Below are 56,003 nucleotides of genomic sequence, written 5' to 3'. Positions count from 1 at the left end.
CTCAGGAAAATTCTGGACCGTGCGGGGATCGGCGGTGCGAAACTTTCTGCCGCTTTGCCGGAGGATGTATGGGACCCAATTGCGGAACGGAACCGCCAAGCCCTTCTTATGGCGGGCGCCTGGGGCGTGCCGACCTTCCGCGTAGGCAATGAAACTCTGTGGGGGCAGGACCGTCTCTGGGCCGTTGTCGACGCTTTAAAGCAGCAGTGAAACGCTTCATCGCAGCAATCTTTCGCTTAGATTGACTGGCGGTAAAAGCTGCTTATTGTCATTTATTTGGCCGCCAGTGGGCAAGGGAGGCGTGTTTTCGGGTGTGGGACCCGGTGTGAGGTTAACCAAGGGGACGAGTTACAGTGAAGATGAATGATAAGATACGCGTTGGCTTTTCCGCGCTGTCGCTTTTGGCAGTGGCGGCCTGTGCAGACACGGGAAATGTGGAAAAGTCGGCGGCTGACCGCGCGGAACGCTTCAGTGCCAACCGCATTGAAGCAGATGTCCGCTTTCTGGCGGATGATACGCTCAAGGGCCGGGACACCGGCAGTGAAGGTTACCGGATTGCTTCCAACTATGTGGCGGCCGAATATGCCCAGCTTGGGTTGACGCCTGCGGGCGAGAATGGCAGCTATTTCCAGGAAGTGCCTTTCAAGACAGCCAAGTTGGATTTGGATACGGCAGCCGTGACCGTCACTGTGAACGGTGAAGAAAAAGCGCTGGCAGCCGGCGATGACTTCTACATGAGCGGGGACGTGAATGTGCCCTCCGGCGACGTTTCCGGCGATATCGTTTTTGTGGGCTACGGCATCCACGCGCCTGACCTGGGTCATGACGACCTTGAGGGTGTCGACCTTGACGGCAAGATCGCACTGGTGATCGGCGGCGCACCGACCAGTTTCAACAGCGAAATTCGGGCGCACCACGGTTCAAGCACTACAAAGAAGAAAGAGCTGGCCAGCCGAGGCGTTGTTGGCACGCTGATCGTCAGCACCCTGTCTGGCGAAAAGCGTCGTCCGTTTGAACGGCTGAAGAAATATCTTGGTACCGAAAACTTTGATTGGGTAGCGCCGGAAGGCTCCGGCGATAACGCACCACGCATTACCGCGTCGGCGGCCATCAGCCACGATGTGGCGCGCACGCTGTTTGAAGGCGCTGGCGTATCGTTCGATGATGTGATGGTGCAGGCGGAAGAGGGCGCGCCAGAAGCTGTCGCTCTCAAGACATCGGCGTCCATCAAGCGCGACAGCATCCTGTCCGACACCTTCTATAGCCCCAATGTTTTGGGTGTGCTTGAGGGTTCAGACCCCGTGCTCAAAAACCAATATGTCGTGATGTCCGCGCATCTGGATCATATCGGTGTGTCCGAGCACGCAAAGGGTGATGACAAGATCAACAATGGTGCGCTCGATAACGCTTCCGGCGTTGCCGTGATGATGGAAGTAGCGCGGGCCTATGTGCGCTCTGGCGAGCGTCCCCGCCGGTCGATCCTGTTCGCGGCTGTGGCAGCGGAAGAAAAGGGCCTCTTGGGCGCTGAATATTTCGCTAAATTCCCAACTGTGGCCAAGGGGCAGATGGTTGCCAACGTCAATGTGGATATGCCGATCCTTCTGTATGACTTTGCAGACGTGATTGCCTTCGGCGCGGACCGTTCCAGCCTTGGCCCTGTTACCGCTGAGGCAGCTGGCAGCATCGGTGTATCGCTGACGCCGGACCCCATGCCGGAAGAGGGCATCTTTACCCGGTCTGACCACTACCGGTTCGTGCAGCAGGGTATCCCTTCTGTATTCCTGGTAACCGGCTGGGGTCCTTCCGTGGACGGCAAGGATGGCGGTGCCATCTTCCGCGAGTTCCTGGGTAAAACCTATCACCGTCCGCATGATTCGCTGGATCAGGCCATTGATTTTCAGGCTGGTGCCAAGTTCGCTTATGTGAACTGGTTGATCCTGAATGAAGTGGCCAACGCAGACGAGCGTCCGCGCTGGAACGCCGGCGACTTCTTTGGTCGCACGTTCGGTGGCCTGGGCGCCGATGCGTCAGAGGCGCGTTAACCGCCTGACATCATTTGCTGAAAACAGAAAGCGCGGGGTCTTCCCGCGCTTTTTCTTTAGGGTTTATAGGGCGCCATGCCCTGGTTCGCCAAGGCGTCGGCGCGCTCGTTCCCCGGATCGCCCGCGTGGCCCTTTACCCAGATCCAATCGATCTCATGGGGCTTGATGGCCTCGTCCAGCGCCTGCCAGAGGTCAGCGTTCTTTACCGGCTTCTTGGCGGCATTTTTCCAGCCTTTGTTCTTCCAGGCATGAATCCATTTGGTGATGCCGTCACGGACATAGGTGCTGTCCGTGTGCAGATGCACAATGCAGGGGCGTTTCAGAAGGCGCAGGGCCTCGATTGCAGCCGTCAGCTCCATCCGGTTGTTGGTGGTCTCCATTTCGCCGCCGGTGATTTCCTTTTCGTGCTCACCATAGAGGAGGAGGGCGCCCCAGCCACCCGGGCCAGGGTTGCCGGAACAGGCACCGTCAGTATAAATCTCAACAACGTTTTTCTTAGACGACATATTGAGCCGCATCCCCGATCTGCTGGTGGAACTTCAGGCGCTTCAGGTAATCAAGCGGGTTCTTTGGATTGACCACTGCGCCTTCAACCGGGTTCAGCCAGTCATAGAGGCGTGTCAGCAGAAAACGGAGTGCCGCACCCCGGCACAACAGGGGCAAGGCCTGGATTTCGCCGGGTGTCAGTGGCCTGTGTGCGTCATACATTTCGATCAACCGCTTGGCGTGGCCGGGCAGGAACTGGTGGTTCTCGTCAAAGCACCAGCTGTTGATGCAGACCGCGATATCGTAGGCCAGCATGTCGGTGCAGCCGAAATAGAAGTCGATCACACCGGTGATGGTGTCGCCCGTGAACAGCACATTGTCCGGGAACAGGTCAGCGTGGATGGTGCCGCTGGGCAGGCCAGTCGGCCAGGCAGCTTCCAGGGCCGCGAGCTCTGCCCTGATTTCAGCGGCCAGGCCTTCCTTGACTTCGTCTGCGCGGGCGTCGGTCTTGGTTGCCAGTTCCTTCCAACCCGCAAGCGACAGGTCATTGGGACGGCTCTCATCAAAGCTTTGCCCGACCTTGTGCATGTCAGCCAGCATGGCGCCCAACGCGGCGCACTGGTTTTCCGACGGGTGGTGGACACTCACGCCCGACAGGAAACTGATCAGGCAGGCCGGGCGGCCCGCCAGTGTCTGCAGCGCTTTGCCTGACTTGTCATGGATCGGCAGGGGAGACGGGATGCCGCCGCCGGCCAGATGTTCCATCATATTCAGGAAGTAGGGCAGGTCTTCAGGATTCGCGCGTTTCTCATATAGCGTCAGGATAAAGCGGCTCTTGGTGGTCTCCAGCAGATAGTTGGAGTTTTCCACGCCTTCTGCGATGCCCTTGAAGCTGGTGGCTTCGCCCACATCATAGGTGGCCAGGAACGCATTCAGGGTCTGGTCGTCAACCTTGGTGTAAACCGCCATCAGGCCACGTCCTTCAGGATAGGCGGTACCTTGAAGACCACGTTTTCTTCTGCGGTGGTCACAAGCTCCAGCTTGGCGTCATAGTGGGCTTTCAGGGCTTCTATGACTTCCTCAACCAGCACTTCAGGCGCGCTGGCGCCAGCGGAAATGCCTACGGCGGTTGCGCCATCCAGCCAGTCCCAGTCCAGTTCAACCGCGCGGCGCACCAGCTTGGCCGGGCAGCCTGCTTTTTCGCTGACTTCCACAAGCCGCATGCTGTTGGAGCTGTTGTAGGCACCGATCACAATCATGCGGTCTGCCTGCTTGGCTACTTCCTTTACCGCAATCTGGCGGTTGGTGGTGGCGTAGCAGATGTCTTCCTTGTTGGGCTGGTCCAGTTCGGGGAAGCGCGCCAGAAGGGCGGCCACAATGTCGGATGTATCGTCAACCGACAGGGTTGTCTGTGTCACGAATGCCAGCTTTTCGGGATTTTGTGGCTCAAACTTTGCCACATCCTCAACGGTTTCAATCAATGTCACCGTGCCGTCCGGCACCTGGCCCATGGTGCCGATCACTTCCGGGTGGCCGGCGTGACCGATCATCAGGATTTCCCGGCCGTGCATCATGTGGCGCTCCACTTGCCGGTGCACTTTCGACACCAGCGGGCAGGTGGCGTCCACATACACCATGTTGCGGCGCTCGGCTTCGGCGGGCACGGCTTTCGGTACACCGTGGGCGGAAAAGACAACCGGCATGTCTGTCGGCACCTCATCAAGCTCGTCCACAAAGACAGCACCTTTGGCCTCAAGCCCTTCAACCACATAGCGGTTGTGCACGATTTCGTGCCGCACATAGACGGGCGCGCCGAACTTCTTGATCGCCAGTTCGACAATCTTGATTGCGCGGTCGACCCCGGCGCAGAAACCGCGCGGGTTGGCCAGAAGAATTCGCAGGCTGTTATCTGCCGCCATTCGGCTGCCTCCATGGGAAAGAAATTGCAGCCCTTAGCTACCGCTCAACGCCCCCAAGCGTCAAGCAAGACGTGCTTCGTTCGGTCATAAGCTATGGTGCATGTGTCACGCCACAGTTTGGACAAGCTTGGCTGATAGCCGAAGCCCAAGGGTTATTTATGCAGGCAGGGCCATAAGGTGGGTTGCTCTTTAGCAGTCTTCTTTTTATGATCGCGGCCAATTTCCGGCTTTCCGCAGAAGCCCAACGGGGCGCGCGGGGCCGATACCTGATTTTGAAAGGCGATTTATGTCCGTTCGTAGTGTGATTTTGTTCGGTCTTGTGTTCCTGCTTGCTGCCTGCGGCAACCGCAACCCGCTTGAGGTGACGGTCTCCCGCTGCCCGGCTGTGGCCGTTGTGGGCGACGCCGGCACCCTGACCCGCTTTGAAGGGCAGAGCCGCAATGTGGAGGATGTCGCCTTCACCGCCTCCATCATGGACGTAAAGCTGACGTGCGAAGAAGCTGAAGACGTTACCTCGCAAGTAACCTTCAGTGTGGCAGCCAACAAGGGCGAAGCCTTCAAGGGCGGCAGCGTGACAATCCCTTACTTTGTGGTGGTGATGAAAGACAACAGCCAGATTATCACCAAGAAAATCTATGATGTGACCCTGAATTTTGACCGCGATGGCCGTGCGGTGTCGCGAGAGGTTCTGGAGCAGCACATCCCGACGATCGCGCAGGCGCGGCGCTATAACTATGAAGTGCTGCTGGGTTTCCAGCTGACAGCCCAGGACGCGGTGTTCAATATGGAACGCTAAGCGCGGTCCAAAAATCTTCCAATAAAAACGGCGGCCCATTTGGAGCCGCCGTTTTTGATTCTGGGGTGACGCCGGGGCCTAGAAGGTTGCCCGGAAGGCCACGCCGATATTGCGGCCCGGCAGCGGCACATTATCCTTCAGGAAGCTTGTATGTTGGCGCGCCTCGACATTGCCGATGTTGGTGGCTTTGAGCGCCAGCGACAGGTTCTTGTTGTCGAACGGCCGCACGGTCAGATAGGCGTTCCACAGCAGGTAGTTTTCTGTCGGCAGCTCAAACTCGGTCACCCGGTTCTGGCTGGCGGCATATTCAAGCTCTGTCCGTACATCGACAGAAAACGAGGAGGCTTCAATGCCGACGAGCGCCGACAGGGGCGGGATGCGTGGCAGGTTATTGCTGCCATCCACGTCTGTCAGCTTGGCCCGGACATAATCCAGTTGGCCGTCCAGATGCACGTCAAATTCGCCCAGAGGGCCGCTGTTGAAGCTGCCCGCGTGGAATTCGGCCTTGGCTTCAAAACCGTAGAAACGCGCGTCGCTTGCGGTGAAGGCGAACACGGGCAGGCCGTCTTCCTCTTCACCCGTTGCGGCCTCGAAGATGAAGTCGTCATAGTTTGTCAGGAAGCCGTTCACCGCCAGGGTGAAAGGGCCTTCGGAGTAGCTGAACGTGGCCTCTATCCCAAGCGCAGTTTCAAGCCCCAGATTCTGGTCCCCCAGCTCAAAAGCGCCGGTGGCCAGGTGTGGGCCGTTCGAGAACAGTTCTTCGGCTGATGGCGCGCGTTCAGTGCGGAAGACGGACAAGCCCACAAAGGCGGCGTCGGAGAGATCATAACCCAGTCCTGCGGATAGGCTGAAGCCATCGAAGCTCTCGCTCGCGCCAAGCGCGTCGGCAGAATATTTCGTGTGCTCATACCGGCCACCTACTTCCAGCGTGTAGTGGCCCATGTCGAATTCCTTGACGCTATAGAGGCCAAACTGGTTCGTGATGGTTGGTGGCACAAAGGCTTCGTCGCCGATGGCGGAGAAATCGCGGCGCCTGAGTTGGATACCGGTAGCGCCACTCCAGGCATCGCCGCCTTTTTCAATCAGGTCCAGGCGGCCTTCCCAGCCTTTGTTGGCAAAGACGGTGCCGATTTCCTCACCTTCAAGTTCCGTGTGCTTATAGTCAGCATAGCCAAAGCGTAGCTTGGCTTTCTTGAACCAGGCAAAGTCGCGTTCCAGTTCACCATTGATGTCATAGCGAATCTGGTTCAGGTCGATGGTCACGGCTTCCTCGCCATGCTCTTCGCCCTCATGATCCTCTTCTTCTTCATGGCCTTCTTCATTGTGGTCTTCTTCGCCGTGCTCATGCCCGCCCGGCACGCCGTACTGGCTATCCACCTTCTTGATGTTCACGCCGATAAAGCCGTCCCGGAACAGAAGCGACAGGCCGCCGGAACCGCCGGATGTCTCAGTGGCGGAGTTTTCGGCGATACCAAATGCTTCGCCCTCACGCTCCTCATCATGCTCATCCTCATGATCTTCATCGTCATGGCCTTCCTCGGCTTCCTCTGCGTCATGCAGGGCTTCGGATTCGGCAAAGCCCGGGATTTTATAGTCGTCCGTGTTTCTGAACATGAAGTCGCCGTGGGCTACCAGTGTACTGTCGCCAAGCTTGCCAACAGTGGCGTTGAAGGCAGCTGTGACCTCGTCCCCGTCATTTACGGTGCTGTGGCCGTAGCGTACGGCCCCTTTGAAGCCGCCTGCGGGCAGTTCGTTGGGAATACGGCCATCGAATACGTTGATCACGCCGCCTGCGGCGCTGTTGCCGTACATCAGCATGGCAGTGCCGCGCAGAATTTCAATCCGTTCCGCAAGCGCCGGTTCAACAGACACGGCGTGATCGGGGCTGGTGGATGACGCGTCGATGGAGCCCAGGCTGGAATCCAGGACCCTGATGCGGTCACCGCCCAGGCCGCGGATGATCGGGCGGCTGGCGCCCGGGCCAAAGAAGGTGCTGGAAATGCCTGGCTGACGCTTCAGGGTTTCACCGAGGGAGCCGTCCAGCTGGCGCAGGATTTCTTCCTGCCGGAGTACGGTGGCGCCGACGATGGTTTCGCCCAGTTTGCGGCCTTCATAGGCGCCGGAGACAACAATTTCCTCTAGCTGTTCATCAAGTGGGGGAGCCTTTGTGGCTGCCACGGGCATGGCCCAGCCGCCGACAAGGGCACTGGTGGTAAGGAGAATAGTAAATCGTTTTTGCTTCATAACTTCAGACACGTCGATCATCCCTGTATCAATCAGTTTATGCGCGGCAAATGAGCCAACGCGTATTTTATTGGATTGTATTAGAGTTGCGGTGCAGGGCCGCAGGATCAGGCGTGTGCAGGGGGCGCGCGGATGGTGCCAAAACGGGCGGCGCGACTTTGCGGGGCAGCCGGCAGGGCGGTCGGTTCAAGCCATTCAGCACGGTCATTGAGAACAACGGCAGGCGCTGCCGCCACATCCATATCGGATGATTTCTTGACGATGGAGGCGACAATACAGGGGTGGCCGTCGTGTACGTGGTCTGCGTCCCCATAGGCGGCGCTGTGGGCGGCCGCGAAGAACTGGGCAGAGACAAAGACAAGCGCAAGCAGCGCCACAAGGCGTGCTTTCATGCTTCTTCCTGCCGTTTTTGCCTTCGCAAATTCCACTGGAATCGTTTCCCTGACCGTCAATTCTGTCAGAAGCTTATCTATGCTATACTATAGCATTCTTCAAGCACCTTTGCGATGAACGGCAAACTGTAGCCGATGAAGCGAAGCGGGGATGCCGGGGAAGCGCACAGAAAAGCACTCGCTTGCACAATTGCGTGATTGACTCTTTCGCTGCTGTCCGGCATACCGTCGCCAACACGTTACGCTGTATGCCCCAATCCGATTTGAACTGGGTATATCGCAGCAACCGTGCGGGAGAGACCAGTTTCCTCTGATGGGTTTGAGGACTGGCGCCGAAGGAGCAACCGCCCCGGAAACTCTCAGGCAAAAGGACCGCACGGCCCATGTGACGCTCTGGAAAGTAGCAATCGCGCGAGCGTTGCTCACCGACGGGGTAAGCCGGCCAGTATTTCGCCGGTCAAATCTCTCAGGTTCCGTGACAGAGGGGGCGCAATTGCCGGATTTTTCCGGTACCATGCGCACGCGGAGGCCAGAGACTTATGACTGACGAGACCCTTCTAAAGACCCCCCTTTATGACATGCATGTGGCCGCTGGCGGCAAGATGGTTCCGTTCGCGGGCTATGCCATGCCTGTTCAGTATCCGCTCGGCATCATGAAAGAGCATGAGTTCTGCCGCGCGAAGGCGGGTCTGTTTGACGTCTCGCACATGGGCCAGTGTTACATTCATTCCAAAGACGGCAGCGACCCTGCCGCCGCGATCGAGAAGATCATGCCGGGTGCGCTTCAGGTGCTGAAGCCGGGCAAGATGCGTTACACGCTGCTACTGAACGATGAAGGCGGCATCGAGGATGACCTGATGGTCACCCGTACGCATGAACCAGAGGGCACGCTGTATGTGGTTGTGAATGCGGCGTGCAAAGACAAAGACTATGACATTTTGGAAGAAAAGCTCGGCGACCTGATCACGGTTGAGCCCCTCGAGGACCGCGCGCTGATCGCGCTGCAGGGCCCGAAGGCGGAAGAGGTTCTGGCGTCGCTCGCACCTGAGGCTGCCGAGCTCGGCTTCATGGAAGCAACCGCCATCACGCTTGAGGGCGTTGTGTGCTGGGTATCTCGTTCTGGCTACACCGGCGAGGATGGTTACGAGATTTCAGTACCCGAAAGTGAAGCCGAGGCGCTGTGCAAGCGTCTGCTGGCCAGCGACGATGTTGAATGGATCGGCCTTGGCGCACGCGACAGCCTGCGCCTTGAGGTTGGCCTGTGCCTCTCGGGCCATGATTTTGACGCGGGCGTAACGCCTGTGGCCGCGAACGTGACCTTCGCCATCGGCAAGAAGCGCCGCGAGGCAGGCGATTTCGTGGGCGCTGACCGTATCCTCAAGGAACTGGCGGACGGTGCCTCAAGCTCTCGCGTGGGCATTCTGCCTGCGGGCCGCGCGCCGGCACGCGAAGGCACCATCATCGCCGACATGGAAGGCAATGAGATTGGCAAGATCACCTCTGGCGGCTTCGGCCCCACCTTTGGTGGCCCTGTTGCCATGGGCTATGTCCCGAAAGCATATACGGAAGTGGGCACAGATGTGCAGCTTCTGATCCGCGGCAAGGCCCATCCGGCCAAGGTCGCTAGCACCCCATTTGTTGAGCAGCGCTACAAGCGCAAGCAAGTATCTTAAGCCTGGATTTGGAGGATAGGCGCATGTTGAAATTTACTGAAGAGCATGAGTGGCTGGAAGTTGAAGGCGAAATCGCAACCGTTGGTATTACCGACTATGCGCAGAACGCCCTTGGCGATGTTGTGTTTGTAGAGCTGCCAGAAGTTGGCGCAGCTTACGAAAAAGGCGACGAAGTTGCGGTTGTTGAATCCGTGAAGGCGGCGTCTGAAGTATATGCACCGCTGGCGGGTGAAATAGTTGAAGTCAACGAAGCCCTCGAAGGCGAGCCTGGCCTGGTGAACAGCGCAGCGCTCGACGCTGGCTGGTTCTTCAAGATCAAGATCGCCGACGCTGGTGAACTTGACGACATGATGGACGAAACGGCCTACGCCGAGTTCATCGAAGGCCTCGACTAAGATTATCTGAGCGCTGGCCGTTGGCCGGCGCTTTTTGTTTGTGAAATGGGAGTTCGGCGCATGCGCTACTTGCCGCTAACCGCCACCGACCGGCAGGCAATGCTGGATAAAATCGGTGTTCGGCATATTGATGAACTGTTCAAGGATATCCCGAATGATGTCCTGAACCCGGAAATTGATCTGCCTCGCCACAAAAGCGAGATGGAAGTGGAGCGCTACCTGTCGCGCATGGCCGCCCAAAACACGGCTGCGGGCAGCGTGCCGTTCTTTGTTGGCGCAGGCGCCTACAAGCACCATGTGCCAGCAACTGTCGATCACATGATCCAGCGCGGTGAATTCCTGACGGCCTACACGCCGTACCAGCCGGAAATCGCGCAGGGTACGCTGCAGTATATCTTCGAATTCCAGACGCAAGTCGCCCAGCTGACGGGCATGGATGTGGCCAACGCCTCCATGTATGACGGCTCTACCGGTTGTTCGGAAGCCGTTATGATGGCGCGCCGCGTGACGCGGAAAAAGAAAGCCATTCTGGCTGGTAGCCTGCATGCACACTATGCCAGCGTGGTTGAGACCACTACCCAGTTTACCGACGACGTGATCGAGCGCCTGGCGCCAAACCCGGCTGACCCTGAGGCCGAACTGCAGGCCGCGATTGACGCCATTGACGCTGACACCAGCTGTGTGGTGTTCCAGAACCCGGGCGTGTTCGGCAGCGTGCTGGACCTGCGCCCTCTGGCAGAAAAAGCGCACGAGAACAAAGCGCTTCTGATTGTGGTTGTCACTGAAGTGATGTCGCTGGGCCTGATCGAAAGCCCGGGCGAAATGGGCGCGGATATCGTGGTTGGCGAAGGCCAATCCATCGGTAACGGCCTCAACTTCGGCGGCCCTTACCTTGGCCTGTTTGCCACCAACCAGAAGTTTGTGCGCCAGATGCCGGGCCGCCTGTGCGGTGAAACGGTGGACGCTGACGGCAAGCGTGGTTTCGTGTTGACGCTTTCAACGCGGGAGCAGCATATCCGTCGCGAAAAAGCCACCTCGAACATCTGCACCAACTCGGGCCTGTGTGCGCTGGCCTTCACGGTTCACATGACGCTCCTGGGCGAAAAGGGCCTGCGCGGTGTAGCTCTGGCGAACCACAAAGCTGCGGTTGACCTGCGCGATGCCCTGAAGGGCGTTGACGGTGTGGAAGTATTGAACACCACCTTCTTCAACGAATTCTCTGTGAAGCTATCGAAAGACGCCGCTGGCGTTGTTGATGCGCTGGCTGACAAAGGCATCCTCGCTGGCGTGCCGGCGTCGCGCCTCTATCCGGGTGCAGGCCTTGATAATGTGCTCATCCTCGCGGCCACGGAAACCGTAAGTGCAGACGATATCGACGCCCTCGTGGCTGGTCTGAAGGAGGTCCTCTAATGTCCATGAATAATCAAGGGCGGCCGACCTCTGCGGGAGCCGCGACTGAAAACACAGATTTCGAAAGCTTCTCCGGCCACAAGGGCCTGCGCCTTGCCGAGCCGCTGATTTTCGAGCTGGGTTCAACAGAAACCACTGGCGTTGACGTGCCTGAAGTGGGCGAGTTCGAGATGGCTATCGGCGGTCTTGAGCGTACGTCGGAAATCGGCTGCCCAGGCCTGCCCGAGCCCGACGCTGTGCGTCACTATACCCGCCTGTCGCGCCGCAACTACGGCATCGACATGGGTGTATTCCCGCTTGGGTCCTGCACCATGAAGCACAACCCGCGTCTGAATGAAAAGATGGCGCGCCTGCCTGGCTTCGGCGACATCCACCCGCTGCAGCCGAAATCCACCGTCAAAGGTGCGATGCAGTTGATGGACGAACTGAGCCATTGGCTGTGTACGCTCACGGGCATGCCCGCGGTGGCGCTGAGCCCAAAGGCTGGCGCCCACGGTGAGCTTTGCGGCGTGATGGCCATCCGGTCAGCGCTTGAGGCCCGCGGTGATGCCCGTGAGGTGATCCTGTGCCCTGAAAGCGCGCACGGCACCAACCCGGCAACCGCCGCTTTCTGTGGTTACAAGGTGAAGGCGATCCCGGCCAAGGATAACGGCCGGGTTGATCTTGAAGCCCTCAAGGAAGCGCTGGATGACACCGTCGCGGCCGTGATGCTGACCAACCCGAACACCTGCGGACTGTTCGAGAATGAAATCCGCGATATTGCGGACGCCATTCACGCAGCCGGTGCCTTCTTCTACTGTGACGGCGCCAACTTCAACGCCATCATGGGCAAGGCCCGTCCGGGTGATCTGGGCGTGGATGCCATGCACTTCAACCTGCACAAGACCTTCTCCACGCCGCACGGCGGTGGCGGCCCGGGTTCCGGTCCGGTTGTCTTCTCTGACGCGCTGAAGGCTCACGTGCCTGTGCCGTTCGTTGTGAAGACCGATGATGGCTTCGATCTGGTTGAGGATGCGGACGACAAGTCCATGGGCCGTCTGGTTGCTTACCACGGTCAGATGGGCATGTATGTGCGGGCGCTTTCCTACATGCTCAGCCACGGTTCTGACGGTATCCGTCAGGCGGCGGAAGATGCGGTCCTGAACGCCAACTATGTGCTTGCGTCACTGAAGGACGTGATGACTGCGTCGTTTGAGGGCCCATGCATGCACGAAGCGCTGTTTGATGATCGTTTCCTGAAGGACACAGGCGTGACCACGCTAGATTTCGCCAAGGCGATGATCGACGAGGGCTATCACCCGATGACCATGTATTTCCCGCTGGTGGTGCACGGTGCCATGCTGATCGAGCCGACCGAAAGTGAAAGCAAGTTCAACATGGATCAATTCATCGCCTCCATGCGTGGGCTCGCAGGCGAAGCCAAAGGCGGCAACGTGGACCGCTTCAGTGGCGCGCCTTACCATGCACCCTGGGGCCGGCTGGATGAAACGCAGGCGGCGCGCAAGCCAGTGCTGCGTTACAGCCCTGAAGAATAAGCTTAATTTCAGCTTTTAAAGGCAATACTGCCCGCCGGGGATTGATCCCTCCGGCGGGCAGTTTTCTTTGACGTTTGGTCGAATGGTGATAACTTCGACGGCAGTCGGGGACAGGAGGTTCTGTGAGTAAACGCATTCTGGTTATTGATGATACGGCTACGACCCAGCAGACGTTGGCGCAGCATTTGCCGGCCAGTGACTATATGATTTCAGGGGTATCGGGCGGCGACCAGGCTGTTGAGCTCCTGAAGACAGAGCGTTTCGATATTATCGTTACTGTCATCGACGTCCCGGGCATCAAGGACTATGGCATCCTGCGGATTATCTCGGACCTAGATTGGGACCCGGGCGTGATCCTGTTGAACAATCTGGATGCGCGTGCCAACCAGGAAGCGCGCGAACAGGCCATGGCCTACAGCGTCAATGTGCTGGGCACGCTCTCAAAACCCATCAATGCCGGTCTTTTGACCGCGGCTCTTGAAGACATTGCCAACACCCGCGCAGGCGTGGCCATGGGCACGGAAACCGTGCTTGAAGAAGCCGAGTTCACCCGAGGCCTCATGACCGACGGACTAGCGCCCGCGTTTCAGCCCAAGCTGGACCTTAAGGCCAAAGCCGTGATGGGCGCTGAGGTGTTCGCCCGCTGGAAAACCCCATCAGGCAGTTTCCTGGGGGCAGGGGCCGTTGTGAAGGCGGCGATCGAGTATGGCCATATGGACGTGCTCACCTACCGCATGATTGAGCTTGCGATGCAGCAGCAGGGACGTTGGCGTAAACAGGGCCAGGAAGTGACCCTATCGATCAACGTGACGTCAGAGAACCTGCGCAAGCCGGATTTTGCCGAAGTGGTCGCGGGGCTTGCTGACCAGTTCGATATTCGCCCTGATATGGTGCGGCTTGAGGTAACAGAGTCTGATTTGGATATTGACGCCAAGGTGCCGCTGCAGGTGCTGGCCCAGCTGCACAAGGATGGGTTTGGCCTGGCACTGGATGATTTCGGTGCCGGTTTTGCGCCGCTTCTGAAGCTGAAGGAAATCCCATTCGACGAGTTGGTGATCGACCGACAGTTCCTGAGCCGCGCTGTCGAGGACGACAAGGCGCGCATCATTCTTGAGAGCGCGATTGATCTTGCTCACAAGCTGGAGCTCAAATGTACCTGTGAAGGCGTGGAAACCGAGGAACATCTCAAGATCGTTACCGACCTGGGCGCGGAGTACGCCCAGGGATATTTGTTCGGCAAGCCTATGTCGGCCGGTGAATTCCTGATCTGGATCGAAGACTTCAAGGACGGCGTGATGAAAGTCCCCGGCATCAGCTAAGGGTTCGACCCCATTGTATGCGGCGCTATAGCAGGGCCGATACAGCGGCTTTCAAGTCTTTTGCCAGCCCTTCATGGGTGAGGCGCTGGCTGTCCCCATCGAAATTATCGAAGAAGCTGGGAACTGAAAGCGATGCCTTGACGTCTGCTGCAAAGTAGGGGGCGGAGCCCACGGCAGCATTCAGGACGGATCCGGCACCGCCAGGGCCAGGCGAGGTGGCAAGATACACAGCCGGCTTGCCCTGATATACTTTCTGTTCAATGCGGGAGGCCCAGTCAAAAGCGTTCTTGTAGGCCGCAGTGAAGGACCCGTTATGCTCTGCAAAGGATATGAGCAGGGCATCCGCACCTGTGATTTTGTCATAGAACGCCTGGGCCACTGCCGGGATACCCAGTTCGGTTTCCCTGTCGATGCTGAAGAGCGGGGCTTCATAGTCGTTCAGGTCAATGACCTCGACTTGGATATCAGGAGAAAGGCTGCGCAGCACATCTGCGGCATGCGTGACCAATTGCTTGTTGATTGACTGTCGGCTGTTCGAGGCTGCAAAAGCGAGGAGTTTCATGGTGATCTCTTTCTTGTCCAAATATGTTTCGTTGGACAAGAGATAGTTTGTTGCTTCCTTGTTGATTAGTGGGAATTTTCGATACATATTGTTCCATAATTGGAACAATATGGCGGCCTCATAATGAATTTGAATGACATGTTGTTGTTTGCAAAAGTCGCGGAAGTGGGTGGCATCTCTGCTGCAGCGACAGCTCTGGGGCTGCCGAAATCCAGCGTCAGTCGCCGGATCGCCGCACTGGAAGATGCCCTCGGTGCAGCGCTGCTGGAGCGAACCACAAGGGTTGTTAAGCTGACGGAGTTTGGCAGAATTTTCCTGCAGCACTGTATCCGTATCTCGGAAGAAGCCGAGAGCGCACAGGCTGCAGCTCATGAAATCATGTCGACACCACGGGGCGTCTTGCGGGTCAGCGCATCCACTGCAATCGGCCAATATCTTGTCGCCCCACACATTGGGGACTTCATGGCCAGTTACCCCGAAATCGATGTGCAGCTTGTGTTGAATAACCGTCGTGTAGACCTTATCGCGGAAGGGTATGACCTTGCCATCAGGGTAGGGCGCCTCGAGGACAGCAGCCTGATCAGCCGGCGTCTGGGCGGTGCACGGGCAATTATTTGCGCGGCACCATCCTATATCGAAAAGCGCGGACAGCCGAAAAGGCCGGAGGATCTTTCCTCGCATACAACGCTTGCGATGAGCGATAGCAACAATGTCACGAAATGGCTGCTCGAAAATACTGCGGGAGACGGTCGCGCCGTCGATCTTGCTCCGCGGCACTGTGTCAATGATTTTACAGTGCTGCGGACAATGGCTGAAGGGGGGAGCGGTATCATTATCGCGCCGGAATATGTTGTCAGGCAGGCGATTGCGGCCAACAAGCTGCGTCAGGTCCTGCCAGATTGGCGAAGCACCCTGATTGACTATTACCTCATTTACCCCAGTCGTCGGGGGCTTACGCGCAAAGCGGAAGCCTGGATCGACTTCTTCGCCGACCGCTTCAGGAAGACATTGGTCAAAGACAAACAATAATATTGCATATGCAATAAATATAATGTAAATGCATCTCTAGGAGAAGAGAGATGCAGCCACACGACAATTTACCGCTGAGCGACTATATCGAGTATCCGGAAGCGGAGATGCGCACCCGCGCGCAGGACTTCTATAACGAGATCAAGCGCCGCCATACGGTGCGGGAATTCTCTGACCGGCCCGTGCCGCGTGAGATCATCGATACCTGCCTGCGCGCAGCGGGGACCGCCCCTTCCGGGGCTAACCACCAGCCTTGGCATTTTGCCGTGATCGGCAGCCCTGAGGTGAAGGCACAGGTGCGCGAGAAAGCTGAGCAGGAAGAGCGCGCTTTCTATAATGAAGGCCGCGCGAGCGACGAATGGCTTGATGCCCTGTCGGCGCTGGGGACAGATGCCCATAAGCCATATCTGGAAAGCGCACCCTGGCTGATTGCTATTTTCGCGCAGCGCCGGGGCGGTGTGGAAGCGGGCATGAGCCGGAAGAATTATTATGTGCCGGAATCGGTGGGTATCGCCACGGGGTTCCTGATTGGCGCGCTGCATCATGTGGGTTTGGCGACACTGACGCATACACCGAAACCGATGAATTTTCTGAACGAGATTTGCGACCGTCCGGCGGACGAGCGCCCCTATATTTTGCTGGTGACGGGTTATCCGGCAGAGGGTGCGACCATCCCCGTGCACGCAACCATCAAAAAGCCGCTTGAGGATATCGTCTCATATCTCTGAGTTGTTTGGCGTCCGTACCTTCACCCTAAGGAAGGTGTGGTGACCAGAGTGAGCGGCTTTAACCTGGCAGGGCAGGGCGTCAGTCCTCCCTGCCTTTTTTATACCAGCGGATCAGTTCGCGTTGGTCGGCTGGCAGATCATTTCCAGCTTCAAGCTGCTTGATAGCCTGGGCAGCCAATAGCTGCTCCGTCTGGTTTTCAATGCGGGCGAGCATGTCAAAAAGCGCTTCTTTTTCAGAGGTGCTGATGGCTGCATCGATGGCGCGGGCCCGCATGTCGATAGCATTCGCGATGGCCTTATAGACCTCAATGCCTTTTTCCGTCAGGACGAAATTCTTGGTGCGCTTGTTGGTAGCATCGGGTTCGACGTCAATAAGGCCGCGGCTTCTGAGTACCTTTGAGGCCCGGCTGACAGTGTAGCTGTCCATCCGGCTTTGGTAAGCGATGTCTGCGCCGTTAATGGGCATGTAGGAGCCGATGTTGATCAGCACCCGCATCTCACGCGCTTCCAGGTCGGAAATTTCACGAATGTGCATGTCGCGGGTCAAGGCCAGCAGGTTGCTGACTGTCGCGATGCGGAAGGGCATATGTCCCAGGAGGTCGAGCGGCAGATCGATCCTGTCGGTCAACCGAAAGACTCGCCTTCTTGCAGCAGAAACATTCTTGTTCTTCATGCGCGCCTTTCCCGTTGCCTGATAAGTGCATTCTGCAAGGACAATACTAAGTATTTGATTTGCCTTGTCAAACCAAAGCGGGGAGCGGCTGTTTCCCTAATGTTTTTCGCTATTGTTCTTGTTTTGTTCTCATGGTAGTATTCTTCTATGAACAAAGCACAACATACAGGCGGTGCATCAAATTCCCCGTGGCTTTCGCGCGGGCGTGGGGCCGTGTCTAATGCGACAGGTCGGTTCGAGGCGCTGAAGCGGGAGCCCGCGCAGGACGGTTGGCTGGGGGAAGAGCCCACCACGCCCTTGCGCACCAGCGTGACGGAAGAGAATGCCAAACATATCCTGACCAAGAACAAGTCGCCGGATATTCCGTTCGATCGCTCGATCAACGCGTATCGTGGCTGCGAGCACGGCTGTGTTTATTGCTTTGCGCGGCCAACTCATGCGTTTCTAGGCCTGTCGCCGGGGCTTGATTTTGAAAGCAAGCTGTTCGCCAAACCGAATGCGGCTGAGCTTCTGAAGCAGGAGATATCAAAGAAAGGGTATGTGGCGAAGCCGATTGCCATGGGCACCAACACAGACCCCTATCAGCCGATTGAGAAAGAGCGCCGCATCACGCGTGAGCTCCTTAAGGTGTTGATGGAGCATGACCACCCGGTGACGATTGTGACCAAATCCCGCCTTGTGGTGCGGGACCTGGATCTGCTGGCCCCGATGGCGGAAAAGGGCCTGGTGAAAGTGGCGCTGTCGGTCACGACGCTTGACCGTAAGCTCGCACGCACCATGGAACCGCGCGCGAGCACGCCGCAGCGACGGCTGGATGCCATCAGGCTCCTCTCGGACGCAGGCGTGCCCACAGGCGTGATGTTTGCGCCTGTTATCCCGGCGCTCAATGATCATGAGATGGAAGCTGTGCTATCTGCCGCCGCCCACGCCGGGGCAAAGGAGGCTGCCTATATCCTGCTCCGCCTGCCGCTTGAGCTGACAGACCTGTTTGAAGAGTGGCTCGACGAGCATTACCCCGATCGTAAAACGAGGGTGCTGAACCGGCTGAAGGAACTCAGGGGTGGTAAGCTGAACGATCCGCGTTTCAAGCACCGTATGATGGGCAGCGGCTTTGAGGCAGACCTGATGCGCCAGCGGTTCTCAAACCTGTGTCGCCGCCTGCGGCTGAACACCGAGAAGCTTGAACTGGCGACCGACCAGTTCAGAAAGCCAGTGCTCAAGGGCGGGCAATATAACCTGCTGGACGCCTTGCGCTGACCTGAGGCTATATTTGAAAGTGAAAAGCCCGGCTTCATGGCCGGGCTTTTGCATTTCTGCGTGCAGTGTTACGCGTCGAGGAAGGCTTAAGCCTCTTCCTCATCCAGCGAGAACAATTCGGCGTTGCCCCCCACGGCCGCTGTGTTGATGGTCAGCGTGTGCTCAGCGGCAAATCGAAGCAGATAGTGCGGGCCGCCTGCCTTGGGGCCTGTGCCAGACAGGCCTTCGCCGCCAAATGGCTGCACACCGACAACGGCGCCAACCATATTGCGGTTGACGTATGTGTTGCCAATGTTCGTCTTTTCAAACAGGTCCTTCCAGCGGCCTTCGAGGCGGGAGTGCACACCGAATGTGAGGCCATACCCCGTGTTGCCAATCTGCCTCAGGACCTCATCCATCTCTGCCGCTTTGAAGCGGATCACGTGCAAGATCGGGCCGAAGTTTTCGCGCTCAAGCTGATGCAGGCCGTCCAGTTCAAAAATATGCGGTGCCAGGAAAGTGCCATTTTCTGCCTCTGGTTCCATGTCGGCCTTGGCGACAAGCTTCGCTTCCTTTTCCATCTTGGCGCAGTGGTCCTGAAGGCCCTTGAGGGCTTCGGCATCGATGATCGGGCCGATGTCTGTTGTCAGCTTGGCAGGGTCGCCGATCACGCGTTCCTTCAGCGCGCCCTTGAGCATGTTGATCACCTTGTCTGCGACGCTGTCCTGCACGAACAGGACACGCAGCGCTGAACAGCGCTGGCCGGCAGAGCCGAATGCAGACTGGATCACGTCATCGCTGACTTGCTCAGGCAGGGCTGTGCTGTCGACGATCATAGCGTTCTGGCCACCGGTCTCGGCAATCAGGGGCGCGATAGCGCCGTCTCGGTCCGCAAGCGTACGGTTGATGATCTTCGCGGTCTCGGTGGAGCCTGTGAAGGCCACGCCGGATACGCGCTCGTCAGCTACCAGCGGTGCCGCAACCTTGACGCCGTCACCCAGCACCAGATGCAGTACATCGGCAGGAACACCAGCCTTATGGAACAGCTTCACGGCATGCCAGGCGACAAGCGGCGTTTGTTCAGCAGGCTTTGCGATCACTGCGTTACCGGCTGCAAGGGCGGCTGCAACCTGGCCCACAAAGATGGCCAGCGGGAAGTTCCACGGTGCAATACACAGGAAGGTGCCGCGACCCGACAGGTGCAGCTGGTTTTTCTCGCCCGTTGGCCCAGGCAGGTCGATTGGCGCGCCGAATTGTTCTTCGGCACGCGCTGCATAGTAGCGGCAAAAGTCAACGGCTTCGCGCACTTCCGCGATAACATCCGACAGCGTCTTGCCGGCTTCGCGAACCAGAAGGTCGGCGAATGTGTCCCGTTCGGCCTCAATGGCATCGCCCATGGCGCGCAGGATTTTGGCGCGTTCGGTGCCGCCCAGGCGGTCCCAGTCCTTCTGGGCTGCTTTCGCGCGAACCGCTGCTGCTTCCAGGTCTTCCTCGCGCGCCTCGCGTGCTGTGCCCACCACTTCAGCTGTGTTGGCTGGGTTGGTCACGTCCACAGGTTCGCCACCCACTTCCATGCCTGCAACAATACTGGCTGCTGCATATTTGTGGGAATTGCGTTCTTCAAGGGCAGCCATCAGGGGCTCATATTGGGTGCGGTCCATAAGATTGCATCCTTTGGAATTCTTGCGTTCTTCGCCATACATATCATCGGGCGTCGGGATCAGCGTGTGGCGAAGGGCCGGTGCGGCCTTGATCGCCTCAATCGGATCGCCGGCGACTTCTTCGACGGGCACTTTCGCGTCCATGAAACGGTTCACAAAACTTGAGTTGGCACCATTTTCAAGCAGGCGCCGCACAAGGTAGGGCAGCAGGTCTTCATGCAGCCCAACGGGCGCATACGTGCGCGTGCGAATGGTATGGCCTACCACCCGACTGGCTGCTTTATACAGAAGCGCGCCCATGCCGTGCAGTTTCTGGAACTCATAGCGCTTGCCTTCCGCCATCTTGGCAATGCAGGCAATGGTGTGTGCATTGTGGGTCGCGAACTGCGGATAGATGGCGTCCTGCGCCTCAAGCATGCGAGCAGCGGTATAAATATAGCAGATATCGGTCGACGGCTTGCGCGTGTATACGGGATAGTCATCAAGACCCAGTTCCTGGGCGTGCTTGATTTCCGTGTCCCAGTAAGCGCCTTTGACCAGACGGACAGCGAATTTGCGCTTGTGTTCGCGCGCCAGAAGGATCAGCCAGTCGATCACATGTGGCGCGCGCTTCTGGTAAGCCTGAACGGCAAGGCCAAGGCCTTCCCAGCCAGCGAGATCCGGGTCTGACGCCAGTTTCTCAAGGATGCGCAGGCTAATGTCCAGTCTGTCGGCCTCCTCGGCATCGATGGTCATCTGAATATCGTACGACTTGGCTCGCAGCGCCAGTTCCTTCACACGCGGGACCATCTCACTCATCACGCGGTCGTCGCTGGTCTCCTCATAGCGAGGGTGCAGGGCTGACAGCTTGATTGACACGCTGGAGCGATCGTGCGGGTCTGCGCCGTCTGCTTTTGTCGCAGTGCCGACGGCGTCGATTGAGTCCATATAGAGCTTGAAGTAGCGATCGGCGGCATCCATTGTGCGCGCGCCTTCACCAAGCATGTCGAAGCTCATCATCTTGTGCTCGGGCGGCTGCTTCGCCTGCCGGGACAAGCCTTCCTTGATATTCCGCCCAAAAACGAACTGCCGGCCCATGATTTTCATGGCCTGATTTACCGCAGTACGGATCACAGGTTCGCCTGTGCGCGACACCAAGCCCCGAAACCATTTTCCTGGGTTTTTGGTGATGGTCTTGTCCAGCTTGATCACGCCGCCGGTTAGCATCAATGCCCAGGTGGAGGCATTGACAAACAGACTATCGGATCGGCCTTTGTGCGATGCCCAGTCACCCAACATGATTTTTTCTGCGATCAGTTTGTCCTGGGTTTCCACATCTGGAACGCGCAAGAGGGCCTCGGCCATGCACATCAGGGCCACCCCTTCCTGGTTCGAGAGGCCAAACTCGGCCAGGAATGCGTCCAGGCTGCCTTGTTCTTCCTTCATGGCACGTGATTGGGCCACAATGGCGGCAGCTGTGGCAGTTGCGTCATGGCGCATCTGGTCATCCAGCGGGAAGTTTTCGATCAGTCCGCTGACGACCTCGGTTTCGTCGCGCAGGTAGGCTGCACGCAAAGACTGCATTGCGCTGTTCCGGTCTTGTGCCGGTGGGGGCGAAATTCGAAGCTTGGCCATACTTGGGTCCCTCTACCACACTTCGTTACATATAATATTTTGTATCCAATTTATTTGTTGGATTTGTCTCCCCCTTAACGCCAAAAAAATGCGCTGGGAAGCAGATTCGTCATCCTTTGGCACAAAGGCTTCAGAAAAGGGGGCTCCGAGCAGTTTTTGGCGCTCTTCGCAGCCTAATTACATCTCACGGTGGTTATTTTTAAGTTATGCGAGATATTGACGCCCGGCAATGATATGTAATACTGTATCATTATGTTGAGAGAATTAGGGACTCGAACAAAGGGGGAGAGTGATAATGTTCAAAAGTTATAAGGTGGCAGTTTTCGCGCTGTTTAGCGTGTGTGTGTCGGCTAGTGCTGCCGGTGATACAAAGGTGCCTGAGCCTTTTCGTGGTGAGGCACCAGAATCCGATCTGACAATCAATTATGATGATCTCACAGGCATATTTGAAACGACGGTGATGCGGGCTGGCCAGTCCGATCGCCGGGAGGCACCGAAAGCGCGTCCGGCGGCAGGCAGCCGCATTCAGCGCGGCAATACCAAGCCAACGAGGCTCGAAGGTAACCGCGTCGACTTTCATGTTTTCCTGGGCGACAATCTTGAAATGATGCGCCGACTGAGGGATGACATCGCGTCAGTCCCTAGTGTTCTGCCACTGAAGGATCTTAGCAGAAATGAACAGCTGGCCTATTGGTTAAACCTCTATAATGTTACGCTGATCACTCAGATCGGGAAGATCTTTCCCGAAACCAACCTGAGGAAATTTTATCCGGAATTGTGGGACGAGAAGGTCATCACGGTGACGGGCATCCCGCTGTCGCTCAATGACATCCAGCACAAGATAGTGATCCCGAAATTCAGGAATCCGCTGGTGATGTACGGCATGTTCCAGGGTATCGTTGGCAGCCCCAATATTCGGCGCAGAGCCTATGAAGGGCGCAATGTCTGGGAGATGCTTGAGCGCAACGCTCGGGAGTTTGTTAATTCGAACCGGGGCGCCCGCTACAAATGGGGGAAGCTAAGGGTTTCGGAGCTATATCAGGTTAATGCAGCGCTGTTTCCTGACTTCGAACGCGACCTTAAGCGGCACCTTTACCAATACGCCTATGCGAGCTTCCGGGACAGGGTTCGCGATGCCAAGGAAATCCGACCAGATATCGATGACTGGTATGTTGCCGACCTGTATGGAGGCAATCGTGCACTCTCAAGTGCGAACACAAATGGTGCAGCGATGCTGATGTCTATCAAGTCCGGTGGTGGCGGCGCTGGCGGTTCCGGTGGAGCTGATGGTGGCAGCATTGAATCTGCCTGGTTCATGAAAATGGATACCCTGAATATGAACCGCACCCGGTTCCCAATTCATGTGGTCGAGTATCTTCACAAGAAGGAAAAACGTGACCGCAAGTCCAGGGTGGGGAATGTTGAGGTGGAGGAATATGACCCGCCATCAGAAGCCGGTACGGACGACAATTAAGGTCGCTTTCCCGCGAACTATTCTGGACGCCTGCCTGTACGCGATGCCTAATCTATGGCTTTCGGTTGGCGGGCGTCTTTCGTTTAGCGCTGTCAAACCAATGGTTTGATGTTGCTTGCCTTTGGTGTCGCAAAAATAATCAAAAAGATTATGAGGAATGGTCGTAGTGGCTATGTCTTGGGTTCATAAGGTGTGCTCGGTCGAGCACGCAGTTGTTATGCCCGGGGACACAGTCGTGTCTTGGGCGCAGATTGTACCGAGTAAGCCTGCAGCGTTTGGGGCGTGTGCAGGCCATCTGTTTTTTCGGTGCGCCGACTTCTGCTATGATGTGGAAGGTTGCGCGATGCGGCAGTTCCCAGTTTTATGCGATCGACCGATTGGCACAGATCGCGCTAGCCGCAGGGAGAGAATAGGGGGATAAGCCTGCCATCGCACGAACTTGGTGGGCGTCCTCAAGCAATGATTAAAAACATGAGGAACCGAGTATGCGTTGCATGACATTTGCCAAGAAGACGGGCCTGGTTGCCTTGCTGGCAATCATGGTGGGGAGCACCACAAGTTTCGCCGCTGATGAGCGCGGTGTAATCGGCCAATTCCGCGGGGATGACCCGAAATCCGAGCTATCGATCAATTATGATGACTTGTCGGCGCTTCTTGAGCAGACAGTGCTTGATACAGGCATGTCCGACCGCAAGGAGGCTAGCAAAGCTCGCCCCACAGCGGGATCGCGCATTATCCGCGGCAGCACGGACACCACCCGGCTTGAAGGTAACAGGATCGATTTTCATTCGTTTCTGGGGGACAATCTGGATGTGGTGAAGGGCCTGCGCGATGACCTGGCCAAAGTGCCAAGCGTTTTGCCGCTTAATCAGCTGACCCGCAATGAGCAACTGGCTTATTGGCTGAACCTATACAACATCACGCTGATTTCTCAGATTTCGGAGATATTCCCGGAAACCAACCTGAAGAAGTTCTACCCCAGCCTTTGGGAAGAAAAGGTGCTGACGGTTGCCGGTACGCCATTGTCGCTTAACGACATCCACCATAAAATCCTGATTCCGAAGTATAAGAATCCCCTGATCATGTATGGCCTGTTCCAGGGCGTGATCGGCGGACCGAACATTCGGCCGGAAGCCTATACTGGCCGTGCTGTGTGGGACCAGCTGAAAGACAATGCGTTTGAATTTATCAACTCAAACCGCGGGGCCTTCGTACGGGAACGTATTCTGCGTGCGTCCTATTTCTATGAGGTCAATCAGGCTCTGTTCCCTGACTTTGACAAAGAAGTTCGTCGCCACTTGCTCCAACACGCCAAACCCCATTTCGCAGACAAGATCGCGAGTGGTTCGAGTGTAGTCGGCACTGGTCAAAGCAATTGGTATATCGCTGACCTTTATGGCGGAAACCGGTCGCAGGGTAGCGCCAATACCAATGGTGGTGCCCTTCTTCTTGCGTTCCGTACCGGCTCAGGCGCTGGTGCAGCGGGTGACTATGGCGGAGGCGCGGGCGGCGCAATTGAATCTGGTTGGATCCAGAGCCTGGATAGCAAGAACATGTATCGCGGTCGCTTCCCAATCCATGTGATTGAATATCTGAACAAGCAAGAAATCCGGAACAAGAAGACCCGTTCTGGCGATGTCACCATCGAAGAATATGACGGTGATCAGCGTATCCGGGGCGTTGACGAAGAAACGGAAACTGACGGCCAATAAGCCGTTTTCCGTGATTGAGAGAAGGGTTCGGACAGATACTGTCCGAACCCGTGACAACCGGCGATATGCGGACCCGTTGTCCTTCAAGAAGGTGGGAGGTCGCCGGACAATGACAGGAAACCGCCCATCAAATGTACTGAGCACTCATGAGAGAAACCACGAACAGATGAACCTCGCCCTTGAACCTGATAAGCCTGATTTTCTGATCCGGCCCGAGGGCGATAGGAGGTTAGAAAATCATGAAACTGCAAAGGCTAATAAGTGCCATAGCTGCAAGTGCTATGGCGATTACAATAACGGTTATATCGTCCGCTGCATGGGCTGGTGAAGAAAAGGTACCTGTCCCCTTCCGTGGCGGCAGCCCAGAATCGGATTTTTCCATCAGATATGATGACTGGGACGCGATGCTTGAGCAAACAGTCCTGGACACGGGCATGTCCGAACGGTTGCAGGCTCCTCGGGCGCGACCGATGGCGGGATCACGGATCATTCGTGGTGGTACAGGTATTTCCCGCCTAGAGGGCAACCGTATAGATTTTCATGCATTTCTTGGCGGTAACTTTGAATTGCTGAGGAATTTGAGGAATGACTTGGCGAATGTACCATCGCTGGTTCCTCTCAAGAGTTTCAATCGTGATGAGCAATTGGCCTTTTGGCTAAATCTCTATAACATTACCCTTGTAACTCAGATCGCAGAGATATTCCCGGAAACGAATCTGAAGAAATTCTACCCCGAGATATGGGATGACAAGGTGTTGACGGTTTCGGGTGTCCCGCTGTCGCTCAACGATATTCACCACAAAATCCTGATCCCCAAATATCGTGACCCACGCATCATGTATGGCCTGTTTCAAGGGGTAATTGGTGGGCCAAACCTGCGGAATGAAGCCTATGAAGGGTATCGCGTTTGGCGACAGCTTGAAGCGAATGCAAATGAGTTCGTGAATTCAAACCGTGGTGCTTTTGTGCGGGAGCGCATCCTAAGAACCTCATACTTTTATGAGGTAAATGCAGCACTGTTCTCGGACTTTGATCGTGATCTGCGCAGGCATATCCTCAAGTATGCAAGCCCGACCTTTGCCGACGAGATATTGGATGGTTCAACGGTAGTAGGTACGGGGCAGAGCAATTGGTATATTGCAGACTTGTTTACAGGTAATCGCGCTAAAGGATCAGCTAACACTAATGCAGGTGCGCTTTTGCTGGCCTTTCGTACAGGTGGCGGTATGGGCTCCAAGGGCAGCTCGGTTAGCCTCTCATCTGATGTGACGAACCATGCCACGAGTGACAATAGCGATCCAGGAGGGTATGCAGGTGGATCTGTTCAAACAGGTTGGACTAATGCTCTGGAAGAAAGAAGCATTTCGCTGACGCGCTTCCCTGATCACATGGTTCAATACCTTCGCAAAATTCACCAGAAGCGCTTGCGTGAGCTTCGGGAAGGCGAAGTTGAGATTGAGGAATATGATACTGAGGCAGAAAACGGATAAGAGGCTATGTGGACATAGGCTTCACACGGTCCAGATACTGATCCGCTAAAGGGGCGCCAAATGGCGCCCTTTTAATAGTTTGGAAGGCGGCTTGGCTAGGCCAGTTCTTTCAGCATTTCCTTGCTGTAAGGCGCGAGGGACGCGTCATCAGCGGCCTTGACCTTGTTGGCCCAGTCCGGGTTTGCGATCAATGCTCGGCCAACGGCCACTAGGTCAAATTCGCCTTGTTCCATGCGGTCCATCAGGTTCGATAGGCTTGCGGGTTTGGCGTCCATGAAGTCCTTCTGGCCTTCTTCCGCGAAGGCTGTGTCCAGGCCCACGCTGCCAACCGTGATGGTGGGCTTGCCAGTCAGTTTCTTGGTCCAGCCTGCAAGGTTCAGGTTGCTGCCTTCAAATTCAGGCTCCCAGAAACGGCGGGTTGAGCAGTGGAAGATGTCCACGCCGGCATCTGTAAGCGGCTCGAGGAACTGTTCCATTTCAAGTGGGCTGGTAGCCAGCTTCACAGAATAGTCCTGCTGCTTCCATTGCGACCACCTGAGGATCACAGGGAAATCAGCGCCGACTTCTGCCCGGATGGCCTTTACGATTTCTGCTGCGAAGCGTGTGCGCCCCACATGGTCGCCGCCCCATTTGTCTGTTCGCTCATTCAGGCCACCCCAGAAGAATTGGTCCAGCAGATAGCCATGCGCACCGTGGATTTCAACGCCGTCGAAACCGATGGCCTTGGAATCTGCTGCCGCTTTGGCGAAGGCCGCGATCACATCGGCGATATCACTTTCTGTCATCTCATGGCAGCGCTTCTTGCCGGGCATCACAAGGCCAGATGGACCATAGCCGGGCACCTCCGGGTCTGGCTCAATGCCCGGGCGACGAACCGAGCCCACATGCCACAGCTGGGGCATTATCTTGCCGCCCTCTTTGTGCACGGCATCCACCACTTTTTTCCAGCCTGCGAGCGCCTCATCCCCATAAATGAAGGGCACATTGGGGTATCCGTTTGCGGCTTTGTGGCCCACGCAGGTGCCTTCGGTGATAATAAGGCCAACACCGCCCGCTGCGCGCCTGCGGTAATATTCCACATTCAGGTCATTGGGTACGTTCTCAGGCGAAAAAGTCCGGGTCATCGGGGCCATGACGACACGGTTGTCGAGCGCCAGGTTCTTCGATTTGAACGGCTCGAACAGGGCTGTGGTGTTTTCACTCATACTTTGTCCTTCACATGGTGTGGGCTGATCTGGCTATTTGCCAGCCCCGTAACAGGTTCTGAACTGAGGTAGCGTGGCGTGACTTTATTTCAAGAATGTCGGCTTCATGCCTGTCATCACACTTCCGTTAGCCTGCTTTCGCAAAGGGCGTGGCTGGAGTATAGACGGGAGTGAAGCAAAACCGGGGAACTGATTATGAAACTGAAGTCTATCTTTGTCGCTTGCGCCGCTGTCGTTCTGGGAGCATTGCCCGCGTCGGCCGACGGCGAAAAAAGCCTTTACGACTTTACGGTAACGTCAATCGATTACACCGAGATGCCGCTTGATCAGTTCAAAGGCAAGGCAGTCTTGCTGGTCAATACAGCATCCTATTGTGGCTATACGCCTCAATACGAAGGCCTTCAGGCGCTGTGGGACGACTACCGCGACAAGGGTCTGGTTGTGGTTGGTGTGCCGGCGAATGACTTTGGCGACCAGGAACCAGGATCAGAAAAGAACATCAAGAATTTCTGCAAGGTGAATTTCCAGGTGGATTTCCCCATGACCAAGAAAATGGTCGTGGACGGCAAGGAAGGCACCGCTGAGGTTTATGAATGGCTGGCCGGCGTACTGGGTGAAGACAGCCGGCCCGAGTGGAATTTCCACAAATATCTGATTGACCCTGAAGGCCATCCGGTAGCCTATTTCCGCAGCAAAGTGACCCCAGAATCGGCGGAACTTCGGGCCGCGATCGACAAAGCGCTACAGTAGAAAAAAATCCTAGGGCTGGCGCTCCAGATATTGGAGAAGAGGTCCGCTCCCTTGAGTAGCCCAATGTTTGAAGGCTTTCTCTAGGTTGAAAGGCGAGGGATAGTCATCTTCGCCTTCTTCATAGCTGTCACCCCCATAATGCACAATGCAGGAGAAGCGATTTCTGAGCCAGCAAGCCATCAGGTAGAAGCTACCAATATCACCGCGTGGGTAGTTAGCTGAATAATAAATAGCGTCTAGATTTACAGTGAGCGCGGTTTTGACTTCGGAACCGTACCTGAACAGCGTCAGTATTCGGTCACGAATGCTGTCTGGAGTTCTTTCTATAGGGCGCCAAGGTATTTGACGTTCATCGTCGTCGGCGGGTTGCAGGAACATGTTCCGCCCAAACGCATTGCAAATGGCCTCTGATGCTTCGCAGATTTCCTCATCAGTAAGCGCTTCGTGCGCAAGCACATACATTTCGGCATAAACCCCCATACTTGCCTCCTTTAGCCGAGTAGTTCCGCGGCGATTTCCTTGAAGGGCCGTTCGTCCAGCAGTTGGGCTTCGGTGACAGGCACCTCACCTGCGATCAACTTCTTGGCATTCATGAATTCCGCAATGCGCCCAATACAGTCAGCGGCGATCATCTTGCCGTCCTTCAGGTAAAAGAAAGCGACAGACCGTTCTGCCGGATTCCCGCGTGTGATCAGCGTGTCATAGCCTTGGCTCAAGCCCGCGATCTGAAGCTTCAGGCCATATTGGTCAGACCAGAACCAGGGCAGGGCATCATAGGACACATCGTTCCCGAGCATATGCTCCACGGCCACTTTTGCCTGATCGACGGCGTTCTGGACCGATTCAAGCCGCATGTCGCGACCATAGAAGGAATGGTTGAACCAGGCCACATCGCCCACGGCATAAATGTCCGGGTCGCTGGTCTGGCAGTGGGCGTTGACCTGAATGCCCTGGGGCAGCACATCCAGATGCGCGCTAGCGGCGAGGTCCGTGTTCGGCACGAGGCCAATACCCACCACGACCATGTCGGCTTCATAGCGGTCGCCGTCTGCGGTGCGCACCGCACTGGCCCTATCTGTGCCCTCAATGGAGGTCACGAGCTTGTCGGTGTGAATCTCCACGCCTTCTTCTGCGTGCAACTGGGTATAGAAATCCGACACTTCCGGTGCCACCACACGACCGAGGATACGGTCTGTGGCCTCAAGCACCGTCACAGCTTTACTAGCCTTGCGCGCGACTGCGGCAATCTCGAGCCCGATATAGCCGCCGCCGATGATGACGATCCGCTTGGCGTGATCAAATTCACCGCGCATGGCGTCTGTGTCCGCCATGGTCCGCACATAATGGATGCCAGCAAGGTCCGCCCCTTTGCAGGTCAACCGACGCGCATGACCGCCGGTGGCGAGGATCAGCTTGTCGTAGGGCAGGGTGCTGCCGCATGCCAGCGATACGGTTTTGGTGTCCCGGTCAACGCTGTTGGCATGTACACCCAGCTTTAGGCTGATGTTGGCGCCCTCATAGGCCTGTTCCCTCAAAATCGGAAGTCGCTCTGCCCCAATATCGCCTGACAGGTACATTTTCGACAGCGGTGGGCGCTGGTATGGCACCACAGGTTCGTCGGTGACCAGCGTGGCGTCACCGTCGAACTTATGTTGCCTCAATGATGTGGCGACCTGGGCGGCCGCATGGCCGCCCCCGATAATCACAAGCTTCATGGGTTAAATCCTCTGAGGGGCAGGCTCTCCGGGCGCCTGAGCCAGTTATCTGCCGGATAGTCGGCCTCACCATCGATCACATGCAGCGTATAGGCGTGGCGCGACTTGTCCGACCGGTTTGCCGACGACATATGCGGGAACAGGCCACCGAAGACCAGTACCGTACCTTTGGGCGCAGGGAGCGGTACTTTTTTGTCTTCTTCGAACGGGAGTTCGTTGAGGATCTTGGTGTGGGTGCCATCACTATTTTTTTCTCGAAGAAAGGCCGACCTCAGCCCGCCTGTCTTGTGCCCGCCAGGGATGCCCCACAGGCAACCATTTTCTTCGGTCGCATCTTCAACCGCGACCCAGAGTCCGAGACAGGTCTCCGGTTCTGTGCGCAGGTAGGTGGCGTCCTGATGGCACACTACTTCCCCGCCGATATGAGGTTGCTTGAAAATATACATGGATTGTAAGGGTATTGGTTTTTTCTGCCCCAATCCCTCGCATATGGCCCTGAAGGCATTTTGACGCGCGAAGGCGTCATAAGTTGGATCCATGTCGTGCATGGCATGACCAATTTTGTTCAGAGCCAGTGGAAGAGGTTTCAGTAGGTTGCCCTCGCTATCGAAGGCTTCCTCCTCAAAAAAGAAATGGGTACCTGCAGCAGAGTCCAGGAAATATTGGTACAGGTCCAGCGTATGCGCCTGGGATGTGGATGAAAAGACAGCCCTGTGGCCACTTGGGTCAAACTCATTGATCATCTCACCCGTGCGTTCGCGCAGGCGGTCGCACATCTCGGCGCTCACCAGGCCGTCCAACACGAGGACACCGTCGCGATCAAAAGCGGTTTTCATTTCGGGGGTGATAGTTTCAAAATTGCGTGCATCAAAACGAGGCAGCATATTCATACTCCATCAAAGCCCGGCCCGCCGATTGGCACATGCCCTACGGAAGTTAATTTAGACCAAGCTTTCGCCCAAAGAAGCATAGGCTGACAGGGTCGTCAAGATGGTGGGGTGGGGTATCTGTTCTTGCGCGCGGGCGGGCGGTGGGCTAGGGGTGATAGACGCGTTCGGTCGCTTATCAATGTCGGGGAATATCGTGAATCCAGTCAGTCTGATCATACTTGCGCTTTTGGGCTTTGTCATCGTTGGCATTCTTATGATGTGGCGGCGGCTTTCGGCTGTTTCGGCCAAGCTTGAAGGTGGTGATGCGGTCACCCAACTGATGCAGATTGAAGCCGGGCTTCGTTATATGAACGAGCAGGCAGGAGAGCGCGAAAAGGGCATCCGTGAAGAGTTCCGCGGCAACAGAGAAGAACTGTCGAAAGCAATCACAGCGCTTGGAGAGACCGTACGCAAGCTGGGCGCTGACCAGTCAACACAGCAGCAGCAATTCCGTGACAAGCTTGATGAGAAAATGAAAGAGCTGCGCACTGAGAACAGTCAGAAGCTGGACGAGATGCGCAAGACGGTGGATGAGAAGCTACAGACCACCCTTGAAAAGCGCTTGAGCGAGAGCTTCAAGACCGTGTCCGAGCGGCTGGAGCAGGTGCACAAGGGCTTGGGCGAGATGCAGTCGCTGGCCACCGGTGTGGGTGACCTGAAGCGGGTACTCACGAACGTCAAGTCGCGCGGTACTTTCGGTGAAGTGCAGCTTGAACTGCTGATAGAAGATGTGCTGACGCCGAACCAATATGTCGCCAACTATGACTGCGGCAAAAAGGGCTCTCATGTCGAATTCGGTATTCGGATGCCAGGTACGGACGCAGAGGTGTTCCTGCCAGTGGATGCCAAGTTCCCGACCGAGGATTATGAACGCCTGCTGACGGCCGTGGAGGCAGGCGACACGGACGGCATCGCCGCCAGCCAGAAGATGCTGGCAAACCGGGTTAAGGGCTTTGCTAAGGATATCGCCACCAAATATATCAACCCGCCCTACACGACACCGTCTGCTATCCTGTTCCTGCCAACCGAGGGCCTGTATGCCGAAATGCTGCGCATACCGGGCTATGTGGAAGGCCTGCAGCGCGAATTTAATGTGACGGTTACGGGCCCCACAAACTTCCAGGTACTGCTGACAACCTTCCGCATGGGCTTTCAGCAGATGGCCATGCAGGCACAGGCGCAGGAGGTCTGGCAGGTGCTGGGTGCCGTGAAGAACGAATTCGAGCGCTATGGTGACCAGATCACGGCCATGGGCAAGAATGTGGAAGCCATGGAAAAGCATATCGAGAAGCTGGGCACTCGTCGCAACCAGATGCTTCGGGCGCTCAAGAGCGTGGAGCAGGTGGAAGACGGCACAGCGCAGGCTTTGCTGGGCGACGATAGCGAATAATTGTCCGCTCTTGACGACGATCAATTCCCATATGGCGGGTGTACTCTAATCCTTGGTCATGAACAATTGACCGGAGGATCATGATGAGCCACGTACCCCACGAGTTGAGAGACGATTTCCCAGAGTTCGAAGACCGCATCCACGCGCTCAAGGAGGGCGATGCCCATTTCCGCAATCTTTCCGAAAAGTATCATACGCTGAACCGCGAAATTCACCGGATTGAAGTTGGGGAAGAACATGTGTCCCAGTTCCAGGAAGAGGACCTGAGGAAACAGCGCATGCGGCTGAAAGACGAAATCTACGGCATGCTGAAAGCCTAGGCGTTTCAATGCCAGCCAATGGGGTCCCGGCTTTAAACCGGGGCCAAAATGCGCTATAGTGTGTGTCGCCTTTTTGTACTGACAAAAGGAGACACATAATGGGCCACATGCCGCATGCGCTGCGGGAGGAATTCCCCGAATTTGCCGATAAGCTACCTCGAATTGAAGAAAGCGATGGCCACTTCCGCCGGTTGGCGGAGGAATATCGGAGCGTCAACCGGGCCATTCTTGAATTGGAAGCCGGCGACGAGACCAATCCGCATTTTGATGAAGAGGGCCTCAGGAAGAAGCGTCTGTTTCTGAAGGACGAAATCTATGCTCTGCTTAAAGAGCACTAACGCCCATCATAACTGAATTTGAAAAACGCCCGTAACGATTGATATTGATCAATTTGGGCGATTGCCCGTGCATTACAGTTCCTGCATTAATTTATGGGAGCTTTGATATGCGTTACATACCGTTCGATCTTCTTTCAGAAATCCCAGGCAAGGAGGACCGCTTCTGGAGCCTGATCAGCTCAGACGACCATTTCTACAAACTCACGAAAGCCTATAACACCCTCAACCAGAACCTTTGTGAGGCCGAGCGCCGGCGAGAGTGCGAGCTGACTTTCCAGATCGAGGACCTGAGGAAAGAACGCCTGTGGATTAAGGACGAAATATTCTACTATCTGAGCCACTGAAAGCCGCGGGTGCCAGGCGATGGGGCCAATTGTGTTTCAATTGCGGCGTGAATTGCGACGAAGCGTTCATTAAATGCGCCCAGTGCTATTGAAGGATTCTGTCGCCACACCTACATTAGACCTGTAGCCACGAGCAAAGACTCAAAAACAAAAGGCTGCAGAAAACGACAGTGATAACAACAGCCGCCTCCCCAAAACGACAAAGCGGCATAGATGCGCAAGCAGCGAGGATAAAATGTTTACGACCCTTATTTCAGAGACCACAGGTCTCAATAACGCCAGGCACCAGGTCTCCCAGGTCGCCGGCGTTTCCCTGACAAGCCAGCCCCTAAGCAGAACGTGGCGCCGCCAGCGCCGTGTCGCCCGGTTGGCACGCGTGCCGCTCGCAGCATAAGCGGCCAAGACAAGAACCGGTTATCGCACTCCAGCTCTAAGTCTCTGTGCGTCATAGCGTTTGAGCGATAACAGGTTCCGGTCGGGCCGGGTGAGGACATACCCCTGACCCTAGCCCCAAGAGCCCATCCGGCCCGGCCACACTTTCCCTGTAATGAGTACACAGTTGTCGAACCCCCTTGGGGGTTCTGCGTTTCTTTCCTAAACCTACCCAACACTCGGCGCTCCCACTTGGGGGCGCCGCTTTTCTTTGCAACGTATCAGACCGTCATCGCATGTGGCATCCGGATGCTTGACCGACGCGTCCTGTTGCGCCACATCTGGGCAGGGAAGGGGAGATCCGAATGTCAGACCTGTTTGATGCTGCCGGCATGGATATGAAGCCAAGACCCGACTGGTCAGCCGAAGCGCACATGATTGCGGCCGAAGGCGGTCATGTCTGCGGCGTGGACGAGGTTGGCCGGGGCCCGCTTGCGGGCCCAGTGGTTGCAGCCGCCGTGGTTCTTGATCCTGATGATATCCCCGATGGCCTGAACGACAGCAAGAAGCTGTCGGAAAAAAAGCGCCAGGCCCTCTATGGCCTGATCCAGGAAAAAGCATTGGCGGTCTCCATCGCCGAGGCAAGTGTTCACGAGATTGACGAAATCAACATCCTGCAGGCATCCATGCTGGCCATGCGCCGGGCTGTTGATGGCCTCGAACTGAAGCCTTCATCTGCTTTGGTTGACGGCAACCGCGATCCGGGCCTCGAAATGCCGACGCGGACCCTGATCAAGGGTGATGGCAGGTCATTATCCATCGCAGCAGCATCGATTGTCGCAAAAGTTTTTCGTGATGATCTCATGAAAAAACTGGATTCCGAGTTCCCTGACTATGGTTGGGCGCAAAACGCAGGATATGGTGTTGCCAAACATCTTGCCGCACTAAGACTTGTGGGTGCGACTCCACATCACCGTCGTTCGTTTGCTCCGATTCGCCAAGTTTTGAGTGAAGAATAGCTTATAAATAACTGATTCATCTATAAGAATCACTTGACACCGATTCGCTGTCGACTCATGATTGGGTCAACGGATCGCTGAGAAAAACCAAAAAATTAAGCCCAAAAAGGGCGTTTCCAGCGGTCGGCTTTGAAGCCGGGACGGAGAAAATTGATGGCTGATGCAAAGAACGCGACCCGCAAAGGGTCTGCGACCCTTTCCTTGCCGCTGAACAAAATTGTTCAGGGTGACTGTATTGATGTGATGAACTCGCTGCCCGAGAAATCGGTCGATGTGATCTTCGCAGATCCCCCCTACAATATGCAGCTCAAGGAAACGCTGTCGCGCCCTGACAACAGTAAGGTTGACGGTGTGCATGACGCCTGGGACAAATTCTCGAGCTTCAACGCCTATGATGAGTTTACCTATCGCTGGCTGGATGCCGCACGCCGGGTTCTCAAAGACACCGGCACCATTTGGGTGATCGGGTCCTACCATAATATTTTCCGTGTCGGCACGGCGCTGCAGAATCTGGAATACTGGGTGCTCAATGATGTGATCTGGCGCAAGTCGAACCCGATGCCGAACTTCCGCGGCACGCGCTTCACCAACGCACATGAGACGCTCATCTGGGCGGCCAAGTCTGCGGACAAGGGTGGCTATACGTTCAACTATGACGCCATGAAGGCGATGAACGACGACACGCAGATGCGCTCTGACTGGACGCTGCCTATCTGCTCTGGCGGCGAGCGCCTCAAGAATGGCGACAAGAAAGCCCATGCGACACAGAAGCCAGAAAGCCTGCTTTACCGTGTGCTGATGTCTTCCACCAAACCAGGGGACGTGGTGCTGGACCCATTCTTCGGCACGGGCACCACGGGGGCTGTGGCCAAAAAGCTCGGTCGTGACTTCATCGGCATTGAGCGCGAGGACGACTATATTAAGGTTGCGATGGAGCGGCTATCGAAGGTCAAGCGTCTGGATGATGAAACGCTTGGCTTTACCCAAAGCAAGCGGGCACAGCCACGGGTGCCGTTTGGCTCGATTGTTGAGCGCGGCATGATCGAACCTGGTACCACGCTTTATGACTGCAAGCGCAAATACACTGCCCGCGTTCGCACCGACGGCACGCTGATCACCGATATGGAGAAGGGTTCTATCCATAAGGTCGGCGCCAGCGTTCAGGGTGCACCGGCCTGTAATGGCTGGACTTTCTGGCACGTGGAACAGAAGGGCGAACTATTGCCCATTGACTTCTTCCGCCAGCAAGTCCGAGCTGAAATGAACTAGCAGAAGCACAAGATACCTCCGGAAGCACGGATGCCCGTCTGTGCTTCCGCCCAAGGCGCTGTCCTGCCCGGACAGCGCCTGTTTTTATGTGCAATCAATTAAATGTTTGTAATACGCTTACTTGATCCGCTACTTTGCGGCATTTAATTCGTTTTTGGGGGACCCGCCATGAAATATGTTCTCGTCTTGATGATGTTATTTATGATTGCATCTAGTCACGCCGTTCAGGCAGTTGACAAGGAACAGGCGGCCCGCGAGCTGGCAGAGACCATGGGTATCAGCGGCCTGTTGAGAGGTGTGATGGATCAGACGCGTACAGCCGTGGATGCTTCAATGGCAAAAGTGGCCCAACGGGTGGCCGCAAAATATCCGGACATGACAGATGACCAGAGGGCTGAGCTGACGCAAATTTTCGCTGAATATACAGATGCCGTTTTGAGCTCGATCGATACCGACCACGCAGCCTATATCTATATGTCAGTAATCGTCGACGGACTTTCGGAAGATGAAATCGAGGGTGCAAAAGAGTTTTATCAGTCGGAAGGCGGTCACAAGACAATGAATGTTGTGGCGAACGCAGCTCAGAAGTTGAATGAATATGTCATGCAGCAGATGTCAAATGCGCAGGAAACAGCAATGCAGCGTCTTTCTCTGAGGGTTCAGAGTTGGCAGGCTCAGGTTTCCTCCGCGCAATAAGTGCCAAGGGCAGTCGGGCTCAAAGGGGCGCTGTCCTGCCCGGACAGCGCCTGTTTTTATGCCTACGCTGGCCTACTCGGTGAATGCACAATCTTTTCTTAAGTCACTCAAACATCACTTGAATTCCAGCATGGACATGCGAGATTCAGGGTGTCGCAGGTGGTATGGAAAACCGGGCGGTTTTCCCCGGCGAACAGCGGTCTAAAGCCGCGCGTGGCGTTTGTTCGGAGACCCAAATGAGCAAAGAACGCAGCACAAAGAAAGAACTGAAGAAAAAGCCCCTTCAGGACAAGAAGGCGAAGAAGATGAGCAAGGCAACCAAAAAGGTGCCTGCCTATCTCGCTAGCTAGAGGCTTCAGCCTGCTTTAGGCTTCAGGATCAAGGCAGGGTCGCCAAGTGCGGCCCTTGCTTTTTATCCACTTCCCTGATCGTAGCTTTGCCATTTATGGTACCGTCGGATTCTGTTTGAGACACCGGGAGAAATGCGATGACACGTCTATTAGCTATTTTGCTTGCCTTGTTTTATTTGGGTAATACGGCTCAGGCGGATAACCATTCTGATCGTGAGCTTGATCTTGCGAATGCGCGGGTAGTCTCTGACAAGCTGACCACAGGCGGTCAGCCCACGAAGGCCGACCTGAAGCGCCTCAAGGAGGCTGGTTTTACCACGGTGGTCAACCTCAGGCGGGACGGCGAAACCACGAAACGCGATGACCCGGAAGTTGCCAAGCTCTTCAACTTTGATGAAGCTGAAGCGGCAAGTTCCATCGGGCTAAGCTATTTCCATCTACCTATTTCATCTAAGGATGGCCTGACGGCAGAGAACGCCAAGTTGCTGGATGATGCCCTGAAGGCGGCGCCTGGCCCCGTGCTGCTGCACTGCGGCAGCGGTAATCGCGCCAGCGCTCTTTTGGCCCTCAGGGCTTATCATGTTGAAGGCAAGCAGCCTGACGAAGCGCTTGCCATTGGCAAGGCTGCCGGACTCACGAGCCTGGAGCCCAAGGTGCGGACACAGCTTGGCCTGCCGCCCCTCGAAGAATAGGACAGCGCTTGCCCAATATGCCGTATCACGCAAGGTATCGCCTATGAAGGTTCTTGGTGTTGACGACTATCAGGTCCAGCCTTGGAAAAATGGCTTGGGCTCAACCACCGAATTGGCTGTTGGTCCGAAGGCGGCTGGCGGGGCTGGTTTCATTTGGCGGCTGAGCATTGCGGAAGTTACGACCGACGGTGCCTTCTCGCTTTTTCCCGACATTGACCGGGTGATCACGGTGATTGATGGTGCAGGCATGACGCTGGACGCTGGGCCGTACGGCAACCATCCCTTGAAGCCCTTCACGCCGTTGCAATTCTCCGGGGATTGGCACATTGAAGGCCGACTGAAAGCGGGCCCTGTACGGAACTTCAACCTGATGGTTGATCGCAGGTATGCCAAAGGCACGATGGCATTTCACGACTTTGCGACTGGCGCGGTGGTACTTTCGAACAAGAACGCACTTCGTTTTTTCTACTTGTTGGAAGGCGAAGTGCGCTGCGGCGAGGCCATGCTGACACCAGGTCAGACACTGTTGCTGGAAGCTGGTGAAAGTGCACCCGGCCTCAACGGCGTAGGGGCTGCGCTGCATGGTGAAATCACCTTAAGGCCTTAGCACAGCAATCTTTTTGAAGACGGTGGGCAGGCCTACAGCATCCAGGTCGGCAACTGGGTGCCAGAAGCCATTTTCAATATTCAGCTTGCTGTCGGCCTTGGCAGCCAGAAGCTTCGTTTCCAGATGGAAGTGCGTAAAGGTGTGCTTGGCCATGCCCTCGACGGGCTTCCAATAGTCCTCGGACGGACGATGAGCGAGCCATTCCTCCTTTGCAGGAAAGGCAGGACGTTCTTCCCAGGGGGTTGAAAACAGCCCAGGCATGCCACCTAAAAGGCCTTTTTGCGGGCGACGTTCAAGAAGCACGTGGCCGTCATGCTCCAGCCAGAAAGAGATTGCGCGTCTGGTCGGCTTGGCCTTCTTTGGCGCCTTGACCGGGAACCGTTCCATGTCACCCGCCTCATGGGCGGCGCAAGCACCACGGATAGGGCACAGCAGGCACTTTGGGGTTTTCGGCGTGCAGACCCCTGACCCCAGGTCCATCATAGCCTGGGCGAAATCCCCGGGCCGTTTGGTGGGGGTAATTTCCGCAGTGTGGGCTTTGATGACCTTCTTGGCGCCAGGCAGTGCGTCGGTCACACGAAACAGTCGGCTGACCACTCGCTCCACATTGCCGTCGACAACTGCGGCGGGTTCCCCAAACGCGATGGCGGCGATAGCAGCGCCCGTATAGTCGCCAATACCCGGCAGCGCCTTCAGGCCTTCTTCGGTTTGCGGGAAGCTACCTTGGTGCACCTCCACCACTACCTGAGCACACTTGTGCAGATTACGCGCGCGGGCGTAGTAGCCCAGCCCCGCCCATTCCTGCAACACGTCCTCTTGTGGCGCCGCGGCCAGTGCGTCCACCGACGGCCAGCGGGTGAGGAATTTTTCAAAATAGCCTTTAACGGTGGCAACCGTGGTTTGCTGCAGCATGATTTCCGAAAGCCAAACATGATACGGGTCAGCGCTTTCACCGTGAGCCGCCCGCCAGGGCAGGTCCCTGCGGTTTCTGTCGTACCAGTCAAGCAGCTGTTTGGCGGTTTTGGTCATACACTTTGTGAATTCTGATTTATTGTCTTGATTCATGTTAGCCTTGGCGGCATGCCATGGACGTGCCGCAATTATGCAGGACCATAGCCCGACCGACGGAGAGAGCAAGCCAAATGGCGAAACGGCCAGATAAAACCGAAGCAAAAAAACCGTTCAGGCGGCGCTCAACCCAGCGTGCCTCAAGGGTTGCCTCGTCACTAGTGACGCCGGCATTGCGGGCGAAAGGTTTTGCGCAGGCTGAAGTTGTTACCCGCTGGGCCTATATTGTTGGGCCGGAACTGGCGGAAAGCACATTGCCTGTTTCGCTTCGTTTCCCGCGGGGAGACCGCATGGGCGCAACACTCACGGTGCGCTGTGAATCAGCCTTTGCACCCCTTCTCAGCCACAAGGCCGGGCGGGTGATCGAGATGGTGAATAGCTTTTTCGGCTATCAGGCGGTGGCGAAACTTGAGGTGAAACAGGGGCCATTGCCGCGGCAGCCACGCAAAATGCCATATGAAAAAAAGGCGCTTGGCGAAAAAGAGACGAAACAACTGCGGTCACTTGTCGGTGATGGAGAGTTGAGCCCGCTTCAAGAAGCGGTTAAAAGCCTTGGCGAGTATGTGCTTTCGGAAGCACGGGAGGCCGGTCGCGGACCGGACAAGAAATAAGAATTTATAAGTAGGGGGCGTTATGTCTTTCAAGAAGGGTTTTCTGGCTGCTGCAGCCATGGTTTTCACGACTGCAGTGGCAGCACAGGATGGCCCAAGCCAGCCTTTTGTATCCGGTGATCTTGTATATGGTTCGCCTGATGCGCCGGTGGAAGTCATCGAATATGGCTCGATGACCTGTCCGCATTGTGGCCATTTCGCCCGTGATACTTTCCCGCAGGTCAAGCAGGAATTGATCGACACAGGCAAGGTGCGCTTTGTGTTCCGCAACTTTGTGCGGGACCGCTATGATATGGCGGTTGCTGTTATCAGCCGTTGCACGACCGACAGGGATGTAACCAAACAGTTGGTGGATACCTACTTTACTCGCCAGGACGAATGGATGCGCGCGCAGAACCCTTATGAGGTGATTGCGGGCATCGCGGAGGAAGCTGGAATCACTCAGCCTGAGATGTCACGCTGTATCTCGGATCAGGAAGCCCAGAAGCATCTGGCTGAAATGACCCAGAACGGCATCCAGACGTACAAGATCAACAGCATTCCCTACATCATGGTGAATGGAAAACACCTTGAGGCGCATTCGTTTGAGGCGGTCAAGGAAGCGGTTGAGGCCGCAAAATAATCCACAGGAAATTTCATGCGGGTTTCAGAAAAGACTCGTCAGCATGTTTCATGCGATGTAAACACAATATCTAGTAGTGGGGATAAATTAATGCACAAGGACTACGTATCGAAGTTCAAATTCGCAGCTGCCTTTGGCGCGGCACTTTTGCTTGCGGCCTGTGGTGATAGTGGCGACAAGCCAGCGGCTGACGATGCCCAGCAGGCCTCTGCTGAAGCCGATGCACCAGTTGTTGATATCGATTCCAAGACAGAGGGAACCTGGGGCCCGATCGTGTATGGCGATCCGAATGCCCCGGTCGAGATCCACGAATTCGCGTCCCTGACGTGCCCGCACTGTGCCACCTTCGCGAATAATTATTTCCCGAAGCTCAAGGAACAGCTGCTGGACACCGGCAAGGCGAAGCTGGTGTATCACAATTATATCATGAACCGGATTGATATCGTCGCGTCCGCTGCGGCTCGCTGTGGTGACGCAGCAACGACCCAGAAGCTGATGAAGGTTTATTTCGCACGTCAGGGCGATTGGGCCCGCTCCAAGGCGCCTGTGGATGAGCTGGCCTCTATTGCCCGCCGCGCGGGTATCAGCCGTACAGAATTTGATCGCTGTGTGTCCGATGACGACATGCTCAAGCACCTGATGAGCATGACGCAGGACGCCGTGAAGAAACACAATATCACCCTGACGCCAAGCTTTATGGTTGATGGTGAACTGATGGAGTTCTCTTCCTTTGATGAGGCTCTGGAGAAGATAGCTGAAGCGGTGGATGACGCCAGCTAACAGCTTGATATAGGGCGACCTTGTTGGGGAACGGGGTCGCCTGTTTGATGTTTTGACAACAGGGGGAGTAGGGCGCAGCCATGCGTTTTTCGCGTCTGCGATTATCGGGGTTTAAATCCTTCGTCGATCCGACCGAGCTTCATATTGAGCGCGGTCTGACAGGCGTTGTGGGCCCGAACGGCTGCGGTAAATCCAACCTTCTTGAAGCCATCCGCTGGGTGATGGGGGAAAACCGCGCCAAGTCATTGCGCGGTTCGGGCATGGACGATGTGATCTTTGCCGGCACAGACAAGCGCCCCGCCCGTAACATGGCTGAAGTGACGCTGGTGATCGACAACCAGGACCGTTCAGCCCCAGCCGAATATAACGATGAAGATTTCATTGAGGTAACGCGCCGAATTGAGCGCGAATCAGGTTCGGCCTACCGTATCAACGGCAAGGACGTCCGCCAGAAAGATGTGCAGTTGCTGTTCGCCGATGCCGCCACAGGCGCCCACTCGCCGGCACTTGTCAGCCAGGGCCGTATCGGCACGCTGATCAACGCCAAGCCGCAGGACAGACGCGCCATTCTGGAAGAGGCAGCGGGCATTTCAGGCCTACACACCCGCCGCAAGGAAGCCGAAAGCCGCCTGCGCGGCGCCGAAGGCAACCTGACGCGCCTGCAGGACGTGATCCAGGCCATGGAAACCCAGAGCCAGAGCCTCAAGCGTCAGGCGAAGCAGGCCGTGCGCTACCGCTCAATCTCCGGCGATATCCGGCAGGCTGAGGCGAGCCTGCTGTATATGCGCTGGGCTGATGCGGCCGAAGAAGTAATCAAGCTTGAGCGCGCGCTTCGGGAATCCGAGAAGGGCGCGGCTGAAATTGAAGAGAAAGTCGCGGGACTGGCCAGGGCGCAGGCAGAATTTTCTGCCATGCTGCCCCCTCTTCGGGAAGCGGATGCAGCGGCGGCTGCCAAACTACAGCGCCTATCTATCGAACGCGAAAATCTGGAGCAGGAGAGCGAGCGGCGCAAGCAGGCAGCACTCTCGCTCCGGCAGACACTCGAACAGATTGGCGCGGACCGTGAACGCGAAGCCGAGATTGCGGCTGATGCCAAAGCGGCGCTTGACCGGTTAACGACAGAGAAAAAGCGTCTTGAAGCTGCCCGCGATGCGGAAAAAGACAATGAGCTGCAGGCGCGCGAGAAGCTTGATGCCTCCACCAAGGCGGCGTCCGCTGCGGAAGCAGACTATGACGGTATCAGCGAGCGCGCTGCCCAGGCGCGGGCACGTCGGTCCAGTCTGGAAAGTGATAAGCTGGCGATTGTGCGCCGGGGCGATCAACTGCGGTCCGAGCAGACACGCCTGAACGGCGAACTGGATGCCATGACAGCCGAGGATGAGATCCTCTCCGCCCTGAAGACAGCCGAGCAGACCGTTGAGAAAGAAGAAGAGCGTCTCAGTAAAGTTGCTGACAGCCTGCAGGCTGCAGAAGCCGCAACTCTCGAGGCCCGCAACCGCCGGAATGAAGCGGACACAGCCAAGGCTGAGTGTGAGGGCGCGCACAAGTCTGTACTTGCGGAAGTCACGAACCTTGAGCGCATGCTGGAGCAGGCAGCCGCTGACGAAGACCAGCCGGTTTCGGCGTCCCTCAAGGCCAAACCTGGGTTCGAGATCGCGGTTGGTGCGGTGCTTGGCGAAGAGGCAGAAGCGGGCCTGAGCGAATCGGCTAAGCGATTTTGGGCTGCGCAAGATCCACTTGATGCCGCGGATTGGCCCGCAGGAGTGACACCCCTGAAGGATGTCCTGACGGCCCCGTCTGTGCTTGATCGCCGGGTGGCGTTTGCCGCCGTGCTTGAGGAGGGCGCGGATGGCGATATCCTTCAGAAAAAATTGTTCCCCGGCCAGCGATTAGTGAACCGGGAAGGCAAGCTGTGGCGTTGGGACGGCTATGTGCAGAAGGCCGGAGCGCCAAGCGAGGCTGCGATCAGGCTCGAGCGCCAGAACCGGCTAGTGAAGCTGAAGGCTGAGGAAGAAAAGGCAGCGAAGAAGGCCGCTGAAGCGGGCGAGGCTGCACAGCACGCGTTCGATGCCCACCAGAAAGCACGAGAGGCAGAACAGGCCCAGCGGCAAGTGCGTCAGGACGCCGAAAAGGCACTCGCAGAAGCACGCCGTGCCCTTGTGGCCGCAGAACAGGAAGCCAGCAAGCGCGCCAGCAAAGTGAATATGCTGAAGGACAGCCTTGCGCGATTGGCGCAGGAAGAAGCCGAAACCAATGAGCGGCAGGCCAGTATTGATGCAAAGCTTGCTGAGCTGCCGGAAAATACCAAGCTTGAGGCCGAACTTCAGGAAGCGCGAGCCAAAGTGGAAGCGCTGCGGTCTGAGCTTTCAAGCGCCCGTGCGGCCTATGACAGCCTGCGCCGGGAGGCCGAAAGCCGCAACGACCGTCTCAGTGCTATCCAGACCGAATCGGGCGCATGGCAGCTGCGTGTTGATAGTGCTGCGAAACAGCTCAAGGCGCTGGATGAACGCCAGGCTGACACTGAGCGCCAGTTGAAGGATGCTGAAGCCAGCCCTGAAGACCTGGAAAATCGCCGACAGGCATTGCTGTCTGAGCTCGACAAGGCGGAAAAAGAACGCCATGAAAGCAGTGATAAGCTGCTGGCGGCGGAAGCACAGCTGGCGGAGAAAGACAAAGCGCTCAAGGCGATCCATGAGGCGCAGTCTGAGGCCCGCGAGCGTCAGATCCGGGCGGACGCCGCCGTTGAAAACGCTGTTTCCCGCCGGAAAGACATTGCGTCCCAGATTGGCGAACGGTTCGAGTGCGCGCCTACCCAGCTTCTGGAGAAGGTCGGTCTGGAAGCCAGCGACAGCCTACCTGATGCCATGGTGCTGGAAAGCAAGCTTGAAAAGCTGAAGCGTGAACGCGACAGGTTGGGTGCAGTTAACCTGCGGGCGGATGAAGAGCTTACTGAGATAGACGAGCAACTGACCCACCTGACGGGCGAACGGGCAGACCTTGAGAATGCCATAGCACGGCTCAGGCAGGCCATTGGCAGCCTTAACAGGGAAGGGCGCGAACGCCTGTTGAAGGCCTTCGATGTGGTGAATAATCACTTTGGGGAACTGTTCAAGACCTTGTTTGGTGGGGGTGAGGCCCATCTGGAATTGACGGAATCCGATGATCCGCTGGATGCGGGGCTCGAGATATTCGCAAGCCCGCCGGGCAAACGGCTGCAGGCCCTATCGCTCCTGTCTGGCGGCGAGCAGGCCTTGACGGCACTTTCCCTGATCTTCGCCGTCTTTATCACCAATCCGGCCCCCATCTGTGTCCTTGATGAGGTGGATGCGCCGCTTGACGATGCGAACGTCGAGCGATTCTGTAATCTGCTGGACGAAATGATCGGCCGGACGGACACCCGCTTCCTGATTGTGACCCACAATGCGGTTTCCATGGCACGGATGAAGCGGCTCTTCGGTGTGACCATGGCAGAACGCGGAATCTCGACCCTCGTTTCCGTCGACCTTGAACGTGCAGAGGAATTGCGTGAGGCCGGTTAACGGTATTTTCCATAAATTCCTTTTAAATCAATTAGTTAACTTATTTTCGATAGACCTTGACACGGGGTGGGGCCTTCACTATGTTGCAGGCGCCTTTTACGGGCTTCTTTTTTTATGGAAGTGGCCCGGCAAAAAGGTTGGTCAAACGCGGGGTTTTAGGGGCCAAAGCGATGGGTGACACGGAAGATGACCCAAAGCTCAAGGCGCTTGAAGAGCGATTGAGCCAAGCTCGACAGAGGGCTCAGGGAGAAAATGCCGACGATCGGCCGTCTCCAATGGGTAGAGCCTTCCGGATGGGCATCGATCTAGTGGCGGGTGTCGGCGTAGGCCTGATCATCGGCATAAACCTAGATGGTTGGCTTGATACGTCTCCCGGTTTCTTGATCACCTTTTTGTTCCTTGGCTTTGCTGCGGGCATCCGGAATGTGATCCGGGAAGCCAACAAGATGCAGCGGGAAGCTGAGGATGGTCTGCAAGGGCAGGCTGACGAGGCGGATAAAGATTGACCGCGATCCGCATAAAGCGGGTTGCACAACTAAAGAGATGGTAGCCGTGGCAGGACCTCTTGAGCAGTTTGAGATCAAGCCCCTTGCAGAGATGCAAGTCGCAGGGATTGATGTTTCCTTTACCAACAGTTCCCTTTGGATGGTGATCGTTGTGACCGCCCTGACCTTTTTCCTGGTTGGTGGCACGCGCAAGAATGCGCTGGTTCCTGGTCGCTGGCAGGCCATGGTTGAAATGGCCTATGAATTTATAGCCAATATGGTGAAAGAAAATGTAGGGCGCGAAGGGAAACAGTATTTCCCATTCATTTTCACGCTTTTCATGTTCATTCTTGGTAGCAACCTTGCGGGCATGATCCCGTACAGCTTCACGACGACGAGCCACATCATTGTGACGTTCGCGCTGGCTGCGGTTGTTTTCCTTGGCGTGACGCTGATCGGCTTCGCCAAGCACGGCCTGGGCTTCCTGAAGCTCTTTGCGCCGTCTGGTGTGCCCGCGCCGCTTTACATTCTGATCGTTCCAATCGAAGTGATGTCCTACTTCACGCGTCCGATCAGCCTTTCGGTTCGTCTGTTTGCCAACATGCTGGCGGGCCACATCATGATGAAAGTATTTGCTGGTTTCATCATCAGCCTTGGCGCGATCGGCATTGCCGGCCAAGCTGCTGCTGTGCTGCCATTTGCTTTCAACATTTTCCTGACGGGGCTGGAAATCCTGGTGGCTTTCCTACAGGCCTACGTTTTCGCCATCCTGTCCTGCATCTACCTGCATGATGCCATGCATCCTGCACACTAAGACGCCGGACAAAATACTACAGTTTAGAAATCAAGCTTCATTCAATAGAGAAGGAATTTAACATGGAACTCGCAGCCGCAAAGATGATTGGTGCTGGTATCGCCACTCTCGCACTCGCTGGTGTTGGTATTGGTCTTGGTAACATCTTCGGTAGCTTCCTGTCGGGTGCTCTGCGCAACCCATCTGCTGCTCCGAAAGTATTCGGTAACCTGCTCCTGGGCTTCGCCCTGACAGAGGCTGTTGCCCTGTTCGCACTGGTTATCGCGTTCCTGATCCTCTTCACCTAAGACGATCAGTTTGCGAATGAAGCACATGGGCGCGGTCAGTAACTGATCGCGCCAGGTGCTTATCTGGACCGCAAGAGGGCATTGCCCGAAATGCGGATCGAGCCTTAAGGGGCTCAACAATTGAAACATCTAGCCACAGAGGCATGTGATGGCAGAAGCTCATACAGAAGTCGCACACAAGGAAGCAGGCCTTCCTCAGCTGAATATTGCGACCTTTGAAGAGCAGGTCGTATGGCTGTTCCTGACCTTCATCGTTCTCTTCGTGATTGTGTCCCGTCTGGTTCTGCCACGTGTGACCAAAGTCCTCGAAGAGCGTGAAGAGCGGATCGCAAACGATCTGGATACAGCCGAACGGCTGCGCAAGGACGCAGAAGACATACGCAACGCGTATGAAGAAGCGAGCGCGAAGGCACGAAAGCAGGCCCAGGAGACCATCCTGAAGGCCAAAGAGAAAATTCAGTCTGATATCGCGAAAGCCCAGGCCGAGCTCGAGGAAACGCTGGCAGCGAAAGCTGCGGAAGCTGAAGCTCGTATCGCCAAGGCGCGTGATGAAGCACTGGCTAGTGTCGGCGATGTGGCTGGTGAAGTCGCTAGCGATCTCGTTGCCAAGTTGGCCGGTATCGAAGGCGATGACGCCGCGGTGTCTGGTGCTGTCAAGGCAGCGCTCGCAGACGTGAAGGGAGCATAACCATGGCTGATGCACACGGTTCCGTATTCACCGATCCAACCTTCTGGGTTGCATGCTCCTTCGTGGTCTTCGTTGGCGGTGTTGTGTATGCGAAAGCTCACAAGAAAATTGCTGGCATGCTGGACGATCGCACGGCTACGATCCGTAACCAGCTGGACGAAGCGAAAGCAATCCGGGAAGAAGCTGAAAAGCTCCTGAACGATTACCAGCGCAAGCAACGCGACGCTGAAAAAGAGGCCGCCGACATGGTTGCCCAGGCAAAGGAAGACGCGAAGATCATGGCGAAAGAGGCGAAAGCCGACATCAAAGCCATGGCTGAGCGCCGCACCCGCGCCGCAGAAGCCAAGATTGCCCAGGCTGAAGCCAATGCAATCAAGGAAGTTCGCGCTGTTGCTGTTGATGTTGCCATCAAGGCTGCTGGCACAGTGTTTGCCGACAAGCTGAAGGGCAAGGAAGGCGGCGCGTTGGTCGACAAGGCCATCACGGACGTCGAAAGCAAGCTTCACTAAGAATTCAGGCTCTGGCACTTGTCAGTTCTGATCGAACGCTCCGCCTCTACGGCGGGGCGTTTTTTCTTGTGATTGTGCAGCCATCTTATATACCCCTAAAGCAACATCGCTTGAGATAGGGACCAACAGAGTGACGCGAGACAAAAGTGACAACCTGATGCGCTGGGCGACGCGGGCTTCCGTGAGCGTCGCAGCCGTGCTCGTGGCCGCAAAGGCGGTTGCCTGGTGGTTGTCGGACTCTGTGGCCATGCTTGGCAGCATGACGGACTCGGGCCTCGACCTGATGGCGTCGCTTGTGACGCTTTTTGCCGTGCGCACCGCTCTGCTGCCGCCGGATGAAGACCATAGGTTTGGCCACGGTAAGGCCGAAGCCCTGGCAGGGCTGTTCCAGGCGGCAATCATGTCGGGCTCCGCCATGTTCCTGCTGCTGGAATCGATCAATCATGTTGCGACCCCGCACCCGGTCGCCCAATCGGGCTTGGTGATGGGCGTGTCAGCGCTTGCCATTGCCCTGTCGCTGGTGCTGGTGGCCTTCCAGGCCTATGTGGTGCGCCATACAGGCTCCCTCGCCGTTGCAGGCGATCATCTGCACTATAAGGGTGACCTGCTGTTGAACCTGTCAGTCATCCTGGCTGCCTGGGCATCTGCGTCGGGGTTTGTATATGCTGACGGCGCCTTTGGTATCCTGATTGCGCTCTACATTCTTTACGGAGCACAGGAAGTGGCGTTGCCTGCTGTCGATATGCTGATGGACAGGGAGCTGGGGGATGACGACCGTGAAAAGATTTTCAATCTGGCGATGGGAAACCCGGCGGTACGCGGCCTGCATGAGCTGAAAACCCGCATGTCCGGTCGTGATCTGTTTATCCAGATGCATATCGAGGTTGATGGCGAAATGACCGTTCAGGACGCACATTTTATAGCCGACGAGGTTGAAGCGATGATCGGAGAGGCATACCCGGACAGCGAGGTCCTGATCCATGTGGATCCACCAAGCACCCTCTCGGATGAGCTGACTGTTAAAGAACTTGGAAAAATTGGGGAATAAGTATGCTGACCATCTATGGCATCAAAAACTGCGACACTGTCAAAAAGGCCCGCAAGTGGCTGGAAGCAGAAGGCGTGGACCACAGATTCCATGATTTCCGGGCCGACGGCCTGGATGATGCCCTGATGGCGCGTTTTGTTGACGCACTTGGTTGGGAGGCGCTGCTGAACACCCGGGGCACCACCTGGCGCAAACTGCCGGATGACGACCGCGAGGGCGTTGATGCCCAAAGGGCTGCCGCCCTGATGGTGGCCAACGAGGCGCTGGTTAAACGCCCCGTATGGGAGAAGGGCGGAGACTTCCGGCTTGGGTTCGCGCCCAAGGAACAGGAAGCCATCAAGGCCTGGGCCAGGGCACAGCGATTGGTTTGAGCGCGGCGCGAGTGTCTCTCAGCCTGCAACATCCAACTGCAGCAGCATGCCTTTTTTGTCGGCGTCAGGCACTTCCGCAATGAAGCCATAGCGTCCGGGTTCCAGGTCCACCGTGAAATAGCCATGTGACCCGGCGGGCATCACGTCATTGATACCGCCGACAAAGGTAACAGGGGCGGGCACAGACAGCCCGGCTTCGGTCTGCCAGTCCATGAAGGTAACGGCGTTTGCAACACTGCCTTCCCTATCGATCTTGAAGACATGTACATCCTGGCCGACTGCTGAGGGGTATCGGATCTGCGTATCGAAATTAACGCGGATGATATTAGTGCCAGCTTTCAGATCACCGTCTTTGAGGGACAGGCCATTCCCGTTCAGAGTGAAGATAACGTCAGCTTCAGGTTCCGGCATTTCACCGTTCTCAGGCAGAACGGTCAATGGCAGAACCATTGCCAGCACACCCTGTTGATAGCTGGCTGAATGGAAGACACCGCCTGACTTAATATAGCATTCAATCACATAGTTGCCGGGCGGTAGGAATGTGGTTGCCTGGGATATTGCGTTGCCTTCAATCAATCCTGGGCCACCATGGTAGGTCAGGCCAGTTGCCCAGCTTGGCATGTCTCCGAAAATTTCGCCGGCTAGCTCATGGTCTCCGGCCATCATGGCGTCATAGCCGCGCTGGAATACGCTGCCCAGTTCGTCGGAATATTGCACAGCCGATACACCGTCCGGAAGCCTGGCGACCAAGGCAAAATGGATCATATCGTCTTTGTTGTTAAGGCGGATGGTCGTCCAGCCGGACTTGATGGTTTCCGGGCCTTCGAAGCGCATGCCGGAGGCTGTGAGTTCCAATAGGTTGGTCGGTTGGAAAGCTACGTCTGCATCAGTCGAGGAAGGCGCAGGGGCGCAGGCTGACAGTGTCAAAAGGATGCGTAAAACGGCGAAACTGTTCCAGTTGCGTCTTGTCATAAGTCGCTCCCAAAGTCTATCGACCCCACCAAAGTGTAAGGGGTGGTTTTGAATCTTGTCAAATCGCGTCCATGAAGGTCTATTGGGCCGGTAACAGGAGAGCAGCATGCGCGAACTACCAGTCTATCAAGTTGATGCATTTACCAGCCAACCTTTTGGGGGTAACCCGGCGGCTGTGTGCCCGCTGCCGGCATTCCTTGATGACGCGCTGCTGCAGAATATTGCGCTGGAGAACAACCTGGCGGAGACGGCTTTCATCGTACCGTCTGCATCTGATGACGTGGACTATGAGCTGCGCTGGTTTACGCCTGCCATTGAAGTCCAATTGTGTGGTCATGCGACGCTCGCGTCTGCCCATGTGGTTTTCAAGCACCTTCACCCTGACTGGGAGATGGTCCGCTTCAATACTGCCTCAGGTTTGATGACGGTTGTTCATGCCGGTGACTTCCTGGAGATGAATTTCCCAAATCTTCACCCCACGCCCATGTCTGGCCCAGAGGGGCTGGCTGAGGCCATGGGCGCCGCGCCAAGTGAGGTTCTGGACGCCAACACCGGCGACGATGATCTACTTCTGGTCTATGACAATGCCCAAACCATCCGGACCTTGGCGCCCGATCCTCTGAAAATGGCGGCCTTGTCGCCGTATGGCTTCATTGTCACCGCACCAGGCGATGACGGTATCGATTTCGTGTCGCGCTGCTTTTTCCCGAACAAGGGGATACCGGAAGACCCCGTGACAGGGTCGGCGCACTGTGCGGCGGCTCCCTATTGGGCCCAGCGGCTGGGCAAACAGGAATTGCGGGCGAAGCAAGTCTCGGCGCGGGGCGGTGACTTGTGGCTGAAGGTGGTTGGCGACCGTGTCAAAGTTTCCGGCCAGGCTGTTGAAGTGATGCGCGGTACGCTTTTGTTGCCCTGATAAAGTATTTTGAACCTCCCTTTCCTGTTTTGCGTCCTAAAGGGAAACAAGGGGACAGACATATATGGACCGCGCGCGCGAGGACTTGTTGGTACTGGCCGCCCAGGGTGGAGACAGCCAGGCATTCGATCAGCTGTTTCGTGCCTATGATGCACCGCTTCGGCGCTTTGCATACCGGCTGTGTGGCGATCAGCATATTGCGGTTGATGCGGTTCAGGAAAGCTGGGTCACCCTTTCAAGAACACTCAGGAAGCTTCAGGATCCAAGAGGTTTCCGGCTGTGGGCCTACAAGACCACTCGTTGGCGTACGATGGACCTGTTGCGCCGCCGTCCCATGAAGCAGGACGCGCTCGACGGCGACGAGGCAACACTCGCAGTGGAAACCGAAGAACCCCTGGCGACCAGTGACCAGCTTTCGCGCCACCTTGCGGCGCTACCCCAAAAGGAAAAGGTAGCCCTGACGCTGTTTTACCTTGAGGAACTATCCGTGATGGAAATCGCGGCAGTGGAAGACGTGCCCGTGGGCACCGTGAAATCCCGGCTGAACCGGGCCCGGTCACGACTGAAGGATAGAATGACAGGAGACGAGACATGAGCAAGTTTGATGACATGATAAAGGATGAACTGGCGAAGGAAGCCAAGGGCATCGACGACCTTCTGACATCGGAAGGCGGCTTGCCGGACATGGTGGCAGCCAGTTTCAAGGGCAGTATGCGCCGCTGGGTGTGGTTCACCTGGGGGGTCATGCTGGTGGTTACAGGCTTCATGTTCTGGTGCATTTATGAGTTCTTCACGGCAGACGACCTTGAGGGCATGGTCTTCTGGGGCATCTGTATGCTGGTCACCATGCTGATGCAGTCCATGCTGAAGCTCTGGAACCTGATGGAGATGAACCGGGCCAGCATGATGCGGGAAGTCAAGCGGCTGGAGCTGGCCGTGGCGGCGCTCGCCCGGAAAGTGGGTTGATAATAAACGTCTGTCTCCCTTGAACCTTTTGGCCTTTTGGCCGTTTATAGGGAAAAGGGAGGCAGGCACGCGTGCAGGCACGGACACAGGAAGAGGCGCTGGTCTTGAAGGCGCAGGCAGGGGACGAACGGGCTTTCGCCGTGCTTTACCGCGCCTACCAGCCGTCGCTTGTGAAGTTCGCTTTCCGCATGCTCAGGAATGAGGCCGCCGCCTTTGATGCAGTGCAGGAAGCCTGGCTGATGGTGGCGCGGACGCTAGGGAAGCTGCACCATCCTGGCATGTTTCGGGCCCGTATCTTCAAGGCGGTGCGCTGGCGGGCGCTTGACCAGTTGCGCAAACGCCCGAATGAGCCCCTGTCGTTTGAGGAAGACGGCGTGGTTGAACCTGCCGCAAGCGTGGGAGCCATGGATGGCCGCGTCACGCGCCACCAGCTACGGACGCTCATTACCAGCCTGCCGGATGTCGAGCAGCAGGCGATCTATTTGTTTTACCTTGAAGACATGAAGCTTGAGGAGATTAGCGCGGTTTTGGATGTGCCTGTGGGCACGGTCAAATCGCGGCTCAACCGGGCACGCGGGCGCTTGCAGGCGCAGGTGCGTGCAGAAGAAGGAGAACTGGCATGACCAGCATTGATGAACGGATCAAGGCAGAGCTGGAGCGCGAAGGCGCTGAACTCGATGCCATGATCACAGATGACAGCATGCCCGCCATGATCGCCATGGCCTACAAGGGCAGCATGCGCCGTTGGATGTGGCTTGTGTCCACGGTGACCATACTGCTTGGCGTTGTGTCGGTGTGGCTGCTGATCGAGTTTTCAGGCGCCTCAGGCGTCGAAGACAAGCTCATCTGGGGTGTGTGGGCGATCCTTGCGGTGATCGTGATGCTGGCCTTCGAGATGTGGGCCTGGATGCAGGTGGGCCGGGTGGCCATGAAGCGCGATATCCAGCAGCTGCAGCTTGATATGCGGGAGATGATGACCAAGCGCGACTGACGGCACTTTGCCTTGCCTTCTCCCCCCACTGCGTTACCTTGGGGCAACGGGAACAAGGGAGAGAGCCGATGACATCCGTACATGATTTCACCTGCGACCGCCTGAACGGCAAGCCGCAAGACCTGGCGGACTATAAGGGCAAAGTGCTTCTGGTGGTCAACACGGCCTCCAAATGCGGCTTCACCCCCCAGTTCGAAGGGCTTGAGAAACTGTTCCAGGACCTCAAGGACAAGGGGCTCGTGATCCTCGGCTTCCCCTGCAACCAGTTCGGCAAGCAGGACCCGGGCTCGAACGACGAGATCGGCGAGTTTTGCCAGATCAATTACGGCGTCAGCTTCCCCATGTTCGCGAAAATCGATGTCAACGGCGACGGTGCCAGCCCGCTCTATAAGCACCTGAAGGCCGTCAAGCCGGGCGTGCTGGGCACCGAGCGCATCAAATGGAACTTCACCAAATTCCTGGTCGACCGCGACGGCAATGTGGTCAAACGCTTCGCGCCAAAGACCAAGCCGGAGGATATCCGCTCGGCGATTGAAGCGCTGCTGTAAGGCTTAAAAGATTATATATATCAGTATATTAATAATGTGATCACATTTTTCTTTGCGCCCATTCGAACCTGGTTTATGGTTTCCGGGAAATGCTCGGGGTGGAGCATGATTTGTGGGAGTGAGTAGCTATGTCCAAGTTGAAGGGCATCAACCGGCGTGATTTCCTGAACGGCGTGGCCCTGACCGGGCTGACCGGGGCCAGCTTGGCGCTTGGCATGAGCCCGGCGAAGGCGATGGCGGAAGGGCTGATCTCCAGCAAAGGCGCCTGGACCTATCCCCCCGCAAAAACCGGCCTGCGCGGCAGCCATGTGGGCAGCTTCGAAGTGGCCCACGCCATATCCTGGGAGGGCCAGACCTATGACCGCCCCAGGAAGGCCAAGGACGGCCTTTATGACCTTGTGGTCGTGGGCGGCGGCATCTCCGGCCTGGCGGCAGCCGTGCTGGCGCAGGAAAAGCTGGGGAAGGGCGCGCGTATCCTGATCCTCGATAACCACGACGATTTTGGCGGCCACGCCAAACGCAATGAATTCAATGTGGACGGCGAACTGCTGGTGGGCTATGGCGGCAGCCAGTCGCTTGAAAGCCCGGCCGACTATAGCGCGGGGTCAAAGGCGTTCCTCAAGACCCTCGGCATCGACACGGAAAAATTCTACCGCTTCTATGACCAGAGCTTCTATGAGCGCCTGGGCCTGACCGCAGGCATCCACCCGGGCGCCGACACGTTCGGCGACAGCAGGCTTTTAAAGCGCAGCCGTGCAGGCGGCAGCCACAGCGTGCTGGCGGCCTATACGGACGCCGAGAAGGCTGACCTGGCGGCGCTGATCAAAGGCTTACCCCTTGAAGGTGCTGATAAAAAAGCCCTGCACACCTGGCTGATCGACCAGCCAGACTGGCTCGCACACCTGAACCAAGATGAGAAGATCGACTATCTCAGGCAAACCTCCTTCGAGGACTGCATGACCAAACACGGCGGCCTGAGCGAAAGCGTGTGCGACCTGCTGCGCGACGAGGTCGTCGGCACCTGGGGGCTGGGTTGGGACGCCATCTCAGGCCTTGAAGCGGTGCGCTTCGGCATTGGCGGCACGCTGGGGTTGGGGATTGACCCCTATGCCGTCCCGCACCCCTACGATAGCGATGAACCCTATATTTTCCACTTCCCGGACGGCAACGCCGGCGTGGCGCGGCTCGCGGTCGCCAAGCTGATCCCGAGTGCGGTGGAAGCCACCACGATGGAAGAAGAGGCGCTCGCCCGCGTGCATTATGACAGGCTTGACCTGGCGGAAAACAACGTGCGCATCCGCCTGTCCGCCACCGCCGTGGAGGCGCGCAATACCGCCGAAGGCGTTGATATCACCTATGTTCGCGACGGCCGGGTTGAGCGGGTGGAAGCGCGCTTTGGCATCATGGCCTGCTATAACCATGTCCTGCCTTTCATCATGCCGGAGCTGCCCGAAGAACAAATCGAGGCGCTACAGTGGCCGGAAAAAGTACCGCTGGCATACGTGAATGTGGCGCTCAGAAACTGGCGGGCGTTCAAGGAAGCCGGGGTGAATTATGTTTACACGCCGGGCGGCTTCTACAGTAATTTCTCACTCGATTTCCCGGTATCCATGGGCGGTTACGCTTTCTCCCACGACCCGGAGAAACCAATCCTGGTGCATATGGTGCATGTGCCGAAGGCGCCGGGGCTTGGAAGCCGCGAGCAGCACAAGGCCGGGCGCTACCAGATGTATGGCACCAGTTTCGAGGAGTTCGAACAGGCGGCCATCGACCAGCTGACGGGCGCGCTGGGGCCATACGGGTTTGATGCCGAACGCGACATCGCCGCCATCACGGTGAACCGCTGGCCGCACGGCTATGCCTATGAATATAATGAGCTTTTTGAACCTGACTGGTCACCCGAAAAAGGCCCGCACATCACCGCCCGCAAGCGCGTGGGCAAGCTCGCCATCGCAAATTCCGACAGCTCGGCCTACGCCTATGTCAATGGCGCCATCGACGCCGCCATCCGCGCCGTGGATGAATTGTTCGGCTAAGGTCCCGTCATCCCCGGCCTCGTGCCGGGGACATTCTCTGCACCCTAATCATGAGCTTGCCTCATGTCGCATGATTTTGGCGGTTCCCCAAAAAAAGGGCACACATCACGTCCCCATAGGGCCCAAATTCACAAAAAGGGCACACCTATAGGGCCCTGAGTGTGCCCAATTTCACGAGCGCCAGACGCCCAAGGTGAGTGCTTCCAAAAAGTGCTCAGTAATTCGCCATAATCGAACATTTTGAGGTCAAAATGGGCATGCGATCACGCTTGGATTCGCTAAGGCAGGGTGACCCAATTTTTATCTAACGGATCATTCAATCATCAAGACGAATGTCGCCTTCCGGTCTATTCCGTTGAAAAACTG

Annotated in this window: 55 protein-coding genes, 1 pseudogene and 1 riboswitch (1 of these 57 running past the window's edge); of the genes and pseudogenes, 42 read left to right on the top strand and 14 right to left on the bottom strand. The window is 56.7% G+C overall.

The window, feature by feature from the left end; genetic code table 11:
• Together B3Z17_RS05445 and B3Z17_RS05440 are read left to right on the top strand one after the other, a co-directional pair.
• Positions 1-210, top strand: the 3' end of a protein-coding gene (locus B3Z17_RS05445) for a DsbA family protein (RefSeq protein ID WP_286828890.1). 1,074 nt of this gene lie to the left of the window's left edge; the window shows 210 of its 1,284 coding nt (coding positions 1,075-1,284); its start codon lies beyond the left edge, outside the window; the stop codon is at positions 208-210.
• A 149-nt stretch (positions 211-359) separates the two neighbouring features.
• Entirely contained in the window at positions 360-2,042 is a 1,683-nt protein-coding gene (locus tag B3Z17_RS05440) for a M20/M25/M40 family metallo-hydrolase (protein WP_286828906.1), read from the top strand.
• A 56-nt stretch (positions 2,043-2,098) separates the two neighbouring features.
• Here B3Z17_RS05440 and rnhA read toward each other — a convergent pair whose 3' ends face one another.
• From rnhA to ispH, 3 genes are read right to left on the bottom strand one after another with little or no spacing between them, the layout of a single operon-like run.
• Complete coding sequence (gene rnhA, locus B3Z17_RS05435) at positions 2,099-2,548, bottom strand: ribonuclease HI (protein WP_286828889.1); 450 nt, start codon at positions 2,546-2,548, stop codon at positions 2,099-2,101.
• Complete coding sequence (gene thrB / locus B3Z17_RS05430) at positions 2,538-3,497, bottom strand: homoserine kinase (protein WP_286828888.1); 960 nt, start codon at positions 3,495-3,497, stop codon at positions 2,538-2,540. The genes rnhA and thrB overlap by 11 nt, the downstream gene beginning before the upstream one ends.
• The gene (ispH, locus tag B3Z17_RS05425) at positions 3,497-4,447 is read right to left on the bottom strand and encodes a 4-hydroxy-3-methylbut-2-enyl diphosphate reductase (RefSeq protein ID WP_068307389.1); all 951 of its coding nucleotides are present in this window, start codon (positions 4,445-4,447) and stop codon (positions 3,497-3,499) included. Before ispH ends, thrB begins: the two co-directional genes overlap by 1 nt.
• 286 nt (positions 4,448-4,733) lie before the next feature.
• Between ispH and B3Z17_RS05420 the strand changes: the two genes are divergently transcribed.
• Positions 4,734-5,243: a hypothetical protein gene (locus tag B3Z17_RS05420; protein WP_068307388.1), complete on the top strand. Its 510-nt coding sequence runs from the start codon at positions 4,734-4,736 to the stop codon at positions 5,241-5,243.
• Positions 5,244-5,321: 78 nt separating this feature from the next.
• Here B3Z17_RS05420 and B3Z17_RS05415 read toward each other — a convergent pair whose 3' ends face one another.
• On the bottom strand, positions 5,322-7,499 hold the full coding sequence (locus B3Z17_RS05415; RefSeq protein WP_286828887.1) for a TonB-dependent receptor: 2,178 nt from the start codon (positions 7,497-7,499) through the stop codon (positions 5,322-5,324).
• A gap of 95 nt (positions 7,500-7,594) precedes the next feature.
• The gene (locus B3Z17_RS05410; RefSeq protein WP_068307384.1) at positions 7,595-7,879 is read right to left on the bottom strand and encodes a hypothetical protein; all 285 of its coding nucleotides are present in this window, start codon (positions 7,877-7,879) and stop codon (positions 7,595-7,597) included.
• A 281-nt stretch (positions 7,880-8,160) separates the two neighbouring features.
• Positions 8,161-8,264, top strand: a riboswitch (glycine riboswitch).
• Positions 8,265-8,418: 154 nt separating this feature from the next.
• Here B3Z17_RS05410 and gcvT point away from each other — a divergent pair.
• From gcvT to B3Z17_RS05385, 5 genes are all read left to right on the top strand, one after another.
• Positions 8,419-9,552: a glycine cleavage system aminomethyltransferase GcvT gene (gene gcvT, locus B3Z17_RS05405; protein ID WP_286828886.1), complete on the top strand. Its 1,134-nt coding sequence runs from the start codon at positions 8,419-8,421 to the stop codon at positions 9,550-9,552.
• Between the two features lie 23 nt (positions 9,553-9,575).
• Entirely contained in the window at positions 9,576-9,947 is a 372-nt protein-coding gene (gene gcvH, locus B3Z17_RS05400; protein ID WP_068307380.1) for a glycine cleavage system protein GcvH, read from the top strand.
• 60 nt (positions 9,948-10,007) lie between these two features.
• Positions 10,008-11,357 (top strand): aminomethyl-transferring glycine dehydrogenase subunit GcvPA, encoded by a 1,350-nt coding sequence (gene gcvPA, locus B3Z17_RS05395; protein ID WP_286828885.1) that lies wholly within the window; start codon positions 10,008-10,010, stop codon positions 11,355-11,357.
• A complete protein-coding gene (gcvPB, locus tag B3Z17_RS05390) occupies positions 11,357-12,892 on the top strand; it encodes an aminomethyl-transferring glycine dehydrogenase subunit GcvPB (protein WP_286828884.1) in 1,536 nt (511 codons plus the stop codon). The genes gcvPA and gcvPB overlap by 1 nt, the downstream gene beginning before the upstream one ends.
• Before the next feature lie 122 nt (positions 12,893-13,014).
• On the top strand, positions 13,015-14,211 hold the full coding sequence (locus B3Z17_RS05385; protein WP_286828883.1) for an EAL domain-containing response regulator: 1,197 nt from the start codon (positions 13,015-13,017) through the stop codon (positions 14,209-14,211).
• 25 nt (positions 14,212-14,236) lie between these two features.
• Here B3Z17_RS05385 and B3Z17_RS05380 read toward each other — a convergent pair whose 3' ends face one another.
• A complete protein-coding gene (locus B3Z17_RS05380; protein ID WP_068307825.1) occupies positions 14,237-14,773 on the bottom strand; it encodes an NADPH-dependent FMN reductase in 537 nt (178 codons plus the stop codon).
• Positions 14,774-14,896: 123 nt separating this feature from the next.
• Here B3Z17_RS05380 and B3Z17_RS05375 point away from each other — a divergent pair, with 123 nt between their 5' ends.
• Positions 14,897-15,802: a LysR family transcriptional regulator gene (locus B3Z17_RS05375; RefSeq protein WP_068307371.1), complete on the top strand. Its 906-nt coding sequence runs from the start codon at positions 14,897-14,899 to the stop codon at positions 15,800-15,802.
• 50 nt (positions 15,803-15,852) lie between these two features.
• The gene (locus B3Z17_RS05370; protein WP_286828882.1) at positions 15,853-16,530 is read left to right on the top strand and encodes a nitroreductase family protein; all 678 of its coding nucleotides are present in this window, start codon (positions 15,853-15,855) and stop codon (positions 16,528-16,530) included.
• Positions 16,531-16,609: 79 nt separating this feature from the next.
• Here B3Z17_RS05370 and B3Z17_RS05365 read toward each other — a convergent pair whose 3' ends face one another.
• The gene (locus B3Z17_RS05365; RefSeq protein WP_068307369.1) at positions 16,610-17,203 is read right to left on the bottom strand and encodes a MarR family winged helix-turn-helix transcriptional regulator; all 594 of its coding nucleotides are present in this window, start codon (positions 17,201-17,203) and stop codon (positions 16,610-16,612) included.
• A 198-nt stretch (positions 17,204-17,401) separates the two neighbouring features.
• Here B3Z17_RS05365 and B3Z17_RS05360 point away from each other — a divergent pair.
• A pseudogene (locus tag B3Z17_RS05360) lies at positions 17,402-18,460 on the top strand (PA0069 family radical SAM protein); the annotation flags it as partial.
• A gap of 86 nt (positions 18,461-18,546) precedes the next feature.
• Here B3Z17_RS05360 and putA read toward each other — a convergent pair.
• The gene (putA, locus tag B3Z17_RS05355) at positions 18,547-21,714 is read right to left on the bottom strand and encodes a bifunctional proline dehydrogenase/L-glutamate gamma-semialdehyde dehydrogenase PutA (RefSeq protein WP_286828880.1); all 3,168 of its coding nucleotides are present in this window, start codon (positions 21,712-21,714) and stop codon (positions 18,547-18,549) included.
• 295 nt (positions 21,715-22,009) lie between these two features.
• Here putA and B3Z17_RS05350 point away from each other — a divergent pair, with 295 nt between their 5' ends.
• The 3 genes from B3Z17_RS05350 to B3Z17_RS05340 all read left to right on the top strand — a co-directional run bounded on the left by B3Z17_RS05350 (position 22,010) and on the right by B3Z17_RS05340 (position 26,390).
• Positions 22,010-23,188: a DUF547 domain-containing protein gene (locus tag B3Z17_RS05350; RefSeq protein ID WP_286828879.1), complete on the top strand. Its 1,179-nt coding sequence runs from the start codon at positions 22,010-22,012 to the stop codon at positions 23,186-23,188.
• 485 nt (positions 23,189-23,673) lie between these two features.
• Entirely contained in the window at positions 23,674-24,900 is a 1,227-nt protein-coding gene (locus tag B3Z17_RS05345) for a DUF547 domain-containing protein (protein WP_286828878.1), read from the top strand.
• A 239-nt stretch (positions 24,901-25,139) separates the two neighbouring features.
• A complete protein-coding gene (locus B3Z17_RS05340; protein WP_286828877.1) occupies positions 25,140-26,390 on the top strand; it encodes a DUF547 domain-containing protein in 1,251 nt (416 codons plus the stop codon).
• Positions 26,391-26,485: 95 nt separating this feature from the next.
• Here the strand turns inward: B3Z17_RS05340 and B3Z17_RS05335 are convergent, their stop codons facing one another.
• Positions 26,486-27,595 (bottom strand): NADH:flavin oxidoreductase, encoded by a 1,110-nt coding sequence (locus B3Z17_RS05335; RefSeq protein ID WP_286828876.1) that lies wholly within the window; start codon positions 27,593-27,595, stop codon positions 26,486-26,488.
• Positions 27,596-27,790: 195 nt separating this feature from the next.
• Between B3Z17_RS05335 and B3Z17_RS05330 the strand changes: the two genes are divergently transcribed.
• Positions 27,791-28,345, top strand: a complete 555-nt coding sequence (locus tag B3Z17_RS05330) for a glutathione peroxidase (RefSeq protein WP_286828875.1) — start codon at positions 27,791-27,793, stop codon at positions 28,343-28,345.
• A gap of 9 nt (positions 28,346-28,354) precedes the next feature.
• Here B3Z17_RS05330 and B3Z17_RS05325 read toward each other — a convergent pair whose 3' ends face one another.
• Genes B3Z17_RS05325 through B3Z17_RS05315 form a run of 3 tightly spaced genes read right to left on the bottom strand, consistent with a single transcriptional unit; the run spans position 28,355 to position 30,944 of the window.
• Positions 28,355-28,825 (bottom strand): hypothetical protein, encoded by a 471-nt coding sequence (locus tag B3Z17_RS05325; RefSeq protein ID WP_286828874.1) that lies wholly within the window; start codon positions 28,823-28,825, stop codon positions 28,355-28,357.
• Between the two features lie 11 nt (positions 28,826-28,836).
• Positions 28,837-30,060, bottom strand: a complete 1,224-nt coding sequence (locus B3Z17_RS05320; RefSeq protein WP_286828873.1) for an NAD(P)/FAD-dependent oxidoreductase — start codon at positions 30,058-30,060, stop codon at positions 28,837-28,839.
• Positions 30,057-30,944, bottom strand: a complete 888-nt coding sequence (locus B3Z17_RS05315; protein ID WP_286828872.1) for a phytanoyl-CoA dioxygenase family protein — start codon at positions 30,942-30,944, stop codon at positions 30,057-30,059. Before B3Z17_RS05315 ends, B3Z17_RS05320 begins: the two co-directional genes overlap by 4 nt.
• A gap of 199 nt (positions 30,945-31,143) precedes the next feature.
• Between B3Z17_RS05315 and rmuC the strand changes: the two genes are divergently transcribed.
• The 9 genes from rmuC (at position 31,144) to B3Z17_RS05270 (ending at position 38,386) form a co-directional block, all read left to right on the top strand.
• Positions 31,144-32,379, top strand: coding sequence for a DNA recombination protein RmuC (gene rmuC / locus B3Z17_RS05310; RefSeq protein WP_286828871.1), 1,236 nt, complete (start codon positions 31,144-31,146; stop codon positions 32,377-32,379).
• A gap of 83 nt (positions 32,380-32,462) precedes the next feature.
• Positions 32,463-32,699: a YdcH family protein gene (locus B3Z17_RS05305; protein ID WP_286828870.1), complete on the top strand. Its 237-nt coding sequence runs from the start codon at positions 32,463-32,465 to the stop codon at positions 32,697-32,699.
• A 98-nt stretch (positions 32,700-32,797) separates the two neighbouring features.
• Positions 32,798-33,037: a YdcH family protein gene (locus B3Z17_RS05300; protein ID WP_286828869.1), complete on the top strand. Its 240-nt coding sequence runs from the start codon at positions 32,798-32,800 to the stop codon at positions 33,035-33,037.
• A 107-nt stretch (positions 33,038-33,144) separates the two neighbouring features.
• The gene (locus B3Z17_RS05295; protein WP_068307349.1) at positions 33,145-33,381 is read left to right on the top strand and encodes a YdcH family protein; all 237 of its coding nucleotides are present in this window, start codon (positions 33,145-33,147) and stop codon (positions 33,379-33,381) included.
• 737 nt (positions 33,382-34,118) lie between these two features.
• Entirely contained in the window at positions 34,119-34,772 is a 654-nt protein-coding gene (gene rnhB / locus B3Z17_RS05290; protein ID WP_286828868.1) for a ribonuclease HII, read from the top strand.
• A gap of 153 nt (positions 34,773-34,925) precedes the next feature.
• Complete coding sequence (locus B3Z17_RS05285; RefSeq protein ID WP_286828867.1) at positions 34,926-36,041, top strand: site-specific DNA-methyltransferase; 1,116 nt, start codon at positions 34,926-34,928, stop codon at positions 36,039-36,041.
• A 168-nt stretch (positions 36,042-36,209) separates the two neighbouring features.
• A complete protein-coding gene (locus B3Z17_RS05280; RefSeq protein WP_286828866.1) occupies positions 36,210-36,737 on the top strand; it encodes a DUF2059 domain-containing protein in 528 nt (175 codons plus the stop codon).
• A 487-nt stretch (positions 36,738-37,224) separates the two neighbouring features.
• Entirely contained in the window at positions 37,225-37,779 is a 555-nt protein-coding gene (locus tag B3Z17_RS05275; RefSeq protein WP_286828865.1) for a protein tyrosine phosphatase family protein, read from the top strand.
• Positions 37,780-37,822: 43 nt separating this feature from the next.
• Positions 37,823-38,386 carry a HutD family protein gene (locus B3Z17_RS05270; protein ID WP_286828863.1) on the top strand — a complete coding sequence of 188 codons (564 nt, stop codon included), beginning with the start codon at positions 37,823-37,825 and terminating at the stop codon, positions 38,384-38,386.
• On the opposite strand, the gene mutY is transcribed toward B3Z17_RS05270, so the two are convergent.
• Complete coding sequence (gene mutY, locus B3Z17_RS05265) at positions 38,375-39,415, bottom strand: A/G-specific adenine glycosylase (protein WP_286828862.1); 1,041 nt, start codon at positions 39,413-39,415, stop codon at positions 38,375-38,377. The genes B3Z17_RS05270 and mutY overlap by 12 nt on opposite strands.
• Before the next feature lie 113 nt (positions 39,416-39,528).
• Between mutY and B3Z17_RS05260 the strand changes: the two genes are divergently transcribed.
• From B3Z17_RS05260 to B3Z17_RS05210, 11 genes are all read left to right on the top strand, one after another.
• Positions 39,529-40,065, top strand: a complete 537-nt coding sequence (locus B3Z17_RS05260; protein WP_286828861.1) for a DUF721 domain-containing protein — start codon at positions 39,529-39,531, stop codon at positions 40,063-40,065.
• 22 nt (positions 40,066-40,087) lie between these two features.
• A complete protein-coding gene (locus B3Z17_RS05255) occupies positions 40,088-40,687 on the top strand; it encodes a DsbA family protein (RefSeq protein WP_286828860.1) in 600 nt (199 codons plus the stop codon).
• 90 nt (positions 40,688-40,777) lie between these two features.
• Positions 40,778-41,467 (top strand): thioredoxin domain-containing protein, encoded by a 690-nt coding sequence (locus tag B3Z17_RS05250; RefSeq protein ID WP_068307339.1) that lies wholly within the window; start codon positions 40,778-40,780, stop codon positions 41,465-41,467.
• An 80-nt stretch (positions 41,468-41,547) separates the two neighbouring features.
• Positions 41,548-45,006, top strand: a complete 3,459-nt coding sequence (gene smc / locus B3Z17_RS05245; RefSeq protein WP_286828859.1) for a chromosome segregation protein SMC — start codon at positions 41,548-41,550, stop codon at positions 45,004-45,006.
• An 80-nt stretch (positions 45,007-45,086) separates the two neighbouring features.
• A complete protein-coding gene (locus B3Z17_RS05240; protein ID WP_286828858.1) occupies positions 45,087-45,512 on the top strand; it encodes an AtpZ/AtpI family protein in 426 nt (141 codons plus the stop codon).
• Between the two features lie 37 nt (positions 45,513-45,549).
• Positions 45,550-46,305, top strand: coding sequence for a F0F1 ATP synthase subunit A (locus tag B3Z17_RS05235; RefSeq protein ID WP_175445650.1), 756 nt, complete (start codon positions 45,550-45,552; stop codon positions 46,303-46,305).
• Between the two features lie 62 nt (positions 46,306-46,367).
• Positions 46,368-46,592, top strand: a complete 225-nt coding sequence (locus B3Z17_RS05230; protein ID WP_068307330.1) for a F0F1 ATP synthase subunit C — start codon at positions 46,368-46,370, stop codon at positions 46,590-46,592.
• A gap of 148 nt (positions 46,593-46,740) precedes the next feature.
• Positions 46,741-47,280 carry a hypothetical protein gene (locus tag B3Z17_RS05225; RefSeq protein ID WP_068307328.1) on the top strand — a complete coding sequence of 180 codons (540 nt, stop codon included), beginning with the start codon at positions 46,741-46,743 and terminating at the stop codon, positions 47,278-47,280.
• Between the two features lie 2 nt (positions 47,281-47,282).
• Positions 47,283-47,789 carry a hypothetical protein gene (locus B3Z17_RS05220; RefSeq protein WP_074519418.1) on the top strand — a complete coding sequence of 169 codons (507 nt, stop codon included), beginning with the start codon at positions 47,283-47,285 and terminating at the stop codon, positions 47,787-47,789.
• 130 nt (positions 47,790-47,919) lie between these two features.
• Positions 47,920-48,837, top strand: coding sequence for a cation diffusion facilitator family transporter (locus tag B3Z17_RS05215; protein ID WP_286828857.1), 918 nt, complete (start codon positions 47,920-47,922; stop codon positions 48,835-48,837).
• 2 nt (positions 48,838-48,839) lie between these two features.
• Complete coding sequence (locus tag B3Z17_RS05210; protein WP_286828856.1) at positions 48,840-49,208, top strand: ArsC family reductase; 369 nt, start codon at positions 48,840-48,842, stop codon at positions 49,206-49,208.
• A gap of 18 nt (positions 49,209-49,226) precedes the next feature.
• Here the strand turns inward: B3Z17_RS05210 and B3Z17_RS05205 are convergent, their stop codons facing one another.
• Entirely contained in the window at positions 49,227-50,180 is a 954-nt protein-coding gene (locus B3Z17_RS05205) for a hypothetical protein (protein WP_286828855.1), read from the bottom strand.
• Between the two features lie 106 nt (positions 50,181-50,286).
• On the opposite strand from B3Z17_RS05205, the gene B3Z17_RS05200 reads away from it, so the two are divergent.
• The 7 genes from B3Z17_RS05200 to B3Z17_RS05170 all read left to right on the top strand — a co-directional run bounded on the left by B3Z17_RS05200 (position 50,287) and on the right by B3Z17_RS05170 (position 55,637).
• Positions 50,287-51,096: a PhzF family phenazine biosynthesis protein gene (locus B3Z17_RS05200; RefSeq protein ID WP_286828854.1), complete on the top strand. Its 810-nt coding sequence runs from the start codon at positions 50,287-50,289 to the stop codon at positions 51,094-51,096.
• Positions 51,097-51,160: 64 nt separating this feature from the next.
• Positions 51,161-51,691, top strand: coding sequence for an RNA polymerase sigma factor (locus tag B3Z17_RS05195; RefSeq protein WP_286828853.1), 531 nt, complete (start codon positions 51,161-51,163; stop codon positions 51,689-51,691).
• Entirely contained in the window at positions 51,688-52,062 is a 375-nt protein-coding gene (locus B3Z17_RS05190) for a DUF6768 family protein (RefSeq protein WP_286828852.1), read from the top strand. The genes B3Z17_RS05195 and B3Z17_RS05190 overlap by 4 nt, the downstream gene beginning before the upstream one ends.
• A 71-nt stretch (positions 52,063-52,133) precedes the next feature.
• Positions 52,134-52,685, top strand: a complete 552-nt coding sequence (locus B3Z17_RS05185) for an RNA polymerase sigma factor (RefSeq protein WP_286828851.1) — start codon at positions 52,134-52,136, stop codon at positions 52,683-52,685.
• A complete protein-coding gene (locus B3Z17_RS05180; protein WP_068307314.1) occupies positions 52,682-53,053 on the top strand; it encodes a DUF6768 family protein in 372 nt (123 codons plus the stop codon). The genes B3Z17_RS05185 and B3Z17_RS05180 overlap by 4 nt, the downstream gene beginning before the upstream one ends.
• Positions 53,054-53,121: 68 nt before the next feature.
• On the top strand, positions 53,122-53,601 hold the full coding sequence (locus B3Z17_RS05175; RefSeq protein WP_286828850.1) for a glutathione peroxidase: 480 nt from the start codon (positions 53,122-53,124) through the stop codon (positions 53,599-53,601).
• A 128-nt stretch (positions 53,602-53,729) separates the two neighbouring features.
• A complete protein-coding gene (locus B3Z17_RS05170) occupies positions 53,730-55,637 on the top strand; it encodes an NAD(P)/FAD-dependent oxidoreductase (protein ID WP_286828849.1) in 1,908 nt (635 codons plus the stop codon).
• The last annotated feature ends 366 nt before the right edge of the window (positions 55,638-56,003 follow it).

Origin of the sequence: Kordiimonas sp. UBA4487, assembly GCF_002389025.1 — a bacterium.
GTDB classification, from domain to species: domain Bacteria; phylum Pseudomonadota; class Alphaproteobacteria; order Sphingomonadales; family Kordiimonadaceae; genus Kordiimonas; species Kordiimonas lacus.
This window is presented reverse-complemented; position numbering and strand designations above follow the sequence as displayed.

Coding starts and splice junctions, on each gene's coding strand:
- B3Z17_RS05200 (WP_286828854.1), top strand. CDS start 50,287: ATGCGCGAACTACCAGTCTATCAAGTTGATGCATTTACCAGCCAACCT.
- B3Z17_RS05305 (WP_286828870.1), top strand. CDS start 32,463: ATGAGCCACGTACCCCACGAGTTGAGAGACGATTTCCCAGAGTTCGAA.
- B3Z17_RS05335 (WP_286828876.1), bottom strand. CDS start 27,595: ATGAGTGAAAACACCACAGCCCTGTTCGAGCCGTTCAAATCGAAGAAC.
- rnhB (WP_286828868.1), top strand. CDS start 34,119: ATGTCAGACCTGTTTGATGCTGCCGGCATGGATATGAAGCCAAGACCC.
- B3Z17_RS05220 (WP_074519418.1), top strand. CDS start 47,283: ATGGCTGATGCACACGGTTCCGTATTCACCGATCCAACCTTCTGGGTT.
- B3Z17_RS05330 (WP_286828875.1), top strand. CDS start 27,791: ATGAAACTGAAGTCTATCTTTGTCGCTTGCGCCGCTGTCGTTCTGGGA.
- ispH (WP_068307389.1), bottom strand. CDS start 4,447: ATGGCGGCAGATAACAGCCTGCGAATTCTTCTGGCCAACCCGCGCGGT.
- B3Z17_RS05320 (WP_286828873.1), bottom strand. CDS start 30,060: ATGAAGCTTGTGATTATCGGGGGCGGCCATGCGGCCGCCCAGGTCGCC.
- B3Z17_RS05440 (WP_286828906.1), top strand. CDS start 360: ATGAATGATAAGATACGCGTTGGCTTTTCCGCGCTGTCGCTTTTGGCA.
- smc (WP_286828859.1), top strand. CDS start 41,548: ATGCGTTTTTCGCGTCTGCGATTATCGGGGTTTAAATCCTTCGTCGAT.
- mutY (WP_286828862.1), bottom strand. CDS start 39,415: ATGACCAAAACCGCCAAACAGCTGCTTGACTGGTACGACAGAAACCGC.
- B3Z17_RS05210 (WP_286828856.1), top strand. CDS start 48,840: ATGCTGACCATCTATGGCATCAAAAACTGCGACACTGTCAAAAAGGCC.
- B3Z17_RS05190 (WP_286828852.1), top strand. CDS start 51,688: ATGAGCAAGTTTGATGACATGATAAAGGATGAACTGGCGAAGGAAGCC.
- B3Z17_RS05350 (WP_286828879.1), top strand. CDS start 22,010: ATGTTCAAAAGTTATAAGGTGGCAGTTTTCGCGCTGTTTAGCGTGTGT.
- gcvPA (WP_286828885.1), top strand. CDS start 10,008: ATGCGCTACTTGCCGCTAACCGCCACCGACCGGCAGGCAATGCTGGAT.
- B3Z17_RS05315 (WP_286828872.1), bottom strand. CDS start 30,944: ATGCTGCCTCGTTTTGATGCACGCAATTTTGAAACTATCACCCCCGAA.
- B3Z17_RS05260 (WP_286828861.1), top strand. CDS start 39,529: ATGGCGAAACGGCCAGATAAAACCGAAGCAAAAAAACCGTTCAGGCGG.
- B3Z17_RS05295 (WP_068307349.1), top strand. CDS start 33,145: ATGCGTTACATACCGTTCGATCTTCTTTCAGAAATCCCAGGCAAGGAG.
- B3Z17_RS05345 (WP_286828878.1), top strand. CDS start 23,674: ATGCGTTGCATGACATTTGCCAAGAAGACGGGCCTGGTTGCCTTGCTG.
- gcvPB (WP_286828884.1), top strand. CDS start 11,357: ATGTCCATGAATAATCAAGGGCGGCCGACCTCTGCGGGAGCCGCGACT.
- B3Z17_RS05175 (WP_286828850.1), top strand. CDS start 53,122: ATGACATCCGTACATGATTTCACCTGCGACCGCCTGAACGGCAAGCCG.
- B3Z17_RS05225 (WP_068307328.1), top strand. CDS start 46,741: ATGGCAGAAGCTCATACAGAAGTCGCACACAAGGAAGCAGGCCTTCCT.
- B3Z17_RS05270 (WP_286828863.1), top strand. CDS start 37,823: ATGAAGGTTCTTGGTGTTGACGACTATCAGGTCCAGCCTTGGAAAAAT.
- B3Z17_RS05325 (WP_286828874.1), bottom strand. CDS start 28,825: ATGGGGGTTTATGCCGAAATGTATGTGCTTGCGCACGAAGCGCTTACT.
- gcvH (WP_068307380.1), top strand. CDS start 9,576: ATGTTGAAATTTACTGAAGAGCATGAGTGGCTGGAAGTTGAAGGCGAA.
- B3Z17_RS05255 (WP_286828860.1), top strand. CDS start 40,088: ATGTCTTTCAAGAAGGGTTTTCTGGCTGCTGCAGCCATGGTTTTCACG.
- B3Z17_RS05285 (WP_286828867.1), top strand. CDS start 34,926: ATGGCTGATGCAAAGAACGCGACCCGCAAAGGGTCTGCGACCCTTTCC.
- gcvT (WP_286828886.1), top strand. CDS start 8,419: ATGACTGACGAGACCCTTCTAAAGACCCCCCTTTATGACATGCATGTG.
- B3Z17_RS05195 (WP_286828853.1), top strand. CDS start 51,161: ATGGACCGCGCGCGCGAGGACTTGTTGGTACTGGCCGCCCAGGGTGGA.
- B3Z17_RS05180 (WP_068307314.1), top strand. CDS start 52,682: ATGACCAGCATTGATGAACGGATCAAGGCAGAGCTGGAGCGCGAAGGC.
- B3Z17_RS05340 (WP_286828877.1), top strand. CDS start 25,140: ATGAAACTGCAAAGGCTAATAAGTGCCATAGCTGCAAGTGCTATGGCG.
- rnhA (WP_286828889.1), bottom strand. CDS start 2,548: ATGTCGTCTAAGAAAAACGTTGTTGAGATTTATACTGACGGTGCCTGT.
- B3Z17_RS05365 (WP_068307369.1), bottom strand. CDS start 17,203: ATGAAGAACAAGAATGTTTCTGCTGCAAGAAGGCGAGTCTTTCGGTTG.
- B3Z17_RS05235 (WP_175445650.1), top strand. CDS start 45,550: ATGGTAGCCGTGGCAGGACCTCTTGAGCAGTTTGAGATCAAGCCCCTT.
- B3Z17_RS05205 (WP_286828855.1), bottom strand. CDS start 50,180: ATGACAAGACGCAACTGGAACAGTTTCGCCGTTTTACGCATCCTTTTG.
- B3Z17_RS05170 (WP_286828849.1), top strand. CDS start 53,730: ATGTCCAAGTTGAAGGGCATCAACCGGCGTGATTTCCTGAACGGCGTG.
- putA (WP_286828880.1), bottom strand. CDS start 21,714: ATGGCCAAGCTTCGAATTTCGCCCCCACCGGCACAAGACCGGAACAGC.
- B3Z17_RS05230 (WP_068307330.1), top strand. CDS start 46,368: ATGGAACTCGCAGCCGCAAAGATGATTGGTGCTGGTATCGCCACTCTC.
- B3Z17_RS05300 (WP_286828869.1), top strand. CDS start 32,798: ATGGGCCACATGCCGCATGCGCTGCGGGAGGAATTCCCCGAATTTGCC.
- B3Z17_RS05380 (WP_068307825.1), bottom strand. CDS start 14,773: ATGAAACTCCTCGCTTTTGCAGCCTCGAACAGCCGACAGTCAATCAAC.
- B3Z17_RS05370 (WP_286828882.1), top strand. CDS start 15,853: ATGCAGCCACACGACAATTTACCGCTGAGCGACTATATCGAGTATCCG.
- B3Z17_RS05275 (WP_286828865.1), top strand. CDS start 37,225: ATGACACGTCTATTAGCTATTTTGCTTGCCTTGTTTTATTTGGGTAAT.
- B3Z17_RS05410 (WP_068307384.1), bottom strand. CDS start 7,879: ATGAAAGCACGCCTTGTGGCGCTGCTTGCGCTTGTCTTTGTCTCTGCC.
- B3Z17_RS05250 (WP_068307339.1), top strand. CDS start 40,778: ATGCACAAGGACTACGTATCGAAGTTCAAATTCGCAGCTGCCTTTGGC.
- B3Z17_RS05420 (WP_068307388.1), top strand. CDS start 4,734: ATGTCCGTTCGTAGTGTGATTTTGTTCGGTCTTGTGTTCCTGCTTGCT.
- B3Z17_RS05375 (WP_068307371.1), top strand. CDS start 14,897: ATGAATTTGAATGACATGTTGTTGTTTGCAAAAGTCGCGGAAGTGGGT.
- B3Z17_RS05280 (WP_286828866.1), top strand. CDS start 36,210: ATGAAATATGTTCTCGTCTTGATGATGTTATTTATGATTGCATCTAGT.
- B3Z17_RS05240 (WP_286828858.1), top strand. CDS start 45,087: ATGTTGCAGGCGCCTTTTACGGGCTTCTTTTTTTATGGAAGTGGCCCG.
- thrB (WP_286828888.1), bottom strand. CDS start 3,497: ATGGCGGTTTACACCAAGGTTGACGACCAGACCCTGAATGCGTTCCTG.